The organism is Pseudoalteromonas sp. 1_2015MBL_MicDiv (genome assembly GCF_002407505.1).
Lineage (GTDB): Bacteria > Pseudomonadota > Gammaproteobacteria > Enterobacterales > Alteromonadaceae > Pseudoalteromonas > Pseudoalteromonas fuliginea.
Window position 1 is genome coordinate 980,418 of the sequence record NZ_CP012737.1, and the last position, 57,671, is coordinate 1,038,088.

Sequence of the window (57,671 nt, forward strand, 5' to 3'; positions counted from 1 at the left end):
ACACAGAATGCTATGGAGTATCAGGCCAGCTTGCAATTTTTAAGCAGCAGATTTAAAGGTCTGAATAAAGCACTCGGTAGTCAAGGATAAAAATTATGAGTTTATATAATGTATTTGATATTGCAGGTTCAGGTATGAGCGCACAAAATGTACGCTTAAATACCACCGCAAGTAATATTTCTAATGCGAATACGATTAGTTCTTCTCAAGACAAAACATACCGAGCGCGACAACCTGTATTTGCTGCTGAACTTACCAAAGCTTCAGCATCGGCAAGTAATCAACAGGGCTCCGCCGTTGGCGTTAAAGTTTTAGGCATTGTTGAAAGCAGTGCTCCATTACAGATTGAGTATAATCCAAATCACCCGAGTGCGGATGAAAATGGCTATATTTATAAACCCAACGTTAATGTTGTTGAGGAGATGGCTAATATGATTTCTGCCTCTCGCTCTTATGAAACAAACGTGCAAGTTGCAGATGCAGCTAAGCAAATGTTAAGTAAAACACTGCTGCTAGGTCAGCGGTAACCGAGGGTAGGTTATGAATAACGATATAAGTACATCTTCATCCTATTTAGACTCAATCCGTTGGCAAGAGCAGCAAGTAGCTAGCAGCGAAGATGAGAGTGACGCGTTAACACAAGAAGATTTTTTCTCGTTGTTGACGCAGCAATTATCGTATCAAGATCCCAGTAACCCTGCGGACAATGATCAAATGATTGCGCAAATGACTAGTTTTACTATGGCGCAAGGCATTACAGATTTAAATACTAACTTTGAATCTTTAGCCTCTTCGATGACGTCTAATTCTGCATTACAAGCCTCAACGCTTGTTGGTAAGCAGGCTTTACTAGAGTCAAATACCCTTGATTTAAATGAAACGGGTGATGCTAGAGGCTCAGCAGTAGCAGAAGAAGCTATGGATAACCTTAAAATCAAAGTAACTGACGAATCAGGTCAATTAGTAAGAACGATTGATATGGGTTCTCAGGCAGCTGGAGCAATTCGCTTTGCTTGGGATGGTAACAACGAAGCCGGCGAACGTTTACCTGAAGGTGAATACACAATAACAGCTGAAGGAAGTACTAACGGTGAATTTTCAAGTTTACCCGTTGCTACTTTTAAGAACATTGAAAGTGTAAATATTAACGGCTCAAGTGGCATTATTATTAACACTAAAGAAGGTGCGGTTAGGCTGACGGATGTCGCAGAAATCGCATAATTAATTTTAGTATTTTTTGCCTGCCAGCAGGCTTCAGATTGATAGGTTAGAGGTGAATTATGAGCTTCAATATTGCATTAACAGGCCTTGCTGCCGCGCAAAAAGATTTAGATGTAACAGCAAATAATATTGCGAACGTCAATACTACCGGTTTTAAAGAGTCACGCGCAGAGTTTGCCGATGTTTATGCATCGTCAGTATTTAGCGCAGGTAGGACTAAAAATGGTGATGGTGTGCAAACGACGATGGTTGCACAGCAGTTTCACCAAGGATCACTGCAGTTTACTAATAACTCTTTAGATTTAGCTATTACAGGTGAAGGTTATTTTGCGATGACCGATGATATTTCATCGCAAGATTTAACCTATACTCGTGCCGGTGCATTTAAATTAAACCAAGATAATTTTATGGTTGACGCTAAGGGTAATTTCTTACAAGCATTCCCTGTAGATTCATCAACCGGTGATACAACATCAGTGAGTTTGAGTACGACAAACCCAGTTCAAATACCAGATTCATCAGGTTCGCCTCGTGCTACAGAAAATGTATTCTTATCGTTCAATTTAGATGCTACAGCTGATGCACCGGGTATAGATTTTGATCCTACATCCAATGGTACTTATAACTCATCTACATCAACGACAGTTTATGACTCGTTAGGTGAGCCGCATATATTGCAATACTTTTTTGTAAAAGAACCTGACGCAGCTTCAGGTGGTACAGATAATAGCTGGAATGTGTATGCGACACTTGATGGAAAGGTAGTTGATGGAACTTCGGGCGCAGAACAAACCACGACCCCTTATGCACCGATCACAACTCTTGGTTTTGATTCAAGTGGTTTACCTGCAACGACAGGCGGAGTAGCAAATACAAACCTAACCACTTTTGATGAGATAAACCTACCTGCTGGTGCTGGTACTGGTTTATCTACAATGCTTGATAATGGTGCTACATTCCCAGGCACAGGTATTGAGCTTAATTGGCGTGATGAAAACAATACGGCAGGACGTATACCAACACAGTATTCAAGTGGTTTTGAAGTTAAAGCACTTGATCAAGATGGTTCGACTGTTGGTCGTTTAGCTGGAATTGATATTGGCACCGACGGTAAACTAGTTGCTTCATACAGTAACGGTGATTCAACATACCTTGGCCAGATAGCTATGGTTCGCTTTCCTAATTCGCAAGGTTTATCACAAATAGGCGACACAAGTTGGAAGCAAAGTATTGACTCAGGTGAGCCTGTTGCAGGTGAGGCAGGGTCAGGTACATTTGGTAGTATTAACTCATCAGCACTTGAGCAATCAAATACTAATTTAACTAATGAGCTTGTCGATTTAATCACAGCTCAACGTAATTACCAAGCTAACTCGCGAGCGCTTGAAGTTAACTCAACAATCCAGCAAAGTATTTTGCAGATTCGATAATTTAAATTTAATTAAATATTTTAGGCTGCATTTTGCAGCCTTTTTTATTTTAGCCTCTAAACCAAAACCAATGGTTACAGTAAGTGGCTATCATTTCTATTGTTTGTTTCATCACTCTAATGTTACGTAAACTCTAATCTGGCATCTATTTTGCATTTGTTAAGTTAGAGATTTTTAATGTGAGTCGATGTTATGGACAAAATGGTCTACATTGCGGCCTCAGGTGCTAAACAGAGCCTGCAGGGCCTTGCCCTTAAAGCCAATAATTTGGCGAATGCCAATACGACAGGCTTTAAATCAGACTTTGCTCAAGCACGTTCTATGCAAGCGTTTGGTGAAGGGCTGCCAACACGTGTATTTTCGATGCAAGAACGTCCGGGTTCAAACATGACATCGGGTGGCATAGTTGAAACAGGCAGAGATTTAGATATCGCAATGAGCGATAACGCATGGCTGAGTGTGCAAGATGCGTCGGGTAATGAAGCTTACACTAAAGTAGGCACGCTCAATATCACAGCAGAAGGCATGCTGGTAACAAGTCATGGACGTCAAGTTATTGGCGAAGGTGGTCCAATTATACTGCCTGTACCAATTGAAAAGGTTGAATTTAGTCAAGATGGTGCTATTCAGGTTCGTCCGCAAGGCGCCCCAGCAAATTTTTTAGAAGAAGTTGATCGCTTAAGAGTCGTTGAGGCTGATAATTCACAACTTGAAAAAGGTAATGATGGCTTATTTAGACCAAAACCAAATCAAGTTGTTGATACTTCCGCTAATGTAAAAGTATTGAGTGGAACCTTAGAAATGTCGAATGTAAACCCCGTTCATGAAATGGTCGATATGATAAGTCATCAACGCCAATTTGAATTACAAGTCAAACTGATGAAAACAGCTGAAGAAATTGACGAACGTCAAGATCAGCTGTTGCGCATAGTTTAACTTTAAAATGAGGACACTATTATGAATCCTGCATTGTGGATCAGCAAAACAGGGCTTGATGCTCAACAAACCGATATTTCGGTTATTTCAAATAATTTAGCGAATGCCAGTACGGTTGGTTACAAAAAAAGCCGCGCTATATTTGAAGATTTACTTTATCAAAATATTAATCAGCCAGGTGGTCGTTCATCGCAAGACACTGAAATGCCATCAGGCCTAATGTTAGGTGCGGGTGCAAAAGTTGTAGCCAACCAAAAAGAGTTTACGCAAGGTAACATGTTAACCACCGAAAACTCACTAGATTGGATGATTTCCGGCGAAGGTTTTTTTGAAGTGCTGCAGCCAGATGGCAATATTGCCTATTCGCGCAATGGCCAGTTTACCACCGATGGTGATGGACGAATTGTTACATCGGGTGCTGGTTATGTTATTCAGCCAGAAATGAATGTCCCCGAAGATGCTCAATCGATTACTGTTTCGCAAGACGGAGAAGTATCTGTTCGTGTTGCAGGTCAAGCCGATAACGTAGTTATTGGTCAGATCACCATTAGTGACTTCATTAATCCATCGGGTCTTGAGCCGATTGGTCAAAACCTTTATACCGAAACAGCTGTAAGTGGTGCTCCAGTGCAGGGTAATCCTGGTGTTGAGGGGCTTGGTAGTATTATTCAAGGCTCACTTGAAACATCAAACGTAAATGTCACAGAAGAGCTGGTAAATCTTATCGAAACTCAACGTATTTATGAAATGAATTCAAAAGTAATTTCAGCCGTCGACGAAATGATGAGTTATATCAATCAGCAACTATAAGGTTTAGGGGCAGAATATGCGTAATATTATGTTATTTGCGGCAGGCACTCTATTTTTAAGTGGATGTGTATCAACACAAAATAGTGAAATAGTGCAAGACGATCCTTACTATGCGCCAATGTACCCAGAACCAAATATAGAACCTGTTGTAGCAACAGGCTCTTTATTTAACACGAATGTGTCGAACGATTTATACGCGGACAGAAAAGCTCTGCGTACCGGCGATATCATTACGGTTAAATTGCAAGAATCTACCCAAGCTACAAAAGCGGCAAAAACAGAAACAGATAAGCAATCTGACACGAGCCTTGACCCTGTAATTGGTTTGGGGGGACTTCCTGTTAATATCGGTGGCGACAGTATTCAATTTGGAATTGGCAGTGATTCATCGTTTTCTGGTGACTCTAAATCAAATCAATCAAATAGTTTATTTGGCAATATATCGGTTAATGTGATGCGTGTTTTACCAAACGGTAACTTAGTTATTCGAGGTGAAAAATGGTTAACTCTTAATACAGGCGAAGAGTTTATTCGCTTAGAAGGGTTGGTGCGCCCGCAAGATGTTGGCTCAGATAATACGGTTGAATCAAACCGAATAGCTAATGCACGGATTCAATATTCAGGTAAAGGGCAAACCCAAGAAGCACAAAGTGCTGGTTGGTTAACGCGCTTTTTTAGTAGCTCGCTCTTTCCTTTTTAGAGGACATTCAATATGAATGTATTTAAGTTTTTTTGTTTAATTGTTTTGCTGGGATGCCAATTTTCGGCACATGCAGAGCGTATTAAAGATATCTCTATGGTTGAAGGTGTGCGTTCTAACCAATTAGTGGGTTACGGGTTAGTTGTTGGCTTACCTGGGACTGGCGAGCAAAGTAAGTTTACCCAACAGAGTTTCAAGGGCATGTTAAGTAATTTTGGTATTACACTGCCGGCTAATTTAAGCCCTAAAATTAAAAATGTGGCTGCTGTTGCTGTGCATGCAGAGTTACCTGCGTTCAGAAAACCAGGACAAACAATTGATATTACCGTGTCGTCTATTGGCAGCGCCGGTAGTTTGCGCGGTGGTACTTTAATTCAAACATTTTTAAAAGGTGTTGATGGGAATGTATACGCTATAGCACAAGGTAGCCTTATTGTTGGCGGCTTAGGAGCTGAGGGGTTGGATGGCAGCAAGGTTGTTATAAATACACCCACCGTCGGTCGAATTCCCAATGGTGCTACTGTTGAACGTGCCGTTAAAAGTCCATTTATGCAAAGCGACTATATTACTTTTAATTTAAATCGCCCAGATTTTACAACAGCGAAACGTTTAGAAAGTACGATAAACGACTTAGTTGGTCCCAATAGCGCACAAGCTATTGATGCTGCATCTATTCGTGTTATTGCCCCAAGAGATGCATCACAACGTGTATCGTATTTATCAACACTTGAAAACTTAGAGTTTACCCCTGCGGATAACGCAGCAAAAATTATTGTTAACTCTCGTACGGGGACGATTGTAATTGGGAAAAATGTAAAACTACAGCCAGCCGCGATTACTCATGGTGGTTTAACTGTGACGATTACCGAGCAACAAAATGTATCTCAGCCTAATGCATTAAGTGAAGGTGAAACCGCCGTTACGAATCAAAGTATCATTGATGTGAATCAGGATGATTCTCGTGCATTTGTATTTAATCCTGGTGTTAGCTTGGACGATTTAGTCAGAGCAATCAATGAAGTTGGTGCTGCACCAGGTGATTTGATGGCTATTCTTGAAGCGCTTAAAGAGGCTGGTGCAATAAACGGTCAACTAGTTGTTATTTAGTATTTAAACACGCCCTAGTAACATTTTTACTAGGGCAAAATCATTCCCTCGCAATATATCTAATTTAAAGTTAGTCAACTGGCTCAATTTTTGCATTTTAATTGCATTACTCATTATTGTGTCAAAAAGCTGATGGAAACAAATCATCTCGATAAGCAAAACTTTTTTGATTTAGGCAACTTAGATTCACTTCGTAAAGAAGCCTTAACCAGTGGTGATTCATCGACTGATGCATCAAAGGCTGCGCTAAAAAAAGCCGCTGCACAATTTGAAGCAATTTTCACTCAAATGTTACTTAAAAGTATGCGCAAGGCAAACGAAGCATTTGAGGACAAAGAAAGCCCATTTAATTCCAGTGGGGTTAAGTTCTTTGAAGAAATGCACGATCAACAATTATCGACAGAACTATCATCAAATGGTTCTTTAGGCCTTGCAGACTTAATCGTTCAACAGTTATCCCCTGATGGTAAAAATTTTATGCCCGGATCTGTTTTGAGAACAACAGCGGACTTTTTAAGTGATAAGCGAGTGGGCTCAGAGCTTCCTCATGAAAATAATAATAAATCAGTAGAGCCTGTAAGTACGAACATGAACATGGATATTACAGAATCAAAAATAGAGACTCCGGTATTTGAATCGGCTGAAGAGTTTGTTAGCTCTGTGTGGGAACACGCTAAAACGGCAGCAAAGAAAATTGGTTTAAACCCGGCTGTAATGGTTGCGCAAGCAGCGCTTGAGACTGGTTGGGGTAAACATATCATTAATAAAAGTGATGGTAACAGTTCAAATAACTTATTTAATATTAAATCAGATAAAAGCTGGGAAGGTGAAAAAGCCAGTAAAGTCACACTCGAATTTGAGCAAGGTACAGCGGTCAAAAAGAAAGCAAACTTTAGGGCGTACGACTCAATAAAAGAAAGTGTAAATGACTTTGTTGATTTTTTGACACAAAACCCACGCTACCAAGAAGCATTACAAAATACAGCAAAGCCAAGCGACTTTTTAGATTCGTTACAAAAAGCGGGTTATGCAACCGATCCAAATTACGCTAGCAAAATAAAACAAGTACTCAATAGTGCAGAATTAAAAGATATTGCAGCAAACGCGATTCGCCAAGGAGTAAAGTAACATGTCGTATGATTTATTGAGTATTGCCAGTTCAGGAGTCAGAGCTAGTTCTGAGTTACTGCAAACGACAAGTAAAAACATTGCCAATGTAAATACAGAAGGCTATGTACGCGAGCGCACAGAATTTACTACCATGGTAGATAATCAGGTAGGTAGGGGTGAAACCTACCGTTTGCTAAACCAATTTGCTCAAGAACAGCTAAACAGAGATACATCTAATAAATCATTTTTTGATCAGTTTGTAACAGAGGCAAATAGGGTTGATACCTTATTTTCAGAGGAAGCAAATAGCTTATCTACAGGCATAAATTCGTTATTTAATAACGTGCAAGAGGCACTCAATCAACCATCATCAACGGTAGCTCGTTCTTTAGTTATTACTGATGCACAAAGCTTAATTGATCAAATGGATAGACTCTCAGGTATTGTCTTTGATCAGCAAAGTATAGTGAATGAACAATTAGAAATATTTTCAGAGGAAGCCAATACGCTAATCCAAAGTATTAGCGCTTTAAATAAAGATATAGCTGCTGTAAATGGAACGAATAATGCTGCTGATGCAAGTTCAACTTTTAACGAACGTGACAAAGCAATACGTGATTTATCCGAACTTATAGATATAGAAACACTTGATGGACCAAATGGTGAAAAGCTTGTGTTTATGGGTACAGGAGAAGCCGTTGTTATGCAAAATGGTTCGTTTAATTTGTTTTCTATGAGAGGCGACCCCGATCCTAGTTTTAAAGAGCTAACGTTAGATGTTAACGGTGGCAAAGCTGTGCCACTTGAAATTGATACGAGCAAATTAAAAGGTAAAATTGGCGGTTTACTTGCTTTTAGAGACGATATTTTAGTGCCGGCGCAAAATCAAATCGGTCAAATGGGACTGGCTATTGCAGATGCATTTAACGAACAAAATAAATTAGGCATGAATGCAAATGGTGAGTTGGGGGGGATATTTTTACCATACCAACAGAAAATGCATTTGCTTATCAAGATAATACTGGTGGTGTTACAAACATGACCGCAACGGTTGAGCCAGGCAAAGGTAGTGAATTACCTGCCAGTAACTTCATTATTACCTATACCGCTAATCCGAACGAAGTAAGTATTCAGGCAATTGATAATAAAGGGGAGCCTATTGGCAACCCATCACTTGCAGATACAACCAGTGGAGTGATTGATTCATCATCAATTACCAGTGGCGAGTCCTTTGGACTGCAAATAACAGTTGCTGGTACAGGTGCTACTGGTGATCAATTTCAAGTTAAGCTAAATTCTCAAGCCGCTTCTAGCATATCGCTTGCAACCGGACGTGGTGATGACCTTGCGTTAGCGTCGCCAATTAGAACTGCGAACGATATAAATAATATAGGCACAGGCACGATATCAGCAGGTACAGTTAGTAGTGTTACCTCAGGTGGTTTTACATCAACTACACCACCTGCCTTAGCGAATGGCGATATCACAATTGTTAAAGCAGCGGGTACTAATGATTACCTTATTAGTGATGGTAATGGCGCTAATGTAGCTGTGACGATAGCGCCGCCGGGTGAAAATGTTTTAGCTGGCCTTGGTGCTCCTTATGACTCATACGGTTTTGACTTTGATATAGAGGGTACACCGGCAACAGGCGATACATTTACGCTGGAGTTTAACGAAGGTGGATTTGACGATAACCGTAATGGTTTAAAGTTGGCTGATTTGCAAAATGGTGAGTTGGTACGTCAAAATGTTGTCACAACAACGACGGCAGATAACCATAAAACATTTAATCAAGCCTATGCTGGTATGGTTAGCGATATTGGTGTGGTAACTGGACAAGCTATTACGAGTGGAGCTGCATTCGATGCTCTCGCACAGCAGTCTGAAGCTTGGTATGAATCATTATCGGGAGTAAATCTCGATGAAGAAGCCGCAAATTTATTGCGTTTTCAACAGTCTTATGCCGCTTCAGCACAGGTTTTAGCTGCTGCGCGTTCAATTTTCGACACTTTACTTAGTGCTGCGAGGTAATCATGCGTTTATCAAATAATTTAATGTATCAAAGCAGTATTAATAAAATACTGGATGGGCAACAAGGTGTCGCAAATGCGCAAGAACGCGTTAATACAGGGCAAAAATATTTAACAACGTCTGAAGCGCCTGCAGATATTTCACAGGCAATGTTATATTCAAATAAAATACAAACCAATGAGCAATATACAAAAAATATTAATCAGCTTAGTGGTCGTCTCGAAACAGAAGAAAGCGTTTTAAAAAGTATTAATACCAGTATTCAAGAAGCGCAATCTCTAGCATTACAAGCGGGTAATGGCGCTTATACTAAAGACGATTTGAAGTCGATTGCATCCGAGCTAAGTGGTATTCAGCAAACGCTTGCTAATTTAATGAATACCCGCTCCGAAGATGGGAAATTTATATTTTCAGGTTATCAAGATAGCACCCAACCTTATCAGTTTGACTCAACGCTAGGTGAATACACTTATAATGGCGATCAAGGTGTCCATCAAATAACGATAGCTGAAGGTGTATCAATTAAATCGAGTGATAACGGTTTTGATACATTTGAAAAAACAGCAGCACGCTTAGATGTAGACTCAAACACGGCTTCAATTCCTACTACAGTCCCTGCTAATAACATCACCGCAGGTACAGTATATGTTGATGGTCAAACTGAATTTGATCGATTTCATCAATCTAATTACAATGCAGATCCAGCAGCGCCAGCAACAGCAAATACTTATAATGTTGTGATTACAGCTGGGGCAACGCCAACTGATCCTGATCAATACGAAATTCAACGTGATGGCGTGTCTCTTTCTCCTCAAGTGATAGGTGATATTACCGATGAACCAATAGATTTTGCAGGAATGAAAATTGAATTTGAAGGTACAGCACCTGGTCAGCTTGATTTTAGCCTTGAAAAACCGGAGAAAGAAAACGTACTTAATACGTTGCAAGCACTTATTACAGGTTTGAATGATGGCACACTTGAAGGAGACGACTTTCAACAAGTATTAGCCGATGGTGTTGTTCAGCTACAAAATGCCAGTGAACAAGTGGTTTTCACGCAGGCAAGTTTAGGCGGAAGAATGGTTGCGCTTGAACTCGTAACCGACACTAACTTAGCGCTTGATATTCAAAATAAAAGTAATAGATCTAGTTTAATTGAGGTGGATCAGGCTGCTGCTATTAGCGAGCTCACTAAGCAAGAAACCGCACTGCAAGTATCTCAAGCAACCTTTGGGCGTTTATCTAACCTTTCATTGTTCGACTACCTTTAACCAGAAATATTTTGCCGCTTTACTTATTTTAAAGCGGCAAAAAATTGTCGCTTCAAGTTACTTTTTAAATTCAACTTTAAATTTCAATTATAAACCATTAAAAACAGTGACTTAAACTTGTTTTAAAGTTGGCACAGTAAATGCTTTTATAATAATAAGAAATTATCGAATAGTGGTTCCTGTTAAAACGTGTTGAACCACACTCTGCTTAAACCTAGGAGATGGTAAAATGGCATTAACAGTAAATACTAATGTGTCGTCATTAAACGCACAACGTAACTTAAATAAATCAGGCGAAGGCTTAGCAACTTCAATGCAACGTTTATCATCAGGTATGCGTATTAATAGCGCAAAAGATGATGCTGCCGGTCTGCAAATTTCAAACCGACTTACGTCGCAAATAAATGGTTTGTCAGTAGCCCAGCGAAATGCCAACGATGGTATTTCAATGGCACAAACCGCTGAAGGTGCGATGAGTGAGTCAACAAGTATTTTACAGCGTATGCGTGAACTTGCATTGCAATCAGCTAATGGTTCAAACTCGCCAGAAGATCGTGAGGCACTGCAAAAAGAAGTATCAGCACTTCAAGTTGAATTGACACGTATTGCAGATACAACCTCGTTTGGTGGTCAACAATTACTAGATGGTGCTTACGGTAGTAAAACCTTCCAAGTAGGTGCTAACGCTAATGAAACGATTAATGTATCGCTTTCAAGTGTTGCAGCTGAGAAAATTGGCGCAAATCAAACGAATTTGCAATCAGCGACTACTGTGGATGGTTTTGGTCAAGTAAATGAAACGGGTACCGGTACGCTTGCCGCTAGTGTAATTGCATATGGTAACTTGGCAATTTCTGGTCGAGAAGATTCTACGGTCACTATTCCAAATGGTGCCAGTGCAGAAGAAGCTGCTGATTTAATAAATCAAGTAACGGGTGCTACAGGTGTTTCGGCACAAGCAAGATCTGAAGCTCAGCTTGATATTACCGGCACGCAAACAGCAGCAGGCGAACCTGTAAGCTTTGAGCTAAATGGCGAAAAAGTCTCGTTTGTTGCAACAGGTACTGCAACCGGTGATGAGCAGGCAATGGCAGAAGCTATTAATAGCAGAACTGATGAGCATGGTGTTACAGCAACCATTGATAATGGTGTTTTATCTGTTTCAAATAATAATGGCGCAGATATTGAAATCGTTGGATTTGCCGGAGACGCAGGCTCAACCTTAGATATAACTCCTCAAGGCTATAACGAAGGTTCTGCCGGTGATGTTGTGGTACTGACTACTGGTGCGACAGACTCTGCCAGAATAGCCGGTGCTATCCAATTAAATTCATCAGATATATTTACTACAACAGGTAGTACTTCTGTGGATGAGGTTGCGACTAAAGTGACTAGTTCTTTAGAAAATGCAGCTGATATTGATATTACAAGTCAAAAAGGTTCACAAGATGCTTTATCGGTAATTGATAACGCGATTGCCAATATTGACTCACAACGTGCCAGCTTGGGTGCAGTACAAAACCGCTTTAGCCATACAATTAGTAACTTGGCAAATATTTCTGAGAATGTATCTGCATCACGTAGTCGAATTCAAGATACTGACTTTGCAACAGAAACAGCGCAAATGACTAAAAATCAGATATTACAACAGGCGGGTACATCAATCTTGTCGCAAGCTAACCAAGTGCCTCAAGCCGCAATTAGTTTATTAGGTGGTTAATTAAACTAACAATAGTTTTTGTTATATTAAAAGCGCATTTATTGCGCTTTTATGCTTTATAGTATTTGGGTTTCATATTAATTAATATTTAAATCAGGTGGTTAGCCTTTTTTTGGTCGTTTTTTAAATAAAAGCTAAAGGTATTTTGTTTCCTGCCGTTAACTTAATCAGTAAGGGGCTTGTACATAAATTTGTTACGGCTCTTGGTTAAATCAAAACAGTACTTTTACGAAAGTAATCAGGAGTTTTATTATGATTTCAGTAAACACAAATGTATCTTCATTAAACGCACAACGTAACCTATCTCAATCAGGTTCTGACTTAGCGACATCAATGGAGCGTTTATCATCGGGTATGCGTATTAACAGCGCGAAAGATGATGCGGCAGGCCTACAAATTTCAAATCGTTTAACATCACAAGTAAATGGTTTAGGCGTAGCGCAAAGAAATGCAAACGACGGTATTTCAATGGCGCAAACAGCTGAAGGCGCGATGAGTGAGTCTACAAGTATTTTACAACGTATGCGTGAATTAGCACTACAATCAGCGAATGGTTCAAATTCATCAGAAGACCGTGAAGCGCTACAAAAAGAAGTATCAGCTTTATCAACAGAGCTAACACGTATTTCAGATACGACTTCGTTTGGTGGTCAGCAATTATTGAACGGCAGCTTCGGTTCGAAATCATTCCAAATTGGTGCAAATGCAAACGAAACAATTAACGTATCACTGTCTAGTGTAGCGGCAGAAAAAATTGGTTCTAACCAAGTAGATTTACAAGGTGGTACTGCTAACGAAGGTTTTGGTACTGCGACAGCTGCAGCTGCTTCTACCGCTGCGGCAAGTACAAATGCAGGCGGTACATATGATATCTCTGGACGTAATGACGCTCAAGTTACTATTGCTGCAGGCGCTAGCGCAGAAGATACAGCTGCTGCAATTAACAGTGTAACGAGCTCTACAGGTGTTAGTGCGCAAGCTAGAACAGAGGCCACGGTAGTTGTTGGTGGTGCTGCAACAGTTTCTGGCGAGACGGTTAGTTTTGAGCTTAACGACGAGAAGGTTTCATACGTAGCTACAGGTAATGCAGATGGCGACCAGCAAGCAATGGCTGAAGCTATTAATGGTGCAACTGATGAACATGGCGTAACAGCGAGTATTGAAAACGGTGTATTATCAGTATCTAATAATACGGGTGCAGATATAACGTTAGAAGGTTATGCAACAGCAGATGCTGCTGGTGCTCCTGTAGCGAGTACATTATCAGTGACAGCTCTGTCTTATGCCGGTGTTGAAGATGATGGCGGAACGGGTACGGCTGTCCCTGTTGTACTAACAAGTGGTGTAGCTGGTACTGCGACTGACTCAACACGAATTTCAGGTGGTATTCAATTAAACTCTTCAGAAACATTTAGCGTAGAGGCGTCTGATGATTCACTAGCTGGTGTAATCACAGAAACAACAAGTAAGCTAAATGATGTTGCTGATGTTGATATTACAAGCCAAAAAGGCTCGCAAGATGCGCTAGCAGTTATTGATAACGCGATTGCAAACATCGACTCACAACGAGCGAGCTTAGGTGCGGTTCAAAATCGTTTTAACCACACAATAAGTAACTTAGCGAATATATCAGAGAACGTATCTGCATCACGTAGCCGAATTCAAGATACTGACTTTGCAACAGAAACAGCAGAAATGACGAAAAACCAAATATTGCAACAAGCAGGTACATCAATCTTGTCGCAAGCGAATCAGTTACCGCAAACAGCGCTTAGCCTATTAGGTTAATTGAAATAAGGTATTAGCTACCTCTTTAATTTAGCGAATACCAATAATAATTTAAAAAGGAGATGACTTTGGTCATCTCCTTTTTATTTAGCTTTTAATATTGTACCAATCGGCTTATATATGGGCTTTATTTAACGACAAGATAATTGTGTAATTTGGTTGTTCTCGATAATTACTTTTATATTGTTCCCCCTTCTTTGTACATCCATGCAGTCGTAATCAAAAATAATAATACAGTTTGTATCAAATTTAGCCCCCCCAAATTAATTAAATATTATTACGGACTGGTACTACAATAGTTTGGTTTGTTTACGTGAAGAAGGTCTATGGTGTGTGGTTATTCCCCATAAATAGGCAAATAAGTGTAATATACGCTGCTCACAGGTTCTTTTTGAGGGCGACTAACTCCTTGTTACTCGATTTACTTAACCCACTAGGTTATAAATATCGCGCCATTGTTAACACCTTAAGATTAAATAAATTTTAATCTTAAGGTGTTAACAATGTCATCGTAATAAAATAGACTAATCAACAAATTACAAATTTGTTAACATGAATTTGTAATTTTTTTAAAATAAAAGCTAAAGGTATTTTGTTTCCTGCCGTTAACTTAATCAGTAAGGGGCTTGTACATAAATTTGTTACGGCTCTTGGTTAAATCAAAACAGTACTTTTACGAAAGTAATCAGGAGTTTTATTATGATTTCAGTAAACACAAATGTATCTTCATTAAACGCACAACGTAACCTATCTCAATCAGGTTCTGACTTAGCGACATCAATGGAGCGTTTATCATCGGGTATGCGTATTAACAGCGCGAAAGATGATGCGGCAGGCCTACAAATTTCAAATCGTTTAACATCACAAGTAAATGGTTTAGGCGTAGCGCAAAGAAATGCAAACGACGGTATTTCAATGGCGCAAACAGCTGAAGGCGCGATGAGTGAGTCTACAAGTATTTTACAACGTATGCGTGAATTAGCACTACAATCAGCGAATGGTTCAAATTCATCAGAAGACCGTGAAGCGCTACAAAAAGAAGTATCAGCTTTATCAACAGAGCTAACACGTATTTCAGATACGACTTCGTTTGGTGGTCAGCAATTATTGAACGGCAGCTTCGGTTCGAAATCATTCCAAATTGGTTCAAATGCAAACGAAACAATTAACGTATCACTGTCTAGTGTAGCGGCAGAAAAAATTGGTTCTAACCAAGTTAATCTACAATCAGCAGCAGCAGATGGTTTTGGTCAAGCTGCAGCTGCTACAGCAACACTAGCAACAAGTGCTGTTGCAGGCGGTACATATGATATCTCTGGACGTAATGACGCTCAAGTTACTATTGCTGCAGGCGCTAGCGCAGAAGATGCAGCTGCTGCAATTAACAGTGTAACGAGCTCTACAGGTGTTACAGCTCAAGCAAGAACTGAAGCTGGCTTATCTCTTTCTGCGCTAGCTGCTGCAGATGAATCTGTAAGTTTTGAACTTAATGGTGAGAAGTTATCATTTGTTGCTACAGGTTCTAAATCAGGTGATGAGCAAGCATTAGCAGAAGCTATCAACAGTGCAACAGACGAGCATGGTGTAACTGCAACGATCGAAAATGGTGCTCTTTCTGTATCGAACAATAATGGTGCAGATATTACATTTGCAGATTTAACAGACAGTGCCGGTACACCTACAGTTGAACTTGATGTTACTCCAGAAGGTTATGATGGGGCTGCTGGTACAGCGGTAACATTAAATACAGCCGCTGGTGCAACGAGAGTATCAGGTGCTGTTCAGTTGAATTCTTCAGAGACATTTAGTGCTCAAGCAAGTGATGCGTCTTTAGCCGCCGGTACAACTGATGTAACAAGTAAGCTAAATGATGTTGCTGATGTTGATATTACAAGCCAGAAAGGCTCGCAAGATGCGTTAGCAATTATTGATAACGCGATTGCAAACATCGACTCACAACGAGCGAGCTTAGGTGCGGTGCAAAATCGTTTTGACCACACAATAAGTAACTTAGCGAATATATCAGAGAACGTGTCTGCATCACGTAGCCGAATTCAAGATACTGACTTCGCAACAGAAACAGCAGAGATGACGAAAAACCAAATATTGCAACAAGCAGGTACATCAATCTTGTCGCAAGCGAATCAGTTACCGCAAACAGCGCTTAGCCTACTAGGTTAATAAGCTAATAGTAGCGGCTAGGTTGTTGGCTAACTAATACAAAAAGTCAGTATTAGTAATTAAAAAGGAGATGGCTTTAGCTATCTCCTTTTGTAGTTTAAAGCTACAATTAGTACCAATCATATGCGTAATGCAGGAGGTGATATGAACACCATAACTTCAAGCTCGGAAACGATGTTGCCAGTTTCAACTACAGCGAGTGATGTTAAGCAAGCAGGTAACACTGCTAGTAATTTAACTGAACGTGCTATTGATGATGTAAAGCAAGTAGATACACAGACCCAGCAGCAATTGCAGCAGAAAATGTATGAAAAAGAGGCTGAAGATAAACAACAGCCTTTAGAACGTGAGCAACTAGAAGAAATGGCGCAACAATTGCAGGACTTTATGGGAGAAATGAATCGCAGTCTGCAATTTAAAGTAGATGAAGATTCAGGACGTGATGTAATTAAAGTGCTCGACAAAAACAGTGGAGAAGTAATTAAGCAATATCCTTCGGAGGAAGTATTAAGCTTAGTGTCTAAGCTGTCTGAATCGGCAGGTATTTTGATTGATCAAACGGTTTAGTATCAATATTAAATTAGTTTGTTTTTTAAGTATTTAAAGAGGTGAAGTATGTCTATTTCGTTTAATGGCTTAGGCTCTGGTTTAGCTGTATCAGATATTGTTGATGCATTAGTAAATTCAGAACAAGCACCAGCTGAAGCCCGTTTAAATACTAAAGAAGCTAGTTTAACAACTGATATTTCAGCCGTTGGGGCGTTAAAGTCAGCGCTTGAAAAAGTGCAAACCTCAATGGAAGCCCTTGGTGATAGTGACAAATATCAGCAACGTAGTACATCAGGCACTGATGATTTTATATCAATAAGTGCAGATGAAGACGCACAACCAGGCAGTTATAACGTAAAAGTGGATGCATTAGCGCAGGCTCATAAGTTATCATCAAGCGCATTTACTTCAGATGAGGCAATAGGGGCAGGTGTAATTACGATAGGCTCTGGTGATAATAGTTTCTCCACTGTTTTATCGGCTACCAATACTTTAGAAGACTTACGAGACCAAATTAATAACGGGCCTTTTACTGGCAATGATAGTAATGACTCAGTTGTTGCAACGATAGTAACAAGTGATTTAGGTCAGCACCTAGTGCTCACAAGTAAAGAGACCGGTGAAGAAAACGCGATTAAAATCACTGTACAAGACAGTGATGGTAATAATACAGATACAGGTGGATTATCTCGATTAGCCTATGATGTAACAGATGCAGACCCCCTAAATCATACAACTAACTTAACTGAAGTAAACGCTGCGCAGAATGCACAAATCACCATTGATGGCACGTTGGTTGTATCTAGCAGTACTAACGAGTTTAGTAATGTGATTGATGGTGTCGATATTACCGCTAAAAAACTACATGATGCCGCGGATAGTGGTGACATAAGTGACATATCGGTCACTGAAAATAATAATAATATTAAAAGTGGTTTAAGCGGTTTTATTGCAAGCTACAATGAGTTGCTAGAACTTAGTAACACTTTAGGTGCATCTGGCGAAGATGGCGTAGGTGTAATGGCGGGAGATTCCTTATTACGTGGAGTCATGTCTAAACTAAGAGATACAATAACAAATTCAGTTAATGTAGAAGGTAATTCGCTGTCACTTTCACAACTAGGTGTAACAACAGACCGATATGGTGTGCTTAGTTTAGATAGTGATACCTTAAGTGACCAAATTAATGCAGATGTAGGTTCTGTGCAGCAGTTTTTTGTTGGCAGTAACGATGATGATGGTGGTTTTGCACAGTCGTTTGATGAGTTAATGAGTTTCTATACAGATTCTGACGGAATTATTCAAAACAGAATCGATAGTAAAACAAATCAACTAGATGATTTAGATGATCAGCGAGAGAGTTTAACAAGTAAAATGGAATCGTTATCGTCTCGACTATATGCTCAATATAACGCAATGGATTTATTAGTTGCAAGCCTTAATAACACCAGTAGTTATGTTCAAGCTCAATTAGAAAATATGCCAGGTGTAGTTAGACAATCAAATTAATCCTTTAGTAAAAGCTTTGCTAAACGTGATCAATAAAAAACCGCTAAGTTTAAACTTAGCGGTTTTTTATTGTGTAATATTTATCTGAGATAATACTTATACTAATCTGCTTATATGGGGTCTATTTAACCTAAACTCTGGACAATAAATCTATCTCGGGCAGCTATTTTCAGCGCTAATACCAATCTGCAATAAAACTCGATAAATTTGAGGGCTTAAACTTGGCGCTAACTGTGTTAAAAATTTCTGATATAGAACAACTAAATAACGAAATTTTTGCCCAGTTATCGACAAGGTTTTCTTTCCTCAAAATAGCTCACTTAATTAAGCTGATTGGTATAAATTACGTGTAATATATAGAGTATTGAATAAAGTTATTCAATTTACTTACTAAGTCGCTTTATAAGCCTTAATAGCCCTTCCTGACTTTTTATACTTAATAATTGCTTTAGATGATTCATTTTTAGCTATGTTAGCTTTAGCTAAAATGGAATTAATTGTAATTTGAATTGACTGTAATTGCTCTGCATTAGGGCTGTTATTACTTTCACACCATTTTTTTAAATCTGTATTTAAGGTTTTTAAAATGGGTTGAGCTTCATCGGCATTATTATCGTTTACTAACGATTCAATTTCCTTAAGCAGTATTTTTATATGTTCTGCTTGATTTGTTGTTAGCTGCTCTGAAGCATTACTCGCATTCATAATATAAGCTAAACCGCAGAAACACGTTGATCAACAGGAATATTATCCCAGCCTTCTTTTATTTCTTTTACAATGTTAGACACCTCTAATACCGCGTCAACATCATTATTTAAATTGGCTTTGGTTAATGTGCGTTGGCAATAATCGTAAAGTGCCAATAAGTTGTTAGAAATACTAGGGTCTTGTTCTACTTCTAAATTAAGTGCATCTTGCAGCGCGCCGAATAACAAAACGCAGGCTGATATATTCTCGCCCTTTTTTTCAATCTCTTTTCGCTCAATAAATCCTTTTGTAGCTGCTAAGCGACCAATAATATTACTGAAAATAAGATTTATTTGTTCGTACGGGGTCATTTCGGCAATATTACTTACACGAACTTGACTGTATTTTTTTACTGAAACATGAGCCATGGGGAAATCCTAGATTTAAACGATAAAAATTATGTAAAAATAAAAGCAATAATAATGCCAAGCATTTTTTACTTATCTATTTATCGGCATGTTCGCTTTCAACTTAAGCTAATATTAGATTATATTTACTAAGAAAGTCAGCTTTGCTAAGGAATTAAATAATTTTAAAAAAATGATTTTGACACAACTTTAATAATTGGTACTTAATGATTAACTCTTAAGTATTGTTATTTTAACTAGCTGTCTGTTTTTTGGCGTTTATGTCAAAAAAATGCCGCTATCGCTTGCATCCATGGCGAACTGGCTTACAATTTAGGTAATTAAATAAATGAGTGAAAGTACGGCTCGCTAAATATGATCTTGATTTTAGATAATAATAACAATCGCGCAATAGGTTTAAATGCATCGCTTACTTTTATTGGTGAAGCAGTACAATTGTTAAATGAAACAAATTTTGAACAAGAGTGTGAAAAGTACCAACAAAAAGAATGCATGATCATTTTAGGTGCATTGCAGTCTCTTGATCACGAAGGTTTAATTAAGCGCTACCCAACCTTACCTTTTTTATTAATAGGCGAAACCCTTAAACCATTACTAAGCATTGCTAATGTGGTAGGCCTCATTTGCGAACCGTTTAGTCATGAAGTAACAACACAGTTGCTTCACGATTGTCAGCAATATCAGCGAATGTTACCAAATGGACATAAACATACCAAACCCCTTAAAACCTTTGACGGGCTAGTGGGTGAAACAGATGCAGTAAAAGATGTACGCTTTTTAATTGAGCAAGTGGCAAAAACGGACGCTAATGTTTTAATTTTAGGTGAGTCAGGAACCGGTAAAGAAGTTGTTGCTCGTAATGTACACCTGCTTTCTAAGCGTAACAATGGGCCATTTGTGCCTGTTAACTGTGGTGCTATTCCGGCGGAGTTATTAGAAAGTGAGCTATTTGGCCACGAAAAAGGGGCGTTTACAGGGGCAATATCCGCTCGTAAAGGACGCTTTGAACTTGCACAAGGCGGTACACTGTTTTTAGATGAAATAGGTGATATGCCGTTGCAAATGCAGGTTAAGTTGCTGCGCGTATTACAAGAACGCAGTTACGAGCGAGTTGGCGGTACAAAGGCGATTCAAGCTGATGTGCGTGTTATTGCTGCAACGCACCGAAATTTAGAAAATATGATTGAAGAAGGTAGTTTTAGGGAAGATTTGTACTATCGCTTAAATGTATTTCCTATCGAGAACCCATCGCTGAGTGAACGTGCTGATGATATTCCGCTGCTTTTAAAAGAGTTAATGCGCCGTGTTAACGACCAGACTGGTTCTACCGCCAAGTTTACAGAACGCGCAGTTGAGAGCTTAAAGGAGCATGCGTGGCCTGGTAATATTCGTGAGCTAGCTAATTTAGTGGAACGAATGGTTATTATGTTCCCTGAAAAGGTAGTCGATATTCCCGATTTACCTAATAAATACCGCTATATTGAGGTAGAAGCATATGAGCCTGAGTACCCGGAAGAGTTAATGGAAAAAGACGCGTTTAACGATATATTTAGCACAGGATTCAGTGATTACGAAAACGAACCTGAAGCAGAGTTTAACCAAGTTGGAAGTGGGTTGTTGCCCGATGACGGTATTGAACTTAAAGATTACTTAGCCGAGCTTGAAATTAGCTTAATAACGCAAGCGTTAGAGCGCTTTGATTACGTTGTGGCTCGCGCGGCAGAAATATTAGGTGTACGCAGAACCACGCTAGTTGAAAAAATGAAAAAGTATAATCTTTCAAGAGATTAGTTTTTGAACGCCTGCAAGCAGCGCGTCTACAAAACAACCTCAAATCAAAACCTTGACGTAGACGCCGAGCTTGCTCGTGTGAAAAGCGAAGCTTTTAATTATTTAAACACCCATCCCAAAAACTTGTTTTTGAACGCCAGCAAGCAGCGCGTCTACAAAACAACCTCAAATCAAAACCTTGGCGTTAGACGTCGAGCTTGCTCACGTGAAAAGCGAAGCTTTTAATTATTTAAACACCCATCCAAAAAACTACGTTTTTGAACGCCAGCAAGCAGCGCGTCTACAAAACAACCTCAAATCAAAACCTTGGCGGTAGACGTCGAGCTTGCTCACGTGAAAAGCGAAGCTTTTAATTATTTAAACACCCATCCAAAAAACTACGTTTTTGAACGCCTGCAAGCAGCGCGTCTACAAAACAACCTCAAATCAAAACCTTGGCGTAGACGCAGAGCTTGCTCGCGTGAAAAGCGAAGCTTTTAATTACTTAAACACCCATCCAAAAAACTACGTTTTTGAACACCAGCAAGCAGCGCGTCTACAAAACAACCTCAAATCAAAACCTTGGCGTAGACGCAGAGCTTGCTCGCGTGAAAAGCGAAGCTTTTAGTTACCTACCTATTTGCCTGCCTACTCACCACTAAAAGCCTCAATAATTTCTTCTTTTCTAAAACAGTCATTGCTGTGATCGTTAACCATACCGCAGGCTTGCATGTGTGCATAGACTGTTGTTGGGCCTAAAAACTTAAACCCTCGCTTTTTTAAGTCTTTAGCGAATGCAGTTGATTGTTCAGTTATAGCAGGGTAGTCCTCAATATTATTCAAGTGACTAACAAGCGGCCTATTACTCACAAATTGCCATTGATAATTGCTAAAGCTACCAAACTCTTTTTGAATACCGATAAAACATTTTGCGTTATTAACAGTTGCTGCAATTTTTAAACGGTTACGAACAATCTCTTTATTTAACATTAGACGCTCAATGTCATCTGATGTAAATTCAGCTACTTTTTTTACATCAAAATTAGCAAATGCCTTTTTATAACCTTGGCGTTTTTTTAATATGGTGTACCAACTCAACCCCGCCTGTGCTGATTCAAGAGTTATAAATTCGAATAGTTTTTGGTCATCATAAAGTGGCACCCCCCATTCTTCATCATGGTAAGTAACGTAGTCAGGTTTAGTCGTGTCTAGCCATGGACAACGGCATTCTATTTGTTCACTCATTATTATTCCTTAGCGTGCGTCATTTTTATGTCGCTTGTTTTTCTGATGTAACTTAATGATAAATATATAAATAAACTTTGGTACAAATTGTGCATTTAACTCTGTATCTACATTAGTTTGAGATTTGATTATGGCCCTTGCAAGCGTGCTAAAACCACAGTTTATTTCTGCAAATAAGTATAACCCATGTTTACTTCAAGAGGAGTACATTGGTGAGCTAAGTGATCTTCGTAAGCAGGCAAGTTGGCTTTCGCACTTGGTTGATACAATGCCCACAGGTGTTGTTGTACTTGATGGTAAAGGCATGGTTGCTAAAGCGAACCAAATTGCGATTGATATGCTTGGTGAACCACTTGAAGGTGAAAAGTGGTTTTATGTTATTCAGCGGTCTTTCAAACCACATCAAGATGATGGACACGAAGTATCATTAAAAGACGGGCGTTTAATTAAGCTCGACATTACCGCTTTGGCTCCAGAACCCGGACAACTTATTTTAATGACGGACTTAACTGAGACGCGACGTTTACAAAAACGTGTTGCACATATGCAGCGATTAAGTGCGCTGGGTAAAATGGTGGCGTCTCTTGCGCATCAAGTACGCACGCCTCTATCTGCAGCAATGCTTTATGCTGCTAACTTAGGCTCAAAGCGCTTGCCAGAAGCATCTCGCGATAATTTCCAAACTAAATTGATGTCACGATTAAAAGATTTAGAAACGCAGGTTAATGACATGCTGTTATTTGCTAAAAGCGGTGAGCAGCAAGTCGTTGAACAAGTCTCTATGCAGCAATTATTAACAGAAGTGAAAACCGGTGCTGATGCCATGGTCGCACTTAATGAAAGCGAGCTGGATGTAAGTCTTCCTGAACCAGATATTGTAATAGTGGGGAATAAGACAGCGCTAGCCAGTGCTGTTCAAAACCTTATTCACAATAGCATTCAAGTGATTGGTTCTGGGGCTAAAGTGCACTTGAGTGCCGCGACTGATTTAGAAGATCACGACTTTGTGCGTATTAGTGTAAGCGATAATGGTCCCGGTATTGATTTAAGTCAGGCTGATAAAATGTTTGAACCCTTTTTTACTACAAAAAGCCAAGGCACTGGTCTAGGGCTTGCTGTTGTAAGTTCGGTGGTTAATGCGCACCAAGGACGTGTTGACGTTAGTAACAATGCTCATGGTGGAGCTTGTTTTAGTTTACTGTTGCCAATACGCGCGACATCTAAATTAGAGGAATCATTATGAGTAATATTATTTTAGTCGTAGAAGATGATGCGGGGCTCCGTGAAGCTTTAATTGATACGCTGGAGATGTCAGGTATTGAATGCGTTTCAGCTAATAGCGCAGAGCAAGCGATGTTATTGCTTAAAAAAGAGCAATTTTCATTAGTCGTAAGTGATGTGCAAATGGGAACCATGAGTGGTTTGGACTTACTGCGAAGTATTAAATTAAATTATCCCGACTTACCTGTATTGATGATGACGGCCTATGCCACGATTGATGATGCTGTTGAAGCTATGCGTTTAGGTGCTATTGATTATATGGCTAAACCATTTGCACCTGAAGTGCTGCTAAATATGGTGAGTCGCTATTTGCCTGAAAAAGCGAAAGAGACAGATGGCCCTATTGTTGCCGACCCTAGTAGCATTCAATTACTCGAACTTGCAAGTAAAGTTGCACGCTCTGATGCGAGTGTAATGGTGCTCGGGCCTAGTGGTTCAGGTAAAGAAGTGCTCGCGCGTTATATTCACGATAAATCGAGTCGATGCAATGAACCCTTTGTTGCTATAAATTGTGCTGCGATCCCTGAAAATATGCTTGAGGCCACTTTATTTGGTTACGAAAAGGGGGCGTTTACAGGTGCTATTCAAGCATGCCCTGGTAAATTTGAACAGGCGCAAGGCGGAACAATTTTACTAGATGAAATCACTGAAATGGATTTAGGATTACAGGCAAAGCTACTACGAGTGCTACAAGAGCGGGAAGTAGAGCGTTTAGGTGCTCGTAAGACAATCCAACTAGATGTTCGTGTGTTAGCAACGAGTAATCGTGACTTAAAAGAAGCGGTCGCTAAGAACCAATTTAGAGAGGACTTATATTACCGACTTAATGTTTTTCCATTAATGTGGCGACCTCTTTGCCAGCGCCCTGGTGATATAATTATACTCGCAAAGCATTTAATAGAACGCCATATAAATAAAAGTAAAGAGCCTATGGCCTACTTAGATAAAGCAGCAGAGCAAAAACTACTTGCTCATGCATGGCCTGGTAATGTTCGTGAACTGGATAACGTAATTCAGCGAGCACTGATACTACGAAGTGGTAATACAATAAATGAACATGCTATTTTTATCGAAAACTCAGTAGCAAGCGATTTTGTAATTACACCAACTGAAGTGTTGGAAACAGTAACGTCAAACGAAGCTATAAATAGCTTAAGCACGGCATATTACGATGAAAAAGTGCCTATGGCTGGTGAGCCAAAGCAAGATTTACTTGCGGTTGACACGGGGAGCTATAAAGATGAACTTAAAGACAAAGAGCATAGTATTATTTTAGAAACATTAGCCCGCTGTCAAGGTAAGCGCAAAGATGTAGCAGAAACATTAGGTATTAGCCCTCGAACATTACGTTATAAGCTAGCGCAAATGCGCGATTTAGGTATTTCACTTCCTGCATAATCCCTCTAAACCCCAAATTTAATTAATTTAATTTGGGGTTGTCAAAACTCTGACTCACAAATTAACTGTAACCAATTGTTTTTATTGTATTTTTAATTGGCATGGTTTGTGCTTTATTTTCTTTATAAGCTTAACTGCATTGTCAGAGAAAAATTATGAAAATTCAAAATAGCGCTGTCTTTCAAGAAATGCAATCAATGGCCCTTGAAGCTGGCCGTAATAATCAAATTAATAAATTGCCAACTCAAGTGCAGTCTACTTCTACTGCACAATTTGGCGATATGCTAAGTAATGCGCTAAATACAGTGCATGAGTTACAACAAGATACAGGCCAAAAAGTAAAAGCAGTTGAAATGGGTGACCGAAGTGTATCGCTTGCTGAGGCGATGATTGCTTCTCAGAAATCTTCGGTTGCATTTGAAGCTACAGTACAGGTTCGTAATAAACTTGTAGAAGCCTACAAAGAAATCATGAACATGCCTGTTTAACTAGGTAGTGGAGAATTATCGTGGCGCAATCTAACCAATCTACAGACCTTGCACTTGCTAGTGGTGATATCGACCAAAGTGATAGTGATGATCAACAAGAACAGAAATCAGGCTATTTAAGTGCTTTAAATGGTACAGATGTATTACGCCAAGTGACACTGGTTATAGCTCTGGCTATTTGTTTGGCTATTGCCATTTTTATCATTATTTGGGCACGTCAGCCAGATATGCGCCCATTGGGTAAAATGCAAACAGAAGAGTTAATTCAAACCCTCGATTTTTTAGATGCACAAAAGATAGAATATCAACTTGATGGTAATGTCGTATCGGTTGATGAAAGTGAATATCAAAATATAAAATTATTAATGACTCGCGAAGGGTTAGACCAAGGACCTACTTCGGGATCAGATATTATCATGCAAGATATGGGGTTTGGGGTTAGTCAGCGTCTTGAACGTGAGCGCCTCAAACATGGTAGAGAGCAGCAATTAGCACGTACTATAGAAGAGCTTAATAATATTACTCGTGCGAAAGTATTGCTTGCGATACCAAAAGAGAACGTATTTGCGCGCAGAGAGAAAAAGCCATCTGCCACCGTTGTGTTAACACTTAAACGTGGGCGCTCTCTTAATGGTGAAGAGATAGACTCTGTTGTTGATATGATTGCTTCAGCAGTACAAGGCTTAGAGCCAGCTAGGGTGACTGTTACAGATCAAAATGGTCGCTTATTAAATTCAGGTTCGCAAAGCTCATTAGCAGCACGTTCTCGTAAAGAGTACGACTTAGAACGTAAACGAGAACAAGAATATTTAGAAAAAATAGACAGCATTCTAATACCTGTCGTAGGGCTTGCAAATTACACAGCCCAAGTTGATTTAAGTATGGACTTTAGTGCGATAGAAGAAACACAAAAACGCTACAATCCAGATTTACCAGCAGTGAGAAGTGAAACCACATTTGAAGAAAATAACATAGGCGGTTTAGCTGTTGGTATTCCAGGTGCGCTTACGAATCAGCCTCCACTAAACTCGAATATTCCAGAAGTAGCAGGACAAGGTGGTGCAGGAACAGGTACTTCGCCAACTCGTAATCACAAAGAATCTACGCGAAACTATGAGCTTGATACTACTATTTCGCATAAACGCCAGCAAACGGGGGTAATACGTAGAATAAGTGTATCGGTTGCTGTTGATTATATTCCAAAAGTGGGTGAAAACGGCGAAACGACCATGACACCACGATCAGTGGAGGCATTGTCAAATATTCGTCGTTTATTACAAGGCGGTGTAGGGTTTGATATGCAGCGTGGCGATGCACTTGAAGTGGTAACAGTGCCATTTGTGCGTGAAACGACAGGTTTAGACCTTGAAGTCCCAATGTGGGAGCAAGATTGGTTTGTGAAGTATGTGCGTCTTGGTTTAGGTGCCTTAGTAATTATTGTTCTTATTATGGCCGTAGTTAAGCCAATGCTAAAACGTCTAATTTACCCAGATAATACTTTGGAAGAGTATGATGAAGATGCATTGAGTTCAGGGGTTGATATTGGTGACAGTACACTTGATATGCTAAATAAAGACTTTGATTCTGCTTCAATTGGCTTCTCTAGCGATGGTACACTACAGTTACCAGACCTACATGGTGACGAGGACTTATTAAAAGCAATTCGTGCCCTTGTAGCTAACGAACCAGAACTATCATCACAAGTAGTGAAAGCGTGGTTAACAGAAGATGACTGATCAAGAACAAAAACAACTGCCAACAGCATTTGATGTTGATAAGCTCGATGGTGTAGATAAAGCGGCTATATTACTTTTGAGTTTATCAGAAGAAGATGCGGCGCAAATACTCAAGCATTTAGAACCTAAACAGGTACAAAAAGTGGGTATGGCAATGGCGGGCTTAGATGACTTGTCTCAAGCTAAAATAAGTGCCGTGCATAATTTGTTTATTGAACAAATTCAGAGTTTTAGTACGATAGGCTTCCAATCAGAAGATTTTATCAAAAAAGCACTTACAGCTGCATTGGGTGAAGATAAAGCAGCCAGCCTTATTGACCAAATTGTTATGGGATCAGGCGCTAAGGGACTTGATTCTCTTAAGTGGATGGACTCTAAGCAGGTAGCGAATATTATTCGTAATGAGCATCCGCAAATTCAAACTATCGTTTTATCTTATTTAGAGCCAGAGCAGTCTGCTGAAATATTGGCACAGTTTCCTGAAAAAGTACGTTTAGATTTAACTATGCGTATTGCTAATCTTGAAGAAGTGCAACCAGCGGCATTGCAAGAGCTCAATGAGATTATGGAAAAACAATTTGCAGGTCAAGCGGGTGCGCAAGCAGCTAAAATGGGCGGTTTAAAAGCTGCAGCTGATATTATGAACTACCTTGATACAAATGTAGAAGGGCAGTTAATGGACTCTATTCGTGAGCACGATGAAGAGATGTCACAGCAAATTCAAGACTTAATGTTCGTATTTGAAAACTTAATGGATGTTGAAGACCGTGGCATTCAAGCAATTTTGCGTGAAGTACAACAAGATGTACTTATGAAAGCGATTAAAGGCACAGACGATGCTCTTAAAGAGAAAATATTAGGTAACATGTCTAAACGTGCCGCAGAAATGCTTGCTGATGATTTAGAAGCAATGGCACCTGTAAGAATTAGTGAAGTTGAAGCTGCGCAAAAAGAAATTTTATCAACTGCACGTCGTTTATCTGATTCTGGCGAGATTCAGCTAGGTGGCGGTGGTGGTGAGGAGTTCCTGTAAAGCATGAGTAAGTTAAAAGGTCGTCCACTCAATGCAGAAGAAGCAGATGAATTATTAAGAAACTGGTCAGTGCCCAATATGGCTCCGGACGAAAGAAGTTTTGGAGATCGTTCAACTGCTTTTGGCACACCACTTTCGGATTTATACAAAAAAGAAATGGCCGAAGAGGTACCTGTAGAGGAACCTCAGGAACCTGAATTACCTTCTATTACTATGGCTGAACTTGAGCGAATTCGACAAGATGCTTATGAAGAAGGTCTTAAACAAGGGCATGAGCAAGGTTATATTGATGGTTTTGATAAAGGCGTTACAGAGGGAAAAGAGGCCGGTTATAAAGAGGGGCTTGAACTAGGTAAAACTCAAGGTCATGAGGACGTAAAACCATTAATTGAAGAACAACTCACGGGTTTGCGTAGCATATTAGATAATTTAACTACTCCTTTGAATAAAGTGGATGAACAAGTTGAAAAACAATTAGTCCAATTGACAGTAATGCTTGCTGAAGCAATAATTTATCAAGAAGTAAAAACCTCTCCTGATGTTATTTTACATACACTTAAACTAAGTATCGATTCGCTTAATGCTGAGCAAGAAAAGGTACGTATACATTTACACCCAGAAGATTTAGAACTCATAAAAAACAGCTATGGAGAACAAACCATCGCAGATAATAATTGGCAACTAATCGCTGAACCTACACTTGAACGTGGCGGTTGCGAGGTTAAAACAGCCCAATCCTCACTCGATATGACCTTGAAAACTCGCGTCAAAGAAACATTGGATAGTTTTTTGCATAATAGTGGTATCTAACTACTTTATTGGCATGTCATGTCTGAACAATGTGCATCTTTAAGCGAACGCTTATCTCAATATAAACAGCATATTAATACACCAGCCCTCGCGGTAGCGGGTATTTTAACACGTGTCGTAGGCCTCACACTTGAAGCAAAAGGTTTACGTGCGCCTGTTGGAAGCCAATGCAAAATAGAAACTATGAATGGTTTTGTTGATGCTGAAATAGTAGGTTTTAATGAGCAAACTCTTTACCTAATGCCTAATGATCATATTTCAGGAGTATTACCTGGTGCTCGAGTGATCCCTCAGGTCAATAACTTAGGTTTACCCGTTGGAATGAGTTTGTTAGGCCGCGTTGTTGATGGATTAGGTCGCCCACTTGATGGTCTTGGTAAAATAAATGCGGAACATTATTTAAAATTTGCACAAAATACTATAAACCCACTTTCTCGACGTCCGATAAGCCAGCCTATGGATGTGGGAGTGCGTGCTATAAATTCGGTCATTACTGTAGGTCAAGGCCAGCGCATGGGCTTGTTTGCAGGTTCTGGTGTCGGTAAGTCGGTGCTTTTAGGTATGATGACACGCGGCAGTGAGGCCGATGTTATTGTTGTTGGACTAGTAGGTGAACGTGGCCGAGAAGTAAAAGAATTTATTGAAGAGATTCTTGGTGTAGAAGGGAGAAAACGTTCAGTTGTTGTTGCTGCACCGGCTGATTCATCTCCTCTTATGCGTTTAAAAGGCTGTGAAAGTGCTGTAACAATTGCTGAGTATTTTCGTGATCAAGGTTTAAATGTATTGTTGCTACTAGATTCAGTTACTCGATATGCAATGGCACAACGTGAAATTGCACTTGCTGTTGGCGAGCCTCCAGCTACAAAAGGTTATCCGCCATCAGTGTTTGCTAAATTACCGGCGCTGGTGGAACGCGCCGGTAACGGCGGGGAAGGGCAGGGATCAATTACTGCTTTTTTCACAGTATTAAGCGAAGGTGATGATATGCAGGATCCCATTGCTGATGCTGCACGGGCTATTTTAGATGGCCATATTGTACTTTCCCGTGATTTAGCTGACAGTGGTCATTATCCGGCAATTGATATTGAAAAGTCGATTTCACGAGTGATGCCTCAAGTTGTCTCACAAAAGCATATGCAACAAGCTCGTGTGCTTAAGCAGGTATATTCTATGTATCAGCAAAATAAAGATATGATCACTTTAGGCGCTTATCAAAAAGGCACTGACCAAATGCTTGATCAAGCTATTAATATGATGCCCAGAGTTAATACTTTTTTACAGCAAGGTATGCGTGATGTGATTAGTTACGATGATGGCTTACAAGGCTTAGCACAACTATTAGGACAAGCATAATGGCTAAGAATAAGCTGCATTTGTTGCTCAAACTTGAAAATGACAAAGAAGAAAACTTGCGCATGAGTTACCTACAAGCAAATCAGAATTTGCAGGCCAATCAACAAAAATTACAAGGTCTGAATGATTTTCGAATGGAATACATGCAACAGTTACATGTAAAAGGCCAGTCAGGTTTATCAAGTGCGGGATTTAGTCAATATCATGCTTTTATAGCAAAAATAGAAGAAGCAATTCGCCAACAGGCAAGTACAGTTAATACGGCTAAGCAAGTAGTCAGTCAACGAAAAGCAATTTGGTTAAAGCAACAAATTAAAGCTAAAGCTGTTGCTAAGTTAATTGAAAACCAAAAATTAAAAGCTGATGTGCTTATTGCGAAAAGTGAGCAAAAAATGTTAGATGAGTTTTCATCCAACCAATTTTTTCAGCGTCGTAAAGTTTTATAAATTAGGCACGTAAATTGCTTTATTTAGGCAGTCTTTAATTTTTGGCAATATGCGGTGGCGTGTTGCCGCAATAATGTTAGGTGGTTTATGGTGATGAATGATATTTCTAGTTTGGTTGCGTCTGAGCAAGATTCTTATTTAGCCTCTAAAGACAATCGTTTAGCTAAAGATAAAGAAAGCAATGACACCGAGTTTCTAAATCAGTTACACAGTGCGCATAATTCAATTGAAGCGGCAAGTAAACGTAGCTCTTCAGGTGATGCGAAAGATTCGATTCGTGCCGCTGAGCCTAAACAGGCCAAAACCGATATTGTAGAAAATGAGCAAGAAAACCAAGATAATACTAATTTATCTGGAGATAGTATGCTGGCTCAAATTAACTCTGCACAAGCTATTGATATATCAGTTAAAAAACACTCTGAACAGAGTTCTGATACTATTGATACTGTTGATACTGTTGATACTGTTGATACTGTTGATACTGTTGATACTGTTGATACTGTTGATACTGTTGATACTGTTGATACTGTTGATACTGTTGATACTGGTTTAGATAAAACTAAAAGTAAATCCGCTGATAATATAATTTCAAGTGCATCACAAAACATCGGGCAAAAGGCCGCTGAACAAAAAAGTACTGAATCGCAAGCTACTGACAAAGATACTAGCGATGCTGCAGCATTAAATAAAAGTAATATAAATAAAGGTTTTGCCGCAGAGAAGCTTGATGAGCAATTAAATCCAGTCGTTGATAAAAATGAACACGATAAAGAGGGGCCTATTATAGATAAACCAGGCATCGCCAAACGTGTTGCTGCTGATGAATCACAAATTAAACCTGCCTTGGTAGACAACAAGCAAACGCTAAAAGGTGAGATCACGAATACTCAACGTGTAAGTAATGTGGATTCTCAAAGCAGTAACAGTGCTGCAGTTGAAACGTTGTTAAGTAAAGATGATAGTGCAATAAAGTTAGATAAAATATTGTCAAGTTTGACTCCTGAGCAGCGTGAACAATTAATTACTCAATCTCAAACCGTAAATAAATCAATTAACAATGATAATATTGCGGCTTTAAAACAAATGCTTAATGCGTTTGTGACTGAAAATAATAAACCACAAGCTTTAGTACCTAAACAATCTTTTAATGCAGAAATTAGCGCGTTAACGACGACTGAAAAACAAGCGTTATTGTCTCAGTTAACAACTTATATTAAAACCGAACAGCCACAAGGTGCTCAGTTAACTTATCTCAAAGAAGCGGTAAGTGTGCTTGAAACATCAATCAATTTAGAACAACCAAAGAATAAAATAACTACTTTTGTTGCAGGTGAAACTCCAAATACTGTTTACAATCCGCAGAAGCAGAGTGTGAAATCGACAATAAATGAAAATAGTATTCCGCCAGACCAATTAGCTGAGGCGGACGATGATTTGATAAAACAGCTAGACATGATTCAAAAAGATGGTTCTAAAATCAATAATGCAGAACAGCTAACCCCGCGTTCTATGCAGCTATTTACACAAATCACAGGCGCACTTGATACCTTGCAAAGGGGCGGATTAAGTAATTACGATACTTTAGGCTATGAACAAGCAATACTAGATACGCAAGTGTTGCAATCTCAACAATTACAAAGCACTGCGCAAGGTAAGCAAATGAGTATTGATCCGGGTGTTATGCAGGCGGTTAATATTATTAAAAGTGATGCCGCTAAGCTCTTGCAAGAGCGCGTCAGTTCAATGCTAAGTATTAACAATAAAGAAGCTGAAATACGCTTAGATCCACCTGAAATGGGCAGTATGCAAATACGTATTAGAAGTGATGCTGAGCAAGCCCAAATTAATTTTGTAGTACAAAATCAGCAAGCAAAAGAGGCGCTAGAACAATCATTGCCTCGTTTGCGTGAAATGCTCGCACAACAAGGTATTGAATTAGGCGATAGCAGTATTTCATATGGCGATTCTAAAAACGAAACCACAGAACAAAATGACGATGATTCAAAAAAGGGTTTGGTTAATAAAAATACCATTAACGAAGAAAATGCCGATTCAGTAGATGCTCAACTACAAAGTTCTCGACAACAAACTTCATCAGCAATAGATTACTATGCCTAAGTACTGCTATTATAATAACTAAAACAAGTAAGTACCTTTGCAAATAAAGGAAATACAATGGCTGAAGACACTAATTTAGAAATTGAAGAAACAGGTAAAAGTAAAAAGAAGCTGATAATTATTATTGCTGCCGTTGTACTTGTTGTTGGTGCCGCCGCAGGTTATTTTTTAATGTCAGGTTCTGATGATGTCCCAGCAGAAACGTTAGATGAAGAAACGGCCATAGTGGCTGAGGCTCCTGTTGCTTCTGGCTCATCTGCTTCGATTGGCAGTGCACTGTATGTTGCTATGCCCAGACCTTTTGTATTTAATGTACCAGGTTCAAGTCGTGATAGGATTGTACAAATTAAAGTGCAGTTATTGGTACGTGGTGAAGTCAATGAAGAAACTGCAAAAAAACATATCCCACTTATAGAAGGCACGTTATTAAGTGTATTTTCTACAACTACAGCTGATGAATTAAGTACGAGTGCAGGAAAAGAAACATTGCGTTTTTCTGCGCTTGAAAAAGTACAAACAGCTTTAGCTGGCGTTGAAGGTAGTAAAGTAATTGAGCGGGTTTTGTTTACCGGCTTTGTGATGCAATAAGGGGTTAGCGTGAGCGATTTATTATCCCAAGACGAAATTGATGCGTTATTACACGGTGTTGATGATGTCGAAGAGGAAGAGCACGATAGTGAAGACGGCGGAGGTAGTACACTTCAGTACGACTTTTCTTCGCAGGATCGAATCGTGCGTGGTCGCATGCCGACACTTGAAATTGTTAACGAACGTTTTGCTAGGCATATGCGAATTAGCCTATTTAACATGATGCGCCGTACTGCTGAAGTATCGATAAATGGTGTGCAAATGATTAAATTTGGTGAATATATTCACACCCTTTTTGTACCTACCAGCTTAAATATGGTCCGCTTTCGACCGCTAAAAGGCACCGGACTAATCACCATGGAAGCACGACTTGTGTTTATTTTGGTTGATAACTTTTTTGGTGGCGATGGACGTTATCATGCAAAAATAGAAGGCCGCGAGTTCACACCAACAGAACGTCGTATAGTACAAATGCTACTTAAAATAATCTTTGAAGATTACAAAGAAGCATGGGCGCCTGTCATGGATGTATCTTTTGAATACCTCGACTCAGAGGTCAACCCTGCCATGGCTAATATTGTGAGCCCCACAGAGGTTGTAGTTATTAGCTCTTTTCATATTGAGCTTGATGGTGGTGGTGGTGATTTTCACATAGCATTACCTTACTCCATGCTTGAGCCAATCAGAGAGCTGTTAGATGCTGGTGTGCAGTCGGATACTGAAGATACCGATTTACGATGGAGTAAAGCGCTTCGCGATGAGATTATGGATGTAGAAGTTGGATTATCAACTCAATTACTTGAAGTTGATTTGTCTTTAAAGCAAATAATGGAACTCAAAGCAGGCGATATAATCCCTGTTGAAATGCCTGAGCACATTACAGTATTTGTCGAAGAGTTACCTACATTCAGAGCCAAAATGGGCCGCTCTCGTGATAGTGTTGCCCTACAGATTAGCGAAAAAATTAAACGACCTGATTCAGTTAAATCTGAGCTGCATGTATTTACCAAAGGCGGCAAGAAAATTGACTCAGATGCAGAATTAGCAGAATTAGAGGATGATTTACACCTTTCTGATGGTGTAGATTTAGACTGGTAATTGATTAAAAGGTTAAAAGTATGAGTGATGATCAAGATACTATGGACGAGTGGGCTGCTGCGCTTGCAGAAGCCGATACCCCAGATGAAGGTGCTGAGGCGCATGTTGCAGAATTAGACGAGTTAAGTGATTCAAAGCACGAAATCAGCGGCGATGAAAAACGTAAACTCGATACGATTTTAGATATCCCCGTTACCATTTCTATGGAAGTTGGCCGTTCTAAAATAAATATTCGTAATTTACTACAGCTTAACCAAGGATCAGTTGTTGAGCTCGATCGTGTTGCGGGTGAGCCATTGGATGTTTTGGTTAATGGCACTTTGATTGCTCATGGAGAGGTTGTTGTAGTAAATGACAAGTTTGGTATTCGCTTAACTGATGTAATAAGCCAAATAGAGCGGATCAAAAAATTACGATGAGCTTATTAGCTGCTTTAACGAGTTCCGTTTTTTCAAAAGCAGATGTGGCAACACCAACTGGAGATATACTCTCTATGGTGCTGTCACTCGTAATGGTGCTAGTACTTATCATCGTGCTGGCATTTTTTGTAAAGAAGCTTAATCCAAATCTAGCAAACAGCGATGAGTTTAAAGTAGTTAGAAGCCTACCTTTGGGTTCTCGTGAGCGTTTAATGGTTGTTGAAATAGACAATGCGCAGCATTTGCTTGGTGTAACGCCTCACAGTATTAATTACTTACACAAGTTAGAAACCCCATTAAGCGAAAAAGAACTTCCTGAATTAGCTAAACGATTTGGTAAACTTTTAAACCCGCAATCAAACCAAAATAAAAAGAATTAGACCTATGACAAAGTGGCTGCTTATTATTTTCGCCATGGTATTTGTACCAAGTGTCAGTGCTGAGGGTATTGATGCGCTAACCATTACAACAAACGCCGATGGCACACAAGATTACTCAGTAACGTTACAAGTTTTAGCGATTATGACGGCGCTGAGTTTTATACCAGCCGCTATAATCATGATGACCTCATTTACACGTATTATTGTTGTGCTTGCTATTTTACGCCAAGCAATAGGTTTGCAGCAAACACCGTCGAATCAAGTGTTACTAGGCATGTCGCTTTTTTTAAGTATTTTTATAATGTCTCCTATTTACCAGCAGGTGAACGAGCAGGCCATAGAACCTTATTTAAATGAGCAGGTTACTTCAGTGCAAGCTTTAGAGCTTGCAAAAGAGCCTATGAAAGCCTTTATGCTATCTCAGGTCCGGCTAAAGGATTTGGAAACGTTTGCTAAAATAGCTGGTTACGATCAATTAGATTCTCCAGAAGCAACGCCATTAATCGTATTGATACCCGCGTTTGTGACTAGCGAATTACAAACTGCATTTATAATTGGTTTTATGTTCTTTATTCCATTTTTAATTGTTGATTTAGTTGTTGCCTCGGTATTAATGGCGATGGGTATGATGATGCTCTCTCCTATGATAGTGTCTTTGCCGTTTAAAATTATGTTATTTGTACTTGTTGACGGTTGGAGCTTAGTGATGGGTACCTTAGCCAAAAGCTTTGGCTTAGGGACTTAGTATGCAAAGTATTAATGTAATTCAACAATAGGAGTACAACATGGAACCGGAAATTTTTGTTGATATTCTAAGTGATGCCTTGTTTTTGGTTATTAAGTTGGTGTCTGCAATTGTAGTACCTGGCCTAATTATTGGTTTAATTGTTGCTGTATTTCAGGCTGCAACATCAATCAATGAACAAACACTCAGTTTTTTACCTCGTTTATTAATCACTATAAGTGCGCTAATTGTGGGTGGCCATTGGCTTACTCAAGAGTTAATGGATTTTTTCACTCGTTTAGTATTGCTCATTCCTGAAATAGCAGGTTAAAAGTGGAGTATCCGTTTTCAGTCGTAATTCAATGGTTGAGTGATTTTTTGCTGCCCTTAGTTCGCATCAGCTCAATGATAATGATTATGGCTGGTTTGGGTGCTAAAAACGTCCCTACTCGGATAAAGATGGGGTTATCGGTTGTAGTAACTCTCGTTGTTATACCTGTATTACCTCCGGCCACCTTCACTAATTTGTTTTCGTTTGAAATGATTTTAGTTGTTATCCAGCAAATGTTGATTGGTATTGCGATTGGTTTTGCATCTATACTCTTATTAAACACCTTTGTGTTAGCTGGGCAAATATTAGCAATGCAAACAGGTTTAGGTTTTGCTTCAGTTATTGATCCCTCTAATGGTGCAAGTGTACCTGCTGTTGGACAGTTTTTTCTGATTTTAGCGACACTTCTATTTTTTGTTTTTAATGGCCACTTAATGATGATTCAGATGGTGGTCCATAGTTTTCAAGTGTTACCGATTGATGGCACGTGGTGGTCTGTAGATCATTACTGGGACATAGTGACCTGGGGCGGCTGGATGTTTACTACAGCACTTGTACTCTCACTTGCACCGCTCACAGCTATGCTCGTTATTAATATGTCGTTTGGTATTATGACGCGTGCAGCGCCGCAATTAAATATTTTCTCTATTGGTTTTCCGTTTACCTTGGTAGCGGGACTTATTATTATTTGGGCGACACTAGGCAACTTTGTTACTCAGTTTGAGTTTCAATGGTTAAAAATGATTGAGCTAATGTGTACTTTAGTTGGTTGTTCACCTTAGGAGAAAGTCATGTCTGAAGACTCAGGGCAGGAAAAAACAGAAGAACCCACATCCAAAAAACTTGACGAATCTAAAAAGAAAGGTCAAATAGCGCGCTCAAAAGAGTTAGGTACCATGTTTGTGCTTATTTTTTCGGCTATATCTCTTTTGATGTATGGACCAGAAATTGGCAAAGGTTTATATAATGTGATGGGCCGTACACTTAGCTTAAACCGTAACGAAGCATTTGATACAACTAAAATGTTTGCCGTTTGGGGAGAAGTTGCTGACGCTTTAATGTTCCCGATGGCCATGTTTGTATTAATTATTGTTTTAGCTGCATTTATTGGTAATACATTGTTAGGTGGTTTTAATTTTAGCTGGGAAGCTGCCGCGCCTAAAGCAAGCAAAATGTCACCAATGAAGGGCTTTAAGCGAATGTTTGGCCCGCAAGCGGCTGTTGAGCTTATAAAGTCACTTTTAAAATTTGGTTTAGTTGCAAGTTTTGCAGTGTTTTTAATTGATACTTTTTTTGATGAAATACTGCACTTAAGCTTAGAAAGTGCACCGGGTAATATTATTCATGCCTTAGAGATTTTAGCGTGGATGTTTTTAGGGCTTTCATGCACTTTAATTATTATTGCAGCAATTGATGCGCCATTTCAAAGTTATAACCATAACAAGCAACTTAAAATGACAATGCAAGAGGTTAAAGATGAGTATAAAAACTCGGAGGGTGACCCACAAATAAAAGCACGTATTAGGCAAACACAAAGGCAAATGTCGCAAAAACGCATGATGCAAGATGTGCCTGATGCAGATGTTATTGTTACTAACCCAACTCATTACTCAGTCGCTTTAAAGTACGATACGGAGCGTGCAGGAGCGCCTATTGTATTAGCCAAAGGTATTGACGAGATGGCAATGCAAATTCGTAAAGTAGCAATTGGTAATGAAGTCCCCATTGTAGAGTCCCCCATGCTAACTAGAGCACTTTATCATACGGCTGAAGTTGGCGACCAAATACCTGATCAGCTATTTACGGCTGTTGCACAAGTGCTAGCGTATGTATTTCAGCTAAAACGTTTTAACAAGGGACGAGGAAAACGCCCTACAAAGCTTAGTAATAAACTCCCCATCCCCGACGCCTACAAGTATTAATATCGCAAATTTACTAACTTGGAATAGTTATTGCTAATTCTATATAGTGTCAATTTTTTGAAATTGTAGAATTATGAGTTTTAAAGCGGTATTACAACAACTTAACAGAGACAAAAAAGAATATGCCAAAGGAGTAGGGACTCCTTTGCTTGTGCTTGCTGCACTGGGAATGGTGATTTTACCATTACCGCCATTTTTACTCGACATCCTTTTTTCGTTTAATATTGCGCTCGCATTAGTTGTATTACTCGTGACTGTTTACACGATGAAACCAGTTGAATTTGGTATGTTCCCCGCTGTATTACTTATCGCTACGATTATGCGCTTAGCGCTCAACGTTGCTAGTACTCGAGTTGTGTTACTTGAGGGTCATAATGGTGGTGATGCTGCCGGTAAGGTCATTGAAGCATTTGGCTCAGTTGTAATTGGTGGTAACTATGCAGTTGGTTTAGTTGTATTTTTAATTCTTATCATTATCAACTTTGTAGTAATAACAAAGGGTGCTGGACGTATTTCTGAGGTATCTGCACGTTTCACCCTTGATGCAATGCCAGGTAAACAAATGGCAATAGATGCCGATTTAAATGCGGGCTTTATTAGTGCTGAGCAAGCGCGTGACCGTCGCGAGGAAGTAACTCGCGAAGCTGATTTTTACGGTTCAATGGATGGTGCGAGTAAGTTTGTAAAAGGCGATGCAATAGCCGGTATCGTTATTTTAATTATTAATATTGTAGGTGGCTTATTTGTTGGGATGATCCAGCATAACTTAAGTTTTAGCCATGCAATGGAAGTATATACTCTTCTAACCATTGGTGATGGTTTGGTTGCTCAGCTTCCATCATTACTGCTCTCAATTGGCACGGCAATTGTAGTAACACGTCAAAATGAGTCGCTTAATATGGGTGACCAATTCAAGAAACAACTTGGTAACGAAAAGTCACTCTTTATTGCTTCAGGTATTTTGATCATCATGGGATTAGTCCCTGGTATGCCGCATTTTGCTTTTTTGAGTTTAGGCGCACTACTTGGTTACTTAGCCTATTACACGCAGCAAAGTAAAATCAAAGCTGCTGCAGCCGAAGCTGAAGAAGCTGCAAATGGCGGAAACACCGCGACAGGTGTTGCTAATAAACAAGAGCAAAAAGAGCTTGGTTGGGATGATGTTCAACAAGTTGATGTAATAGGATTAGAAGTAGGGTATAGATTAATTCCGCTGGTTGATCAATCACAAGGTGGTGAACTACTCAACCGGATTAAAGGAGTGCGTAAAAAGCTTTCTCAAGAGCTTGGATTTTTAGTTCCTCCTGTTCATATTCGCGATAATTTAGAACTAGACCCTAATGCTTACAGAATAACGCTAATGGGAGTATCTACTGGTGAGGGGGAGCTTAAGCATGGTGATGAGCTGGCTATTAACCCAGGGCAAGTATTTGGTCCGATAAAAGGAATTGAAACTAAAGATCCTGCATTTGGGTTAGACGCGGTTTGGATTAAACCTGATCAAAAAGACGAAGCTCAATCTTTAGGCTATACCGTTGTTGATTCTGCCACAGTGGTTGCAACTCATATTAGTCAGTTGTTAACTAACAGCGCAGCGTTGTTACTAGGGCATGAAGAAGTTCAAAACTTACTTGATATGCTTGGAAAGAGTCATCCTCGTTTGGTTGAAGGGCTTGTCCCTGATGTATTGCCGTTAACCGCTATTGTAAAAGTACTACAGAACTTATTGAACGAAGGGGTGGCTATTCGCGATATGCGATCAATTGTACAAACCCTTGTTGAGTATGGTCCTCGTAGCCAAGACCCTGATGTATTAACGGCTGCAGTGCGTATTTCTCTGCGTAGATTAATTGTTCAAGATGCGGTTGGAATGTCATCTGAAATACCTGTCATAACCTTGGCGCCTGAGTTGGAACAGATGTTGCATCAGTCATTACAAAATGCAGGCGATGAAGGTGCCGGTATAGAGCCAGGACTTGCAGAGCGACTTCAAGTGTCATTGAATGAAGCGCATCAAAATCAAGAAATGGCCGGTGAACCTTCAATACTGTTAACGTCAGGAATGTTACGTACTGTGTTATCTCGTTTTGTTAAGTACACCATCCCAGGATTAAGGGTGATGTCTTATCAAGAGGTGCCAGACGAAAGACAGATAAAAATTGTCAGCTCTGTAGGCCAACAATAAGATTTTAAAGGGGTTGAATAATGAAAATTAAACGTTTTTTTGCTAAAGATATGCGTACAGCACTTAAAGAAGTGAAAGATGAACTTGGTGTTGATGCGGTTATTATGTCTAACAAAAAGCTGGCTAATGGCGTTGAGATTGTAGCCGCAGTTGATTATGAAAAAGCGGCCCCTAAATCAGTTGCACAGCCGCAAAATACTTTAGCGCGTGCGGATGACTCAGCACAATCACACAGTATACATAATTTTGTAAAGCCAGAGCCACAACGCCCTAAAGCGGCTCCCCAAGCTAGGGTTGCAGATAGTTTAGAAGCTTTACTAGAGCGTCAATCTCCTCGCCCACGTTCACCTGAATTAGCATCAATGTTTTCTCAATCGGGTATTGAAACGACCGATAATTATCAAGAGCCCGTTGTCAAACCTCGCTCAGCGAATATGTTTGCTCGCGAAGATATTGCACCAACACGTCCACAGACCCAAGCCGATAGTTTAGGTTTTGATGACCTAGATCGTGATTTTGATGATCTAGATAGCCCTGTAACACCTCAAGCGCACGTTAAAAATAATGAAAGTGAAGAAATGACGTCAATGCGTGAAGAAATGAACGCTATTCGTCAATTGCTAGAGCACCAAGTATCAGGTTTAATGCAACAAGATATGGCACGCCGTGACCCCACACGTGCTTGTATGATTGACCGTTTAGTTGGTATGGGAATCGATAAAGAAGTTGCAGAACAAATGGCGTGTTTTGTACCTGATGACGTATCTCGCCAACAAGGTTGGAAGGCTTTGTTAACAATGGTCGAAGACCAGATGCAAACTACGAATAATGAAATACTACGTCAAGGTGGTGTTTACGCATTGGTAGGCCCTACTGGTGTGGGGAAAACGACAACAGTTGCAAAGTTGGCTGCTTTAGGCGCACAGAAATACGGTGCAGATAAAGTGGCGCTAATAACCACCGATACATACAGAATTGGTGCTTATGAGCAACTTGCAACATACGGTCGAATTATCGGTTGTGGAGTAAAGCAGGTTAAAGATGCTAATGAATTAGCTGAAGTTTTATACCATTTACGAAATAAACGTCTAGTATTAATTGATACAGCAGGTATGAGTCAACGAGACTTACGTTTAACAGAGCAATTGAATACGCTTATGCGCAATCAACGTGTTGATATTCGTAGTTATTTAGTATTAAGTGCAACAGCGCAAATAAATGTCTTGCAAGAAACAGTACGACATTTCAAAAAAGTGCAGTTAAGTGGTTGTATTTTCACCAAGTTGGATGAATCTTTAAGTTTAGGTGAGATTATTAGTATTGCGATTCAAAATCGCCTTCCAATAGGGTATCTTACTAATGGTCAACGAGTTCCAGAAGACATTCGTGTTGCAAATGCAGAAAAACTAGTAAAAAAAGCTGAGCAATTGTATTTGAAAAGAATAAAAGCACAACATTCACGACACCAAGCAGTGGCGTCGAGCACAGTAGGGATGTATGATTAACACAGTATTAGATCAAGCAAGCGGCCTGCGCAAAATGAGTCAAAACAATAACAACGGCGTAAAAGTTATCGCTGTTACTGGTGGCAAGGGTGGTGTAGGTAAAACAAATGTTTCACTTAACACGGCAATAGCATTAGGCCAGCAAGGTAATCGAGTTTTAGTACTTGATGCCGACTTAGGTCTAGCGAACTGTGATGTGATGCTCGGATTACGGGTTGAACGTAATTTATCACATGTACTTTCTGGTGAGTGTGAACTCGATGAGATTTTAGTTGAAGGTCCTGCAGGAATTAAAATTGTACCAGCGACCTCTGGCTCTCAGAGTATGGTGGAATTATCACCGTCTGAACATGCAGGCCTTATACGCGCTTTTAGCGAATTAAATACCGAATTTGATATCTTAATTGTAGATACCGCTGCGGGTATTTCAGATATGGTACTGAGCTTTTCTCGTGCTGCTCAAGATGTAATGGTTGTAGTGTGCGACGAACCGACTTCAATCACAGATGCTTATGCACTTATTAAAGTGTTAAGTCGTGAGCATGGGGTGTATAAATTCAAAATTGTAGCTAATATGGTTCGTAGTATGCGTGAAGGTCATGAGTTATTTGCAAAACTTTCAAAAGTAACGGACCGATTTTTAGATGTGTCAATGGAGTTGGTTGCAACAATCCCTTATGACGAAAATATGCGAAAGGCAACTCGCCGTCAAAAAGTGATTGTAGAACTTTTTCCTAGTTCTCCTGCTTCAGTTGCCTTTAAAGCACTGGCGACAAGAGCAGTGAAATGGCCTATACCTAACCAACCTTCAGGACATTTAGAGTTTTTTATTGAGAAGCTAGTTAACGGCTAATTATGACAACATTGGTAAATAGAGCTATGGGATATCAATCAACACAAAATTTAAATGTGATTGTTGAAAAACATGCATCGCTAGTCAAAAAAGTGGCATGCCATTTAATTGCTCGTTTGCCTCCAAGTGTCCAACTCGATGACCTAATTCAGTCGGGTATGATAGGCCTAATTGAAGCATCAAAAAACTTTGATGCAACCAAAGGCGCAAGTTTTGAAACGTTCGCGGGAATACGAATTCGCGGTGCCATGCTTGATGAAATGCGCCGTGGTGACTGGGCTCCTCGGTCGGTTCATAGAAAAAGCCGTCTTGTAGCCGAGACGATTGCTGGATTAGAAAGTAGCTTAAATCGTGAACCAACCGATATAGAAGTTGCTGAAAAACTTGAAATTTCGTTAAATGAGTACCATCATATTTTAAATGATGTAAACACAAGTAAAGTGTTAGGCATCGAAGACCTCGGGGTCGATGAAGATGTTATTACCACGGCGGGCCAAGATTTAACGCTAGACAAACCGTTTAATAACGTTAAAAATGAACGATTTAATGAATCATTATTAAATGCTATCAAGTCATTACCAGAGCGAGATGCAATGGTACTTTCTTTGTACTATAACGATGAAATGAATTTAAAAGAAATTGGACATATACTCGATGTAAGTGAATCGCGTGTAAGTCAGATACATGGTCAGGCGATGATTAAGCTAAAAGCAAAAATCAATGACTGGATAAACTAGTAGTAAGTAAATACAGGTTAAGACCTCACTGGAGGATGTTTTGGATAAAAACATGAAAATTCTTGTTGTTGATGATTTTTCGACAATGAGACGTATTATTAAAAATCTATTGCGCGACTTAGGCTTCACCAACGTCCAAGAAGCGGATGACGGCTCTACAGCCTTACCCATGTTACAAAATCAAGTTTTTGATTTTGTGGTAACAGATTGGAACATGCCAGGAATGCAAGGTATTGATCTTTTGAGAGCGATAAGGGCTGACGATAAATTAAAACACCTTCCTGTTTTAATGGTGACAGCTGAAGCTAAAAAAGAACAAATAATAGCAGCGGCTCAAGCTGGTGTTAATGGCTATATTGTAAAACCATTTACAGCTGGCACATTAAAAACTAAATTAGAAAAAGTGTTCGAACGCTTAGGTTAATAATAGGGGAAAGGCTTATGCCAGCACCTGCTGCGCCTCGGATAACGTTAGAACAAGCTCGTCAGCTCGTCACTTTTTTAGAAAATGGCGAACATGATAAAGCTGATCAACTAATTTTAGATACTGCATCTAAAGAGCAGTCAGAAATATTTGACGAAGTGGGAAAGTTGACGCGTCAACTACATGAAGCTTTAAAAGGCTTTGAGCTAGACACGCGCCTAACAGATCTCACTAAAGACGCTATACCTGATGCTAAAAAACGGCTTAATTATGTCATTGAGATGACAGAAAATGCTGCAAATAAAACCATGGATGCGGTTGAGGCGAGTTTACCGATAGCACAACAGTTAGCGGATGAAATATCCCATATCAAACCGACATGGGACCGTCTAATGAGTCGTGAAATTGAACTCGGTGAATTTAAAGTACTGTGCCACAGCATTGATAAATTCATGAGCAGTTCTCATCATAAAACTGATGAGTTACAAAGCTTCATGACTAACATATTAATGGCCCAAGATTATCAAGATTTGACAGGTCAAGTAATTCGCCGAATTATAGAACTTGTTAGGGAAGTTGAAGAAAGCTTACTTCATCTTTTAACTGCTTTTTCTGAACAAGATATCAGTAAAGCAGTCACCCAAAAACCACAAAAAATAGATGACCCAGTTGACCCAGAAACATTAGCAGGTCCTGAAGGGCCTATTATTGATAAAGAATCACGTAATGATGTTGTGTCTGATCAAGATGAAGTCGATGATCTTTTATCAAGTTTGGGCTTCTAAGAGGAGAGTAACTGCATGTTTGAAGTCGATGAAGATATTTTACAAGACTTTCTTGTAGAAGCAGGAGAAATCCTTGAGCTTTTATCTGAACAGTTAGTTGAACTGGAAAACAATCCAGAAGATACCGAGTTGCTAAATGCTATATTTAGAGGCTTTCATACCGTAAAAGGCGGTGCTGGATTCTTAGCTATGACTGAGCTTGTTGACGCATGTCACGGCGCAGAAAATGTATTCGACTTGTTAAGGCAGGGCGTTCGTTCTGTTAATTCTGAGCTAATGGATGTTATCTTACAAGCACTTGATACTATCAATGAAATGTTTGCGACGATTCAAAATCGTGATAAACCAGAACCTGCGGATCCTCAACTACTTGAAGTTTTACATAAGTTAGGTCTCCCCCCCACAGAAGACGAGTTATCAGGTACTTCTCCTGAAGTTGTTGTAGAACAGCCTCAAGAAGAAGCCGCTGAAGCACAAACTCCCAGTACTGATGGTGCGGACCCTTTTGCTTTTGATGAGCTGTTTAGTGGTCCAACTTCATCTGAAACTGACTCTCAAATTGATGAAATTACAGAGGATGAGTTTGAAAACCTACTTGATGAATTACATGGTACAAGCCAAGAATCGGCAGTAAAAGCCCCCACAAATAGTCATGATTTGAATGGTGATATTACAGACGATGAGTTTGATAATTTACTAGACGAGCTTCATGGTGTTGGCAGTTTCGGCTCTGTTGCAGCGCAAGAAAGTAATGTTACACCTGATGTACAAAAGCCATCGCCTTCGACTAACAATACAGATTCATCGAACGATGATATCAGTGATGATGAATTTGAATCACTGTTAGATGAACTTCATGGTAAGGGAACTGCACCTAAATCTTTAGAAAGCACTCCTGCGATTGCTGAAAAACCAGCCGCAAAACAAGCTGTTCCTAAGCCCAAAGCAGCCCCAGTACCAAAAGTTGAAGCATCAAAACCAGTACCTGCAAAACCTGCTGAAAAAACAGTTGCTGCAGCTCCAAAAAAGGCTACTGCACCAACTGCTGAAACGACAGTGCGTGTTGACACTAAACGCTTAGATCAAATTATGAATATGGTCGGTGAATTGGTACTTGTTCGTAACCGCTTAGTTAGCTTGGCTACGAATTCTGAAAGCGAAGCAATGGGTAAAGCTATATCTAACTTAGATGTTGTTACTGCTGATATTCAAGGTGCGGTTATGCAAACCCGCATGCAACCAATTAAAAAAGTGTTTGGCCGATTTCCTCGAGTTGTTCGTGATTTAGCACGCAGCTTAAATAAAGACATTAATCTATTATTAGTTGGTGAAGAGACTGATTTAGATAAAAATTTGGTTGAGGCATTAGCCGACCCTTTAGTGCATTTAGTGCGTAACTCTGTTGATCACGGTATTGAAATGCCAGATTTTCGTGAGGCTGCTGGAAAACCAAGAACAGGTACTGTTACGTTATCAGCATCTCAGCAAGGCGATCATATTTTACTTACCATTAAAGATGATGGTGCTGGTATGGATGCTGAGAAGCTGAAAAAAATAGCGATTAGTAAAGGTGTTCTTGATCACGACCAAGCAAGCCGGCTTTCTGATACTGAAGCATATAATTTAATTTTTGCACCTGGTTTTTCAACAAAAGAAGAGATTTCGGATATTTCAGGTCGTGGCGTTGGTATGGATGTAGTTAAAACCAAAATTACCCAACTTAATGGCTCAGTAAGTATTCAGTCAGAGTTAGGTGTTGGGACTACTTTAGAGATAAAAGTACCATTAACTCTCGCTATCTTGCCGACCTTAATGGTTGTTGTTGGAGAGCAAACATTTGCATTACCACTTGCGGGTGTTAGCGAAATATTCCACCTCGATTTAACTAAAACGAATGTTGTTGATAGTCAATTGACAATTATTGTGCGCAAAAAAGCAATTCCATTGTTTTATCTTGAGCATTGGCTAGTTAAAGGCGCTGACCGCTCTCAGCGTAAAGCACATGGTCATGTAGTTATTGTCCAAATTGGTACACAACAAGTAGGCTTTGTCGTAGATTCGTTAATAGGGCAAGAGGAAGTTGTAATAAAACCTCTTGATGCTTTATTACAAGGAACACCCGGTATGGCTGGTGCTACAATTACTTCCGATGGTGGTATTGCACTGATTTTAGATGTACCAAATATGTTAAAACATTACGCGGGCTGATAATAAATAAAGTAGGTGCACTGTAAAAGTGCCCTACACTTCAATTTAATAAGAGAGCTAAATGGCCGTTAAAGTTTTAGTTGTTGATGATTCTAGCTTTTTTCGCCGCAGAGTGAGCGAAATACTTGAGCAAGACAGCGATATAAAAGTAATAGGTTTTGCTGTGAATGGCAGAGAAGCTGTTGAAAAAACAGCTGAACTACGCCCTGACATGATTACAATGGATGTAGAAATGCCTGTGCTTGACGGTATTAGCGCAGTTAAAGAAATAATGTCGAGTAATCCGACACCAATTTTAATGTTTTCTTCACTAACTCGAGATGGTGCAACGGCAACGCTTGATGCATTAGATGCCGGAGCAATGGATTTTTTACCGAAAAAATTCGAAGATATTGCACGTAACAATGAAGATGCAATAAAGCTTTTACAAGCTAAAGTGAAAGAAATTGGTCGAAGAAGAGTTCCCCGTACATTCAAGCCCATAACACCAGCTAAACCGCAAAGTATGCCATTAGCGACTCCAAGTTCATTAAGGAACACGGCAACGTTAAAGCAGCCAGATAGAAGCTTTCAACGTACGAATTCTAATGCCTCCGTTCATGCTAGTGGTAAAAAATATCAACTTGTTGCTATTGGTACATCGACTGGCGGACCCGTTGCATTACAAACAATATTAACTCAATTACCAGCAAATTTCCCGCATCCTATATTATTAATTCAGCATATGCCTGCCGCATTCACACCTGCATTTGCTTCGCGTTTAAATGGTTTATGCCAGATAAAAGTAAAGGAAGCTCAACAAGGGGATCGATTACAACCCGGGACTGCATACTTGGCTCCAGGTGGCCAACAAATGATGGTTGAAGGGCGTGGGTCTTCAAAAACATTGCGCGTATTTGAAGATAACAGTGAGCGAATAACATATAAACCAAGTGTTGATGTGACTTTTGCAAGCGTTGCAAAAGCTTGTCAAGGTGACGTACTGGCTATTGTTCTTACAGGTATGGGGGCTGATGGGCGTGATGGTGCTCGAATGTTGAAGCAGACTGGCGCCACTATTTGGGCACAAGACGAAAAAAGTTGTGTTGTTTACGGTATGCCACAGGCGGTTGCAAGTGCTGGCTTAGCAAGTGAAAGTCTTGCTCTAGATGATATCGCTCTAAGGATTAAAAAAGAGATTGGTTGTGGATAAGCTTTCTATATTAGGTTTATTTATTGCGTTAGGCGCTATAGCGATAGGTTATTCTTTAGAAGGCGGTGTTGTCTCTGCGTTATTCAATGGACCAGCACTTATAATCGTAGTTGGTGGTACGCTTGGCGCTGTGATGTTGCAAACATCATCTAGTACTTTTAAAAAAATGCTAAAAATAAGCCACTGGGTTTTTATTTCGCCAAAGTATGATGTAGACGAAGCGATCGAACAAGTTAAACACTGGTCTCACAAAGCACGACAAGAAGGCTACTTAGCACTTGAAAATGAGGCCTTAACTCATCCCGATCCATATGCAGCTAAAGGTCTTAGCTTACTTGTTGATGGTTGCTCTGAGCAAAAGCTGCGCGATACACTTGAAATTGATTTATTATTAGAACGCGACCGTTTATTAGAGGCAGGACGCGTTTATGAAGCTATGGGCGGGTATAGCCCAACAATAGGGATTTTGGGCGCAGTGCTTGGTCTTATTCAGGCTATGTCATTTATTACCGATCCGCAAAAGCTGGGTGCTGGTGTCGCGACAGCATTTATTGCCACTATTTATGGTGTCGGTTTAGCTAATTTACTATTTTTACCGATGGCAAATAAATTAAAACAACGTGTTGAACAAAAAATGTTGTATCACGAACTGTTAGCTGAAGGTGTTATTGCAATCAGTTTAGGCGAAAGCCCTGTTAATATTGAATTAAAGTTAGAAGCTTATCGTGTAGAACGCCCTAATTTAGTGGATAAATAACGATTATGCTACGTCGACGTTTACGTCACACTTCCTCTAAAAGTCAGCATACTGAGCGTTGGCTTGTGTCTTATGCAGATTATATGACGATAATGTTTGCCTTTTTTGTGGTTATGTACGCTATTGCTATAGATAAGGAAGAAAAATTTCAAATATTATCGGATTCGCTCGAGCAGGTTTTTGATAAATCTGCGCGCCAACATTCACAAGTTGGTGACGGTGTTAATGGGAGTGGGATCTTAACCGACAGAGTAACGCCGGAACAAGAGGTGTTGTATGGCGAAAGCATTCAAAAAAAGGAACAAGGCACTGAGTTATTAGATGGTCAAAGTGGCACAAGTAACATTAAACAAAAATATTTTGGAAAACCATTAGATAGCTTGTTAACTAAACTTCAATCAGCACTCATTGATGAAATTCGTGATGGAGAAGCGAGTCTTGAATTGAATCAAGATTGGCTCATTATAGAGTTGAGTTCAGGAATGTTATTTTCTAGTGGTAGTTCAGTTGCTCATTCGCGTGCTAAGCAAGTCGTAAAAATTGTCAAAGATATTATTGACCCGGTCGATAACTACATTAGAGTGCGCGGTTATACAGATAATGAGGTTATTAGTAACGAAATATTTCGTTCAAACTGGGAGCTTTCAGTTGCAAGATCAACCTCAATTTTAGTCGAGCTTGAAGCGTTGGGTATTAATTCTGCACGAATGGCAATAGAAGGTTATGGCCAGTATTCTCCTTTTGCTGATAATAACACAGAGAAAGGTCGAGCTGAAAACCGTAAGGTTGTAATCGCTCTTTCTAAGTATGGTTTACCACCTAAAGATAGTCCATCGTTAGAGCAAAAAAATATAGCAGTACAGACAGAGCCTGAAGTGGAACTACCATCAGAAGATTATACAATAAAAATAATTCGTTTACCTCATGGTGGGATTCGAATAACGACGCGAAATGAATAGCAATTAGGATGTAATGTGAAGATTTGGACTGTTGCGAATCAAAAAGGCGGGGTCGGTAAAACAACAACGGCAGTTAGCCTAGCCGGTATTTTAGCGTTACAGGGCAAACGTGTATTGCTTATTGATACAGATCCCCATGCATCACTAACTTATTATTTTGGTATCGACTCTGAAGATTTAGAAGTCAGTGTGTACGATATTTTTGCTCGCGGAACAAGCATGCAAAGTGAAGAAATATTGCAAGCACTTTGCCCGTCAACTCTTGAGAATCTTGATATTTTACCCGCTACTATGGCAATAGCTACACTTGATAGAAGTATGGGTAATAAAACAGGCATGGGTTTAATACTAAAGAAAACGCTTGCTAAAATTAGTGAATATTATGACTATGCAATACTTGATTGCCCGCCGGTGTTGGGGGTTTTAATGGTTAATGCATTAGCTGCGAGTGAGCGTATTTTAGTTCCCGTACAAACCGAGTTTTTGGCCCTAAAAGGGCTTGATAGGATGATGCGGACTATGGAATTAATGCAAAGCTCTCAAGCGAAAAGTTATCAATATACTATAATTCCTACTATGTATGATAAACGCACTAAAGCATCGTTGGAAGCATATAAAACTTTACAAGAAACCTATAAAGATAAAGTGTGGCCAGGTGTTATTCCTGTTGATACAAAATTTAGAGATGCGAGTTTGGCACAAAAAGTGCCAATAGAGTTTTGTCCTCGTTCCCGTGGTGTTTTTGCATATAAAGCATTATTAGACTATTTAATAGAGCAAGGTTAATGAATGAGTAAGCAATTATTTGCTAATGAAAAAGTAATGACTCAATATTTAGGTGCGTTATTACGTGATGACGAGCCTACAGATAACCTTGAACCTGTGGCAAAACTGCTTGAACAAATACCGAGTGAACAGCAAAAAGGGCAAGTACATTTAAAGCCTAATGAACAATTAAAAGCAGCGGAAAAAATATTTGCTCAAGATCTGCAAACAGAAGAGCTAAAACCATTAGATATTACTAATGAGCCAGAGCCAGTTAAAGCTGATTTAGTTGTAGAGACAAGCTCACATTTATCAGTAGAGCCGGAACAAAGAGCAGTAACAAAAAGCCAAGAAGATTATTTTGACGGTGAGTTTCAAGCATTATTTTTTGAAGTTGCGGGTTTGACTTTGGCTGTACCATTAAAAGCGTTAGGTGGGATTCATCAGTTAGGTGAAGTAAATCACTTATTTGGTAAGCCAAAATGGTTCAAAGGCGTTATGCTTAATAGAGATGAAAAACTTAATGTTGTTGATACAGCGCATTGGGTGATGCCTGAGAAGTATGACGAAAAACTAGAAGCGTCACTTAACTATCAATATTTAATAACGTTAGGTGACAGCCAATGGGGGTTATTAGCTGAAAAGTTAATAAATAACATTACATTGAGTAAAGAAGATGTAAAATGGCGTACAGATCAAAGTAAGCGCCCATGGCTTGCTGGAGTTATTAAAAAGAAAATGTGTGCTTTAATTGATGTAGATAATTTAAATGCGCTATTAGAGAAAGGCTTAGATAGTCGTCAGTAATAATGACCATTACGGAGTAACAGCATGAATCAAGATAAATTACTGTCAGCAAATAAAAATGCAGACAATGACGAAATATTACAGTGGGTTACCTTTAAGTTAGAAGAAGAAACTTATGGCGTAAACGTAATGCAAGTCCAAGAGATATTACGTTACACTGAAATAGCTCCAGTACCAGGTGCTCCTTCTTATGTAATTGGTATTATTAATTTACGGGGTAACGTAGTAACAGTTATTGATACGCGTGCTCGTTTTGGTTTAGACGCCGCTGATGCAACCGATAACTCTCGTATTTTAATAATAGAAGCTGAAGAGCAAGTTATTGGTATTTTAGCCGATAGTGTTTCTGAAGTTGTATATTTACGCAGTTCAGAAATTGACAGTGCACCTAATGTCGGTACTGAAGAGAGTGCTAAATTTATCCAAGGTGTTTGTAATCGTGATAATGAGTTACTTATTTTAGTCGATTTAAACAAGTTACTCAGTGATGATGAATGGGATGAGTTAAGCGATTTATAAGCTTTACCAATAAAAATATGCTGTTACTTAGTATTGCAATAGCTGCGCTGGCGATAGGTCTAATATCGTTAGCGTTAGTTTTTGCATTGAAAAATAAACAAACGAGTGAGCTGAATTTTGTCATGCAGCAGCTTAAAGATACCTCCGAACAAACTCATATTTTGCGAAGTGAGGTTTCTGAATTACGAACAGGCTTGTTGAGTATAGGTAAGCGTGTACTTGATGTTGAACAGCAGCATCAAGAATTAGTTCAACAACAAGCGGCTCAAAAGTATGATGATCCAGATGCCAAAATTTATTCGCGTGCTGTTAAAATGGTTGAGTTAGGGGCTGATTTAGAGGAGGTAATACGCGAGTGTGAATTACCTCGCGCTGAGGCTGAATTACTCTTTTCATTGCATAAACAAAAAGGCGCTTAGCGCCTTTTTAGTTATCAGCGTATAAATAATCTCATGCTTTAATATTCAACTTACCTTGAAAGTCTTGCCAACCTGGCGGGAATTGACCCCTTAATACATACGAAAATGCAATGAGTTCTGCAATTACATAATAAAGTTCTTTTGGGATCTCTTCTCCTAACTCTAAATGCGACAACGTTTTAGCAAGTGCAGCATCTTCGTGGATCATAATTCCTTTTAGTTTAGCCGCTGCTATTATTTCATCAGCTAACTCACCAAACCCCTTCACACTTACAGTGGGGGTGTTGCCAGCTTCGTATAAAAGTCCAATGGCTGATTTATTAATAGGTGTATCACTCATAGCTAAACCTTAATATTAATAATTGCATGAGATTTATAAAATGCCTGATTGTTAGCATCTCCTCGTTTTAAATTAAGTTCACCAACTTGCAAACCATGTTTAGCTAGTTTTGATCTTAAATTATCTAGGTGAGGGTGAGCAATTGCGCTTACTTCTTGGCTTGAGGCTAATAGTTGGCAATCAAGTGCTTTATCCATTAACTCAGCAGTAATTTGTAGCTGCCCAAGTTGGGCATAATCAAAGTTTAGCCTTACAAACCATACATTTTTATCTCCTAATTTATCTGCGTTTGGCTTTTTATATTGCCCCAGTGTTATTTCTGTTTGTGCTGCTTCTGGAGGTAATCTCATGGGTAATAAAAATTGTGCAAGCGGGTTTGTGTCTGGCTGTTGATTTGGTGTTGAAATATTCACTTGGGTAAGTGTATTTTTAACTTGTACAATTTCGCTAGCCAAAGCTTGAACTTGAGCCTGTTGGAGTTGCTCAAGCATTTTTGCTCCAGTGTTACCTGTTTTAAAAGTAGGTATAAGTACTTGCAAAAGTGCATCTAAGCCAGTTTGATTATTAAAACTGATAGGTGTTACTGACTGGCTAATTATAGGGGCGGCTAAAATACTCACAGCTACTTGTTCAAGCCCTTTAGTGAAACTACTTTGCAAAATGTCCCCCGTTAGATGAGACGGTTGTAAAGTAGCAAGTATTTCACGCTGTATGGTCGCAGGGTGTGTGTTATTGCTTGAGACCATACGATTAAATGCTTGGTTGATTAACCGAGTTAAATCGGGTGTTTCTTTTATTACTTTATTTGTAATATCAGTGATCTGATTACTTAAAAGTTGTTTATTGCTAGCCATTTTATCTGTAGGGGCGGTGGTGTCAGGAAGCTTTAATAATATAGTTAATAGCTTTGCTTCAATTGGTTGAAGCATTTGACTACGAGAGCCTGTATTAGATAACGGCTCTGCTAATGAGATAATATTTTTAGTAACTGTTTCATTTGTAGTCTTAATTAACGTGTCAGTTTTACTGTTAGTACTCGCATTTAGGATGTTTAATTGATTTGCTTTTAAATCACTTGGTGTAGAGCAAGCTACTGTATTTTGAGTAATGTTATTTGTTGTTGGCGTGTTGGTTGTTATGTTTGAAGGTGATTGCCAAACACTAACACTTCCTTTCATAAGCTGAGTTAGTTGCACAAGCGGCGGGAGTCTAGAAAAGTGCTCGGTCAAAATGTTACTTGTATTTTTTGATATCTGAACACTTGCACTTTGGGTAATGTTAACTCTGTCTAGTGGTACAACTTTGGTGTTTTTTTGTAAGGCGGCGGATGAATTGGCAGCTGTAAACTCTGACTTATTTTGTGTCGTAAAAGGCTTACTTTCAAAATATTTTACCGCATCATTAATTCGTGTTCTTAAGTCACTCAAGCTATTTTGTAGCCACGATTTTATTGGGCTATCAGTAGTAAGTAATGGATTTACTTTAATATTACTCGCAGAAACGGCTACTTCAGGTGCATTATTTTTTTGAGCTAAAAGCAACTCGTTAAATGGTTTCGAGAAGGAGTTATTAAGCATCACTTTTATGTTGCTAGTATCGGTTTTAATAAACAATTTATCAGCCTGGTTTACTAAGTTTACCTTAATTGTCGTGCTAGGTAGTTCACTAACTTGTTTATTATTTATAGGCGTTGTAAACGACCCCGACTTTTGTGGATGAGTTAAAATGGCCAGTTTTGGTGTTGCTTGCAGTTGTGCATTAGGTAGCAGCGCTGCGAGTAATTTAGTCAGTCTTGTTTGACTCAGTGGTTGCGAATGAACTGTATCAGCAAAGCTGTTAATAATATTTAGCTGTGCGCCTTTATTGTTAGTGCTTACAATTACTTTTAAAGATTGCTCGGTTATAAGTAGCTGCGCTACGTCTTTATTTATTGCAATACTGGCGTTGAGTTTATCAATGACTAATTTGGGAGTAGGCGATAAAACAATCTGGACATCCATTGGCTTACTTTCTACCTCAGTGCCTGTGCTTACATAATTTAATAAACGCTGTAACTGAGTTGGTTGACTTAAGATGAGGGTTGTACTGTTTGGTATAATGTTGAGCTTTTTGCCATCAGGGCTGAGCTGTATGTTAGCACTGGCTATTTTTTGTAAGTTTTGAGGTGTGTTAGTCGTGCCAAGCCTTAATGTTTGCCAATGCTTATCAATAAACACATCAAGCGTAATCGAATCTTTCGAAAATTGGATGTTTTTAGCCGCAAGCACCTCATCAGGTAATTGCGATAATTCATTCGTTTGAGCATTGCTCGATTGATTGATAACCAATGAATTAGATAATGTGATTTGCGTTGGCGTATTCATTATTTTAAATCAAGTTTTCTCTATTTTAAGTGAATCGATTTTAAAGCAATATTCGTATTACCCTATCATTATGGTAGACTAACGCCTAATTTTTGGCAGAGAGAATCGTCATCTTGTTACACATTAAGTCCGTCACCTGCATCAAGCAAGATCGTTGTTTGTTTGCGGATCTTAATTTTAGCCTTAATAACGGTCAAATCATGCAATTAGCAGGCCCTAACGGGGCTGGAAAAACATCGTTATTGCGTATTATCGCAGGCTTTTCTGCGCCTGATGAAGGGGCTATATTATACCAAGAATTGCCGATATCTAAGTACTATGAAGAGTATGCCAGAGAGCTATTGTTTATAGGTCATAAAACGGGTGTAAACACTCAGCTTAATGCAGTGGAAAATGTTAGCCATTGGTTGCAAATTAATGGCTATAGCGAGCCTGATTTATACCCTATTTTAGCGAAACTAGGCCTTGTTGGACTTGAAGATGTGCCTGTTAGGATGTTATCTGCTGGGCAACAGCGACGTGTTGCTTTAGTAAGACTATGGTTAAGTGATGCTAAACTATGGGTGCTTGATGAGCCATTTACTGCGCTTGATAAAAGTGGTGTCGCCTTTTTACAACAACGATTTACTGAGCACTTACAAAGCGGTGGTGCTATCTTATTAACAACCCACCAAGATTTAACGACCCACTTTAGTAACTTACAAACGGTTACATTGGAGTATCGTCACTAATGACTCGTCAACACTCATATTGGTTACTATTTAGTGCGGTATTTACCAAAGATATAAAGCTTGCGTTTCGTCAGCGTGCAGAAATTGTAAACCCTATTTTATTTTTCTTAATTGTAATTTCATTATTTCCGTTAGCAATAGGGCCTGAGCCCGGTCTACTTGCGAGAATGGCGCCAGGTATTATTTGGGTTGCCGCATTACTCTCTACCATGTTGGGCTTAGATAAGTTGTTTAGGGATGATTTTAACGATGGCTCGTTGGAGCAGTTAATTGCATCCTCTTATCCATTATCGCTAACCGTACTTGCTAAAGTGGCTGCTCATTGGGTGGTAACAGGTTTACCGCTTGTATTAATGACACCGTTGTTTGCGTTGTTGTTAAACCTAGAAAGTACGGCGTTAACAGCAACCGTTTTAACATTATTATTAGGCACACCATTATTGAGCTTTATTGGCGCAATTGGCGCTGGGCTTACTGTGGGATTACAAAAAGGGGGAATTTTGATGAGTTTACTCGTACTGCCTTTATATATTCCAGTTTTAATTTTTGCAACGTCGGCTATCGATACCAGTACCATGTCACTGGATTATAGTGGACAGCTTGCTATCCTTGGTGCAATGTTACTTATTGCTATTATTAGCGCACCAATTGCCATATCGTCAGCTTTAAAAGTGAGTGTAAGTTAATGTGGAAGTGGTTACATCCCTATGCTAAAGCGGAGCGTGCATATCAATTATGCAATACGTTACTGCCTTATTTTGCCGTAGTTACTGTAGTTAGTATGATTGTTGGTTGGGTATGGGGGCTTGGTTTTGCACCTGCCGATTACCAGCAAAAAGACAGCTACCGTATCATTTTTATTCATGTTCCTTCCGCCATTTTATCTATGGGCGCTTACTCATCAATGGCTATTGCAGCTGTTGTTGCACTTGTATGGCAACTACGAAATGCCGAACTTGCCGTTATTGCTATAGCGCCTGTTGGTGCTTGTATTACAGCTATAGCGCTTATTACTGGCGCTGCATGGGGTAAGCCTATGTGGGGTGCTTGGTGGGTATGGGATGCGCGTTTAACGTCTGAACTTATTTTATTATTTTTATATCTTGGCGTGCTTTCGCTTTACCATGCATTTGAAGATAAGAAGTCAGCAGGGCGTGCGGCTTCTATTTTAGCGATTGTGGGCGTAATCAACTTACCTATTATTCATTACTCAGTTGAGTGGTGGAATACGCTACACCAAGGCGCAAGCATTACAAAATTAGACACAAAAGCAATAGACCCAAGTATGTTTTGGCCACTTATGGTTAATATTTTAGCCTTTGCTGCTTTTGTAGGAACAGTGACTTTAATTCGTCTTAAAAATGAAATTTTACAACGCGAAAAGCACCGACCGTGGGTACGCTCGTTGTTAAATAAGGGGTAATTATGCAGTTTGACTCTTTTTCTGATTTTATTGCAATGGGGGGTTATGGGTTTTATATATGGCTTTCTTTTGGTACAT

The 57,671-nt window shown here is 39.4% G+C and carries 56 protein-coding genes and 2 pseudogenes (2 of these 58 cut by a window edge); 53 read left to right on the top strand and 5 right to left on the bottom strand.

The genetic code is table 11. The annotated features are described in order from the left end of the window. The 17 genes and pseudogenes from flgB to fliD form a co-directional block, all read left to right on the top strand. Positions 1-90, top strand: partial view of a flagellar basal body rod protein FlgB gene (gene flgB, locus AOR04_RS04345; protein WP_007378710.1) — the final stretch only. The gene continues 318 nt to the left of window position 1, outside the view; the window shows 90 of its 408 coding nt (coding positions 319-408); its start codon lies off the left edge, out of view; its stop codon occupies positions 88-90. A gap of 5 nt (positions 91-95) precedes the next feature. Then, positions 96-527, top strand: coding sequence for a flagellar basal body rod protein FlgC (gene flgC, locus AOR04_RS04350; RefSeq protein WP_007378709.1), 432 nt, complete (start codon positions 96-98; stop codon positions 525-527). A gap of 13 nt (positions 528-540) precedes the next feature. Then, on the top strand, positions 541-1,221 hold the full coding sequence (locus AOR04_RS04355) for a flagellar hook assembly protein FlgD (protein WP_007378708.1): 681 nt from the start codon (positions 541-543) through the stop codon (positions 1,219-1,221). Positions 1,222-1,280: 59 nt separating this feature from the next. Continuing rightward, a complete protein-coding gene (gene flgE, locus AOR04_RS04360; RefSeq protein ID WP_096792638.1) occupies positions 1,281-2,651 on the top strand; it encodes a flagellar hook protein FlgE in 1,371 nt (456 codons plus the stop codon). Positions 2,652-2,843: 192 nt separating this feature from the next. Next, entirely contained in the window at positions 2,844-3,587 is a 744-nt protein-coding gene (locus AOR04_RS04365) for a flagellar basal body rod protein FlgF (RefSeq protein WP_007378706.1), read from the top strand. A 21-nt stretch (positions 3,588-3,608) separates the two neighbouring features. Next, positions 3,609-4,397: a flagellar basal-body rod protein FlgG gene (flgG, locus tag AOR04_RS04370; RefSeq protein ID WP_007378705.1), complete on the top strand. Its 789-nt coding sequence runs from the start codon at positions 3,609-3,611 to the stop codon at positions 4,395-4,397. 16 nt (positions 4,398-4,413) lie between these two features. After that, positions 4,414-5,097, top strand: a complete 684-nt coding sequence (gene flgH, locus AOR04_RS04375) for a flagellar basal body L-ring protein FlgH (RefSeq protein WP_007378704.1) — start codon at positions 4,414-4,416, stop codon at positions 5,095-5,097. Positions 5,098-5,109: 12 nt separating this feature from the next. Continuing rightward, positions 5,110-6,204: a flagellar basal body P-ring protein FlgI gene (locus AOR04_RS04380; protein ID WP_007378703.1), complete on the top strand. Its 1,095-nt coding sequence runs from the start codon at positions 5,110-5,112 to the stop codon at positions 6,202-6,204. Between the two features lie 132 nt (positions 6,205-6,336). Beyond that, positions 6,337-7,332, top strand: a complete 996-nt coding sequence (flgJ, locus tag AOR04_RS04385; RefSeq protein ID WP_007378701.1) for a flagellar assembly peptidoglycan hydrolase FlgJ — start codon at positions 6,337-6,339, stop codon at positions 7,330-7,332. 1 nt (position 7,333) lies between these two features. Next, positions 7,334-9,348, top strand: a pseudogene (gene flgK / locus AOR04_RS04390) (flagellar hook-associated protein FlgK). 2 nt (positions 9,349-9,350) lie between these two features. Beyond that, positions 9,351-10,619 carry a flagellar hook-associated protein FlgL gene (gene flgL, locus AOR04_RS04395; RefSeq protein ID WP_007378699.1) on the top strand — a complete coding sequence of 423 codons (1,269 nt, stop codon included), beginning with the start codon at positions 9,351-9,353 and terminating at the stop codon, positions 10,617-10,619. Between the two features lie 229 nt (positions 10,620-10,848). After that, on the top strand, positions 10,849-12,339 hold the full coding sequence (locus tag AOR04_RS04400) for a flagellin (protein WP_007378698.1): 1,491 nt from the start codon (positions 10,849-10,851) through the stop codon (positions 12,337-12,339). Positions 12,340-12,591: 252 nt separating this feature from the next. Beyond that, positions 12,592-12,951 (top strand): annotated as a pseudogene (locus AOR04_RS22115) (flagellin N-terminal helical domain-containing protein); the annotation flags it as partial. A 495-nt stretch (positions 12,952-13,446) separates the two neighbouring features. Continuing rightward, on the top strand, positions 13,447-14,127 hold the full coding sequence (locus AOR04_RS22120; RefSeq protein WP_442960151.1) for a flagellin: 681 nt from the start codon (positions 13,447-13,449) through the stop codon (positions 14,125-14,127). A gap of 696 nt (positions 14,128-14,823) precedes the next feature. Continuing rightward, complete coding sequence (locus AOR04_RS04410) at positions 14,824-16,308, top strand: flagellin (RefSeq protein ID WP_058230558.1); 1,485 nt, start codon at positions 14,824-14,826, stop codon at positions 16,306-16,308. A 144-nt stretch (positions 16,309-16,452) separates the two neighbouring features. Further along, positions 16,453-16,875, top strand: coding sequence for a flagellar protein FlaG (locus AOR04_RS04415; protein ID WP_007379096.1), 423 nt, complete (start codon positions 16,453-16,455; stop codon positions 16,873-16,875). Positions 16,876-16,923: 48 nt separating this feature from the next. Beyond that, positions 16,924-18,366 (top strand): flagellar filament capping protein FliD, encoded by a 1,443-nt coding sequence (gene fliD / locus AOR04_RS04420; RefSeq protein WP_007379097.1) that lies wholly within the window; start codon positions 16,924-16,926, stop codon positions 18,364-18,366. 390 nt (positions 18,367-18,756) lie between these two features. On the opposite strand, the gene AOR04_RS04425 is transcribed toward fliD, so the two are convergent. Together AOR04_RS04425 and fliS are read right to left on the bottom strand one after the other, a co-directional pair. Further along, positions 18,757-19,071 (bottom strand): hypothetical protein, encoded by a 315-nt coding sequence (locus AOR04_RS04425; RefSeq protein WP_007377969.1) that lies wholly within the window; start codon positions 19,069-19,071, stop codon positions 18,757-18,759. 8 nt (positions 19,072-19,079) lie between these two features. Beyond that, the gene (gene fliS, locus AOR04_RS04430) at positions 19,080-19,481 is read right to left on the bottom strand and encodes a flagellar export chaperone FliS (RefSeq protein ID WP_007377968.1); all 402 of its coding nucleotides are present in this window, start codon (positions 19,479-19,481) and stop codon (positions 19,080-19,082) included. A gap of 354 nt (positions 19,482-19,835) precedes the next feature. Between fliS and AOR04_RS04435 the strand changes: the two genes are divergently transcribed. Continuing rightward, positions 19,836-21,272 carry a sigma-54 dependent transcriptional regulator gene (locus AOR04_RS04435; RefSeq protein ID WP_096792640.1) on the top strand — a complete coding sequence of 479 codons (1,437 nt, stop codon included), beginning with the start codon at positions 19,836-19,838 and terminating at the stop codon, positions 21,270-21,272. A 627-nt stretch (positions 21,273-21,899) separates the two neighbouring features. Here AOR04_RS04435 and AOR04_RS04450 read toward each other — a convergent pair. After that, entirely contained in the window at positions 21,900-22,496 is a 597-nt protein-coding gene (locus AOR04_RS04450; protein WP_096792643.1) for a DNA-3-methyladenine glycosylase I, read from the bottom strand. A gap of 130 nt (positions 22,497-22,626) precedes the next feature. Here AOR04_RS04450 and AOR04_RS04455 point away from each other — a divergent pair, with 130 nt between their 5' ends. The 31 genes from AOR04_RS04455 (at position 22,627) to AOR04_RS04605 (ending at position 52,736) form a co-directional block, all read left to right on the top strand. Further along, entirely contained in the window at positions 22,627-23,739 is a 1,113-nt protein-coding gene (locus AOR04_RS04455; RefSeq protein ID WP_096792644.1) for a sensor histidine kinase, read from the top strand. Continuing rightward, positions 23,736-25,175, top strand: a complete 1,440-nt coding sequence (locus AOR04_RS04460) for a sigma-54-dependent transcriptional regulator (RefSeq protein WP_096792645.1) — start codon at positions 23,736-23,738, stop codon at positions 25,173-25,175. Before AOR04_RS04455 ends, AOR04_RS04460 begins: the two co-directional genes overlap by 4 nt. Positions 25,176-25,330: 155 nt before the next feature. After that, positions 25,331-25,663, top strand: a complete 333-nt coding sequence (gene fliE / locus AOR04_RS04465; protein ID WP_007377962.1) for a flagellar hook-basal body complex protein FliE — start codon at positions 25,331-25,333, stop codon at positions 25,661-25,663. Between the two features lie 20 nt (positions 25,664-25,683). Then, positions 25,684-27,399, top strand: a complete 1,716-nt coding sequence (gene fliF / locus AOR04_RS04470; protein ID WP_008136718.1) for a flagellar basal-body MS-ring/collar protein FliF — start codon at positions 25,684-25,686, stop codon at positions 27,397-27,399. Further along, complete coding sequence (gene fliG, locus AOR04_RS04475) at positions 27,392-28,432, top strand: flagellar motor switch protein FliG (RefSeq protein WP_007377960.1); 1,041 nt, start codon at positions 27,392-27,394, stop codon at positions 28,430-28,432. Before fliF ends, fliG begins: the two co-directional genes overlap by 8 nt. 3 nt (positions 28,433-28,435) lie before the next feature. Next, entirely contained in the window at positions 28,436-29,242 is an 807-nt protein-coding gene (fliH, locus tag AOR04_RS04480; RefSeq protein WP_007377959.1) for a flagellar assembly protein FliH, read from the top strand. Positions 29,243-29,260: 18 nt separating this feature from the next. Then, on the top strand, positions 29,261-30,595 hold the full coding sequence (fliI, locus tag AOR04_RS04485) for a flagellar protein export ATPase FliI (RefSeq protein ID WP_007377958.1): 1,335 nt from the start codon (positions 29,261-29,263) through the stop codon (positions 30,593-30,595). Continuing rightward, positions 30,595-31,041: a flagellar export protein FliJ gene (gene fliJ, locus AOR04_RS04490; RefSeq protein WP_007377957.1), complete on the top strand. Its 447-nt coding sequence runs from the start codon at positions 30,595-30,597 to the stop codon at positions 31,039-31,041. The genes fliI and fliJ overlap by 1 nt, the downstream gene beginning before the upstream one ends. Positions 31,042-31,134: 93 nt before the next feature. Next, the gene (locus AOR04_RS04495; RefSeq protein ID WP_096794083.1) at positions 31,135-33,159 is read left to right on the top strand and encodes a flagellar hook-length control protein FliK; all 2,025 of its coding nucleotides are present in this window, start codon (positions 31,135-31,137) and stop codon (positions 33,157-33,159) included. Positions 33,160-33,216: 57 nt separating this feature from the next. Continuing rightward, on the top strand, positions 33,217-33,747 hold the full coding sequence (gene fliL / locus AOR04_RS04500; protein WP_096792646.1) for a flagellar basal body-associated protein FliL: 531 nt from the start codon (positions 33,217-33,219) through the stop codon (positions 33,745-33,747). Between the two features lie 9 nt (positions 33,748-33,756). Next, positions 33,757-34,845 (top strand): flagellar motor switch protein FliM, encoded by a 1,089-nt coding sequence (gene fliM / locus AOR04_RS04505; protein WP_007377954.1) that lies wholly within the window; start codon positions 33,757-33,759, stop codon positions 34,843-34,845. Positions 34,846-34,865: 20 nt separating this feature from the next. Next, the gene (gene fliN, locus AOR04_RS04510) at positions 34,866-35,264 is read left to right on the top strand and encodes a flagellar motor switch protein FliN (protein WP_007377953.1); all 399 of its coding nucleotides are present in this window, start codon (positions 34,866-34,868) and stop codon (positions 35,262-35,264) included. After that, positions 35,261-35,644 carry a flagellar biosynthetic protein FliO gene (gene fliO / locus AOR04_RS04515; protein ID WP_096792647.1) on the top strand — a complete coding sequence of 128 codons (384 nt, stop codon included), beginning with the start codon at positions 35,261-35,263 and terminating at the stop codon, positions 35,642-35,644. Before fliN ends, fliO begins: the two co-directional genes overlap by 4 nt. Before the next feature lie 4 nt (positions 35,645-35,648). Further along, positions 35,649-36,389: a flagellar type III secretion system pore protein FliP gene (gene fliP / locus AOR04_RS04520; protein ID WP_096792648.1), complete on the top strand. Its 741-nt coding sequence runs from the start codon at positions 35,649-35,651 to the stop codon at positions 36,387-36,389. A 40-nt stretch (positions 36,390-36,429) separates the two neighbouring features. Continuing rightward, positions 36,430-36,699: a flagellar biosynthetic protein FliQ gene (locus AOR04_RS04525; RefSeq protein WP_007377950.1), complete on the top strand. Its 270-nt coding sequence runs from the start codon at positions 36,430-36,432 to the stop codon at positions 36,697-36,699. A gap of 2 nt (positions 36,700-36,701) precedes the next feature. Continuing rightward, positions 36,702-37,481, top strand: a complete 780-nt coding sequence (gene fliR, locus AOR04_RS04530) for a flagellar biosynthetic protein FliR (RefSeq protein WP_033023775.1) — start codon at positions 36,702-36,704, stop codon at positions 37,479-37,481. Between the two features lie 9 nt (positions 37,482-37,490). Continuing rightward, positions 37,491-38,621 (top strand): flagellar biosynthesis protein FlhB, encoded by a 1,131-nt coding sequence (gene flhB, locus AOR04_RS04535; RefSeq protein ID WP_007377948.1) that lies wholly within the window; start codon positions 37,491-37,493, stop codon positions 38,619-38,621. Positions 38,622-38,694: 73 nt separating this feature from the next. Next, complete coding sequence (gene flhA / locus AOR04_RS04540) at positions 38,695-40,806, top strand: flagellar biosynthesis protein FlhA (protein WP_096792649.1); 2,112 nt, start codon at positions 38,695-38,697, stop codon at positions 40,804-40,806. 20 nt (positions 40,807-40,826) lie between these two features. Then, a complete protein-coding gene (gene flhF / locus AOR04_RS04545; protein WP_007377946.1) occupies positions 40,827-42,311 on the top strand; it encodes a flagellar biosynthesis protein FlhF in 1,485 nt (494 codons plus the stop codon). Next, positions 42,304-43,164: a MinD/ParA family ATP-binding protein gene (locus tag AOR04_RS04550; protein ID WP_007377945.1), complete on the top strand. Its 861-nt coding sequence runs from the start codon at positions 42,304-42,306 to the stop codon at positions 43,162-43,164. Before flhF ends, AOR04_RS04550 begins: the two co-directional genes overlap by 8 nt. Before the next feature lie 26 nt (positions 43,165-43,190). Continuing rightward, a complete protein-coding gene (locus AOR04_RS04555; RefSeq protein WP_033015920.1) occupies positions 43,191-43,901 on the top strand; it encodes an RNA polymerase sigma factor FliA in 711 nt (236 codons plus the stop codon). Between the two features lie 40 nt (positions 43,902-43,941). Continuing rightward, complete coding sequence (gene cheY, locus AOR04_RS04560) at positions 43,942-44,325, top strand: chemotaxis response regulator CheY (RefSeq protein WP_007377943.1); 384 nt, start codon at positions 43,942-43,944, stop codon at positions 44,323-44,325. 17 nt (positions 44,326-44,342) lie between these two features. After that, positions 44,343-45,110: a protein phosphatase CheZ gene (locus AOR04_RS04565; protein ID WP_096792650.1), complete on the top strand. Its 768-nt coding sequence runs from the start codon at positions 44,343-44,345 to the stop codon at positions 45,108-45,110. A 15-nt stretch (positions 45,111-45,125) separates the two neighbouring features. Then, positions 45,126-47,318: a chemotaxis protein CheA gene (locus AOR04_RS04570; protein ID WP_096792651.1), complete on the top strand. Its 2,193-nt coding sequence runs from the start codon at positions 45,126-45,128 to the stop codon at positions 47,316-47,318. Between the two features lie 61 nt (positions 47,319-47,379). Beyond that, on the top strand, positions 47,380-48,510 hold the full coding sequence (locus tag AOR04_RS04575; protein ID WP_007377940.1) for a protein-glutamate methylesterase/protein-glutamine glutaminase: 1,131 nt from the start codon (positions 47,380-47,382) through the stop codon (positions 48,508-48,510). Beyond that, positions 48,503-49,267, top strand: coding sequence for a flagellar motor protein (locus AOR04_RS04580; protein WP_096792652.1), 765 nt, complete (start codon positions 48,503-48,505; stop codon positions 49,265-49,267). The genes AOR04_RS04575 and AOR04_RS04580 overlap by 8 nt, the downstream gene beginning before the upstream one ends. Positions 49,268-49,272: 5 nt before the next feature. Beyond that, positions 49,273-50,226, top strand: coding sequence for a flagellar motor protein MotB (locus AOR04_RS04585; RefSeq protein ID WP_096792653.1), 954 nt, complete (start codon positions 49,273-49,275; stop codon positions 50,224-50,226). A gap of 15 nt (positions 50,227-50,241) precedes the next feature. Continuing rightward, positions 50,242-51,012: a ParA family protein gene (locus tag AOR04_RS04590; protein WP_007377937.1), complete on the top strand. Its 771-nt coding sequence runs from the start codon at positions 50,242-50,244 to the stop codon at positions 51,010-51,012. A gap of 3 nt (positions 51,013-51,015) precedes the next feature. After that, positions 51,016-51,798 (top strand): chemotaxis protein CheW, encoded by a 783-nt coding sequence (locus tag AOR04_RS04595; RefSeq protein WP_007377936.1) that lies wholly within the window; start codon positions 51,016-51,018, stop codon positions 51,796-51,798. A 24-nt stretch (positions 51,799-51,822) separates the two neighbouring features. Continuing rightward, positions 51,823-52,317 (top strand): chemotaxis protein CheW, encoded by a 495-nt coding sequence (locus AOR04_RS04600; protein WP_007377935.1) that lies wholly within the window; start codon positions 51,823-51,825, stop codon positions 52,315-52,317. 17 nt (positions 52,318-52,334) lie between these two features. Next, the gene (locus tag AOR04_RS04605) at positions 52,335-52,736 is read left to right on the top strand and encodes a DUF2802 domain-containing protein (RefSeq protein ID WP_007377934.1); all 402 of its coding nucleotides are present in this window, start codon (positions 52,335-52,337) and stop codon (positions 52,734-52,736) included. 31 nt (positions 52,737-52,767) lie between these two features. Here the strand turns inward: AOR04_RS04605 and AOR04_RS04610 are convergent, their stop codons facing one another. Then, complete coding sequence (locus tag AOR04_RS04610; protein ID WP_007377933.1) at positions 52,768-53,076, bottom strand: EscU/YscU/HrcU family type III secretion system export apparatus switch protein; 309 nt, start codon at positions 53,074-53,076, stop codon at positions 52,768-52,770. Positions 53,077-53,078: 2 nt separating this feature from the next. After that, entirely contained in the window at positions 53,079-55,439 is a 2,361-nt protein-coding gene (gene fliK / locus AOR04_RS04615) for a flagellar hook-length control protein FliK (protein ID WP_096792654.1), read from the bottom strand. Positions 55,440-55,552: 113 nt separating this feature from the next. Here fliK and ccmA point away from each other — a divergent pair, with 113 nt between their 5' ends. The 4 genes in view from ccmA to ccmD are tightly spaced (at most 2 nt apart) and all read left to right on the top strand, a layout consistent with a single transcriptional unit that may run on beyond the window. Then, positions 55,553-56,170, top strand: a complete 618-nt coding sequence (gene ccmA, locus AOR04_RS04620; protein WP_096792655.1) for a cytochrome c biogenesis heme-transporting ATPase CcmA — start codon at positions 55,553-55,555, stop codon at positions 56,168-56,170. Continuing rightward, positions 56,170-56,856 (top strand): heme exporter protein CcmB, encoded by a 687-nt coding sequence (ccmB, locus tag AOR04_RS04625; protein ID WP_096792656.1) that lies wholly within the window; start codon positions 56,170-56,172, stop codon positions 56,854-56,856. The genes ccmA and ccmB overlap by 1 nt, the downstream gene beginning before the upstream one ends. Continuing rightward, positions 56,856-57,593 (top strand): heme ABC transporter permease, encoded by a 738-nt coding sequence (locus AOR04_RS04630; RefSeq protein ID WP_007377928.1) that lies wholly within the window; start codon positions 56,856-56,858, stop codon positions 57,591-57,593. The genes ccmB and AOR04_RS04630 overlap by 1 nt, the downstream gene beginning before the upstream one ends. Before the next feature lie 2 nt (positions 57,594-57,595). Then, positions 57,596-57,671, top strand: the beginning of a protein-coding gene (gene ccmD, locus AOR04_RS04635) for a heme exporter protein CcmD (RefSeq protein WP_007377927.1). The gene runs 128 nt beyond the window's last position; only the first 76 of its 204 coding nucleotides appear in the window; it begins with the start codon at positions 57,596-57,598; the stop codon falls past the right edge of the window.

What these genes read in the sequence shown, in the direction of transcription:
- flgH (WP_007378704.1), top strand. Translation starts at nt 4,414, where the DNA reads ATGCGTAATATTATGTTATTTGCGGCAGGCACTCTATTTTTAAGTGGA.
- AOR04_RS04605 (WP_007377934.1), top strand. Translation starts at nt 52,335, where the DNA reads ATGCTGTTACTTAGTATTGCAATAGCTGCGCTGGCGATAGGTCTAATA.
- flhA (WP_096792649.1), top strand. Translation starts at nt 38,695, where the DNA reads ATGAGTTTTAAAGCGGTATTACAACAACTTAACAGAGACAAAAAAGAA.
- fliE (WP_007377962.1), top strand. Translation starts at nt 25,331, where the DNA reads ATGAAAATTCAAAATAGCGCTGTCTTTCAAGAAATGCAATCAATGGCC.
- fliI (WP_007377958.1), top strand. Translation starts at nt 29,261, where the DNA reads ATGTCTGAACAATGTGCATCTTTAAGCGAACGCTTATCTCAATATAAA.
- AOR04_RS04610 (WP_007377933.1), bottom strand. Translation starts at nt 53,076, where the DNA reads ATGAGTGATACACCTATTAATAAATCAGCCATTGGACTTTTATACGAA.
- fliN (WP_007377953.1), top strand. Translation starts at nt 34,866, where the DNA reads ATGAGTGATGATCAAGATACTATGGACGAGTGGGCTGCTGCGCTTGCA.
- AOR04_RS04415 (WP_007379096.1), top strand. Translation starts at nt 16,453, where the DNA reads ATGAACACCATAACTTCAAGCTCGGAAACGATGTTGCCAGTTTCAACT.
- AOR04_RS04435 (WP_096792640.1), top strand. Translation starts at nt 19,836, where the DNA reads ATGATCTTGATTTTAGATAATAATAACAATCGCGCAATAGGTTTAAAT.
- AOR04_RS04600 (WP_007377935.1), top strand. Translation starts at nt 51,823, where the DNA reads ATGAATCAAGATAAATTACTGTCAGCAAATAAAAATGCAGACAATGAC.
- flgJ (WP_007378701.1), top strand. Translation starts at nt 6,337, where the DNA reads ATGGAAACAAATCATCTCGATAAGCAAAACTTTTTTGATTTAGGCAAC.
- AOR04_RS22120 (WP_442960151.1), top strand. Translation starts at nt 13,447, where the DNA reads ATGGCTGAAGCTATTAATGGTGCAACTGATGAACATGGCGTAACAGCG.
- flgC (WP_007378709.1), top strand. Translation starts at nt 96, where the DNA reads ATGAGTTTATATAATGTATTTGATATTGCAGGTTCAGGTATGAGCGCA.
- flgG (WP_007378705.1), top strand. Translation starts at nt 3,609, where the DNA reads ATGAATCCTGCATTGTGGATCAGCAAAACAGGGCTTGATGCTCAACAA.
- fliG (WP_007377960.1), top strand. Translation starts at nt 27,392, where the DNA reads ATGACTGATCAAGAACAAAAACAACTGCCAACAGCATTTGATGTTGAT.
- fliO (WP_096792647.1), top strand. Translation starts at nt 35,261, where the DNA reads ATGAGCTTATTAGCTGCTTTAACGAGTTCCGTTTTTTCAAAAGCAGAT.
- AOR04_RS04550 (WP_007377945.1), top strand. Translation starts at nt 42,304, where the DNA reads ATGATTAACACAGTATTAGATCAAGCAAGCGGCCTGCGCAAAATGAGT.
- AOR04_RS04555 (WP_033015920.1), top strand. Translation starts at nt 43,191, where the DNA reads ATGGGATATCAATCAACACAAAATTTAAATGTGATTGTTGAAAAACAT.
- AOR04_RS04380 (WP_007378703.1), top strand. Translation starts at nt 5,110, where the DNA reads ATGAATGTATTTAAGTTTTTTTGTTTAATTGTTTTGCTGGGATGCCAA.
- AOR04_RS04525 (WP_007377950.1), top strand. Translation starts at nt 36,430, where the DNA reads ATGGAACCGGAAATTTTTGTTGATATTCTAAGTGATGCCTTGTTTTTG.
- fliP (WP_096792648.1), top strand. Translation starts at nt 35,649, where the DNA reads ATGACAAAGTGGCTGCTTATTATTTTCGCCATGGTATTTGTACCAAGT.
- flgE (WP_096792638.1), top strand. Translation starts at nt 1,281, where the DNA reads ATGAGCTTCAATATTGCATTAACAGGCCTTGCTGCCGCGCAAAAAGAT.
- ccmB (WP_096792656.1), top strand. Translation starts at nt 56,170, where the DNA reads ATGACTCGTCAACACTCATATTGGTTACTATTTAGTGCGGTATTTACC.
- AOR04_RS04630 (WP_007377928.1), top strand. Translation starts at nt 56,856, where the DNA reads ATGTGGAAGTGGTTACATCCCTATGCTAAAGCGGAGCGTGCATATCAA.
- AOR04_RS04495 (WP_096794083.1), top strand. Translation starts at nt 31,135, where the DNA reads ATGAATGATATTTCTAGTTTGGTTGCGTCTGAGCAAGATTCTTATTTA.
- flgL (WP_007378699.1), top strand. Translation starts at nt 9,351, where the DNA reads ATGCGTTTATCAAATAATTTAATGTATCAAAGCAGTATTAATAAAATA.
- flhF (WP_007377946.1), top strand. Translation starts at nt 40,827, where the DNA reads ATGAAAATTAAACGTTTTTTTGCTAAAGATATGCGTACAGCACTTAAA.
- AOR04_RS04585 (WP_096792653.1), top strand. Translation starts at nt 49,273, where the DNA reads ATGCTACGTCGACGTTTACGTCACACTTCCTCTAAAAGTCAGCATACT.
- AOR04_RS04575 (WP_007377940.1), top strand. Translation starts at nt 47,380, where the DNA reads ATGGCCGTTAAAGTTTTAGTTGTTGATGATTCTAGCTTTTTTCGCCGC.
- AOR04_RS04595 (WP_007377936.1), top strand. Translation starts at nt 51,016, where the DNA reads ATGAGTAAGCAATTATTTGCTAATGAAAAAGTAATGACTCAATATTTA.
- AOR04_RS04565 (WP_096792650.1), top strand. Translation starts at nt 44,343, where the DNA reads ATGCCAGCACCTGCTGCGCCTCGGATAACGTTAGAACAAGCTCGTCAG.
- AOR04_RS04425 (WP_007377969.1), bottom strand. Translation starts at nt 19,071, where the DNA reads ATGAATGCGAGTAATGCTTCAGAGCAGCTAACAACAAATCAAGCAGAA.
- AOR04_RS04400 (WP_007378698.1), top strand. Translation starts at nt 10,849, where the DNA reads ATGGCATTAACAGTAAATACTAATGTGTCGTCATTAAACGCACAACGT.
- AOR04_RS04355 (WP_007378708.1), top strand. Translation starts at nt 541, where the DNA reads ATGAATAACGATATAAGTACATCTTCATCCTATTTAGACTCAATCCGT.
- flhB (WP_007377948.1), top strand. Translation starts at nt 37,491, where the DNA reads ATGTCTGAAGACTCAGGGCAGGAAAAAACAGAAGAACCCACATCCAAA.
- fliD (WP_007379097.1), top strand. Translation starts at nt 16,924, where the DNA reads ATGTCTATTTCGTTTAATGGCTTAGGCTCTGGTTTAGCTGTATCAGAT.
- AOR04_RS04570 (WP_096792651.1), top strand. Translation starts at nt 45,126, where the DNA reads ATGTTTGAAGTCGATGAAGATATTTTACAAGACTTTCTTGTAGAAGCA.
- AOR04_RS04455 (WP_096792644.1), top strand. Translation starts at nt 22,627, where the DNA reads ATGGCCCTTGCAAGCGTGCTAAAACCACAGTTTATTTCTGCAAATAAG.
- fliS (WP_007377968.1), bottom strand. Translation starts at nt 19,481, where the DNA reads ATGGCTCATGTTTCAGTAAAAAAATACAGTCAAGTTCGTGTAAGTAAT.
- fliL (WP_096792646.1), top strand. Translation starts at nt 33,217, where the DNA reads ATGGCTGAAGACACTAATTTAGAAATTGAAGAAACAGGTAAAAGTAAA.
- AOR04_RS04365 (WP_007378706.1), top strand. Translation starts at nt 2,844, where the DNA reads ATGGACAAAATGGTCTACATTGCGGCCTCAGGTGCTAAACAGAGCCTG.
- AOR04_RS04460 (WP_096792645.1), top strand. Translation starts at nt 23,736, where the DNA reads ATGAGTAATATTATTTTAGTCGTAGAAGATGATGCGGGGCTCCGTGAA.
- fliJ (WP_007377957.1), top strand. Translation starts at nt 30,595, where the DNA reads ATGGCTAAGAATAAGCTGCATTTGTTGCTCAAACTTGAAAATGACAAA.
- AOR04_RS04450 (WP_096792643.1), bottom strand. Translation starts at nt 22,496, where the DNA reads ATGAGTGAACAAATAGAATGCCGTTGTCCATGGCTAGACACGACTAAA.
- fliH (WP_007377959.1), top strand. Translation starts at nt 28,436, where the DNA reads ATGAGTAAGTTAAAAGGTCGTCCACTCAATGCAGAAGAAGCAGATGAA.
- fliK (WP_096792654.1), bottom strand. Translation starts at nt 55,439, where the DNA reads ATGAATACGCCAACGCAAATCACATTATCTAATTCATTGGTTATCAAT.